The sequence below is a fragment of the Paenibacillus sp. 481 genome (genome assembly GCF_021223605.1).
Classification (GTDB): Bacteria; Bacillota; Bacilli; order Paenibacillales; family Paenibacillaceae; genus Paenibacillus_B.
The window spans coordinates 634,385-692,055 of the sequence record NZ_CP075175.1 but is presented as its reverse complement, the minus strand read 5'-3'; the positions used below and the strand labels follow the sequence as shown (position 1 = coordinate 692,055).

Below are 57,671 nucleotides of genomic sequence, written 5' to 3'. Positions count from 1 at the left end.
CAAGTATCGGCCTTTTTTTCTTACAAGTACATAAATAGTTCAACATTTATATTAAGGAAGCGCTGGAAAAACCGTTACAAAGATTGTAACTTTTCCGTCCTTTTTATCGTTTATACTGATGAAGATTAATAGACTTTGTCCGAGAAAGGGGAAGAACCGAGATGAAGTGGCTTCGCAGGACGAAAAAGCAGGACCCCGCACAGTCAACCCCGGATCTCGCGGCCAATGAGCAGAACGATACGCAACAAAACGCGGAATACATAACTAACAAACCAGAATCAACGATAGAAAAATGGCCCGCACGCGCTGTACCCGTATCGCAAGATGAAAAATTGCTCGAAGTTCGCGGTGTAGAACGGGTGTTTGACGTTGGAAGCGAGAAGCTCCATGTCCTTAAAGGCATTCATATGGAAGTCCGCCCAGGACAGCTCGTCATGCTTAAAGGCCGTTCAGGCTCTGGTAAGACGACGCTGCTTAACATGCTAGGTGGGTTAGATGTGCCAACCCAAGGTGAAATATTGTTCCGTGGGGACGTATTGTCCGCATGGAGCGATGAGAAGCGTACCAAGACCCGGCGGAACGATGTTGGCTTTATTTTTCAGGCATACGCACTTATGCCTTTGTTGTCAGCTTATGAAAATGTGGAACTTTCGTTGCGTATGGCGAATATCCCACGCCACTTGTGGAAAGCTCGTGTCACTCACTGCTTAGAAATGGTCGGATTGGGCAAACGGATGAGTCATCGCCCGTTTGAGATGTCCGGTGGTGAGCAGCAGCGTGTTGCGATAGCGAAATCTATTGCTCATAAGCCGTTGTTGCTGCTGGCTGATGAGCCAACAGCTGAACTTGACTCGCAAATGGGCGCGCAAGTTATGGGGGTATTCAAGCAAATTATCGCAACTGAAAATATTGCAATTTGTATGACAACCCACGATCCTACAATTTTGGAGGTAGCAGATCATGTCTACGAAATGGTCGACGGAAAATTCATTTCCTAATGACGAAAGGAAATCACGCCGTGCATGGCACCGCTATATGGCGGCCTTGATGTGCAGTGCATTGTTGTTCACCTCTGCCTGTTCCCTGCTGCCGCAAGAAGAAGAAGAGGAAGTCCTCCCTACTATTACGGCACCGGCGATCTCAAAAAAACCAGAGCATGATGTAACGACTGGTGAATTCACGACAAAAGCTTCATCGGTTTCGGGCAAAATCATGTCCGAACAAGAGGAAGCATTATCTTTTACGCTGGATGGTAAAAAGATTAAAAATGTACTCGTAAAAACGGGAGATAACGTAAAAGCGGGGCAAAAAATTGCTGAGCTTGACATGGAGCAGGTGGCTAAAGATATACGTAAAGAAAAGCTTGAACTTCGTAAGACGGAAGCAGCATTAAAGAAAGAGCTGCGCGATGCAGAAGCGATCGACCCTGTGCAGCTGGAAGAGAAGAAAGTTAACTATCAACTGGCGCTAGATTCAATTGCCGATAAGGAAAAAGATATGGCCAAAGGCGTGCTGACCGCACCATTTGACGGCACTGTTGTCTCCGTAAAGAGTAATAAAAAAGGCGAGAACTCGAAATCGTATGAGACGATTGCCGTTGTTGCGAACACGTCACGCTTAGTCGTTGCTGTTGAAATGGATAAAGACGACTTGACGAAAGTTTCCCCAGGTATGGAAACGGAAGTCAGCATTAATAATTTTCAGCAGAAATTTAAAGGTAAAGTAAAGGCATTGCCGACGGTTAGCGCTGACTCGTCGCCCCCTAGTGACCGCCCTGATGAGGCTAAGCATGAAAAGGTCGAGAACTTTATGATCGTGCAATTAGATAAAGTGCCAAAAGGTCTTACTCGCGGAACACCGCTTAGCGCGGATGTTATCCTGAACCGCAAGAAAAATGCGGTTATCATTCCACCATCAGCATTGCGCGAGGTAGGCGGACGTACATATGTGCAAGTGGTTGATGAGAAAGGAAAACGTGAAGTTGACATCGAAGTTGGGCTTCGAGACCACACGCAAATCGAGGTAATTAAAGGGCTCACGCCTGGACAGAAAGTAGTGGGTAGGTAATGGGAATTCCGCTGATACGCTTTCTATTTCGGAAAATGTGGAACACTCGTTGGCTTACGCTTAGCACACTGCTTGGATTAATTGTCGCTGTTTCGTTTACGGTCAGCATCCCAATGTATTCGGACGGCGCATTGAAGCGGGTTGTCAAGGATCAGTTGCAACAAAACAGCGAAGGAATACCTGCTGGGTCTTTATTAATACGCTATCAAGCATCAGCAGGAGAAAAGACCGATTTAAACGGGCTGAAAAATGTCGACACGTATATACGTAAAGATGTGAAAGATCAGATCGGTTTTCCTGCTCAAACTTTTGTACAGGAATTATCGTTAAAGGCGACGGAAGTAAACCCTGTTGACCCGACCAAAGTCGATGCTAGCCGTGTCCGTTCCATGTCGTTATCCGCGTTAACGGGATTGAATGACAAAGTGGAATGGGTCCGCGGTGGTGCCTACAAGGACGGCGAAAAGAACGGTGTTATCGAAGTCGTTATGCTGGACGAAGCGATGCTGCGCAACGATCTGCCGCTCGGAGCAGAGTTGGAATATCCGCTGTCTGGAAGCTCAGATAAGACGCTAAAAGTAAAAATCGTCGGATCTTTTAAAGCGAAAAAAGATACGGATGCCTACTGGAGCCAAGGATTCGAAGGCATGATGAATGTGCTCTATACTTCACCAGAGACGTTCACAGGTACTTTGCTGGAGCAGCATAAATTGCAGTTGCAGCGTTCGTCTTGGTATTACGTATTTGATTTGCAAAATATTCAGACAAGTCAGCTGTCGCCACTCAAACGTACATTGGATCGAATCGGCATTGACTTGTATCAGCATTTAAAAGGCACGAATGTTGAAATTTCGTTCAGCAGCTTGCTGGATGAGTTCCGTGCTGAAAGCTTGCAAATGCAGCTGATGTTGTTCACGCTGGCGGCACCGATGATTGCGATGGTGTTCTATTATATTACGATGAACTCTAAGCAGGCATTGGAGAAGCAGCAAAGTGACATTGCAGTACTACGTAGCCGCGGGGCTAGCACAAGGCAAATTACGATGCTTTATTTGCTGGAAGGTTTGCTGCTCGGAGCTGTGGCGCTGTTATTGGCGCCATTGATAGGCTGGTTTATGGCGAAGTCGATAGGCTCGGCCAACGGATTTTTGCAATTTGTAAATCGGAAATCGATCCCGATTGGCTTCTCCACGGATGCGGTTATCGCAGGCTCACTCGCGGTACTAATCGCGATCTTAGCGAGTGTAATCCCGGCAATTGTGTTTGCACGTGCTTCGATCGTCAATTTGAAGCAGAAGCTCGCACGCGGTGATAAGAAGCCATTTTGGCAGCGCTGGTTTTTGGATATTTTGCTGCTGGCGATTACGGGCTACGGGTATTACATGCTGAATGAACGACAGCTAATGTCCTTTAAGACAGGTATGACGGCGGACCAGCTGCAAGTGCAGCCGTTTCTATTTTTCATACCAGCGCTAGCTATTTTTGCATGTGGACTGTTTATGCTGCGGCTTTTTCCATTTATTTTGCGTCTCGTACAACGACTGGGCGGCAAGTTCCTCCCTGTCCCGCTATACTTGACGTTAACGCAGCTGTCGCGTTCTGCTCGTTCGTATTATCCGCTCATGATTTTGCTCATTTTGACGCTGGGATTAGGTGTTTACAATGCCTCGTCTGCGCGGACAATCGACTTGAATTCAACAGAGCGAATGCTATATAAGAATGGAGCGGACGTTGTAATTGAGCCGGTGTTTGAAACGAAGGCCGTGTTTGAACGTCCGACGCCACCGAAAAAAGACGATAAAGGTAAAGGTGGCGGTGGAAATCGCCCTGGGCCTGGTCCAGGGGGCGGCACACCTCGACCGACCAAGAGTATCGTTTCCGAGTTACGATTCGGCGTATTTCAGAACTTGCCAGGTGTAGAAGCTGCGTCGCGTGTCATGAAGAAAAAGGCGAATGTCATCGTATCTGGTAAATCTATTGGCCAAGGTATGGTCATGGGGATTGATAATGTAGACTTTGCTAAAGTTGGTTGGTTCCGTGACAATGATAAATCGATGTTCCCACTGCATCCTTATAAATATTTGGATGCGCTTGGTAAGTATTACGAAGAAGGTATCATTGTCTCATCGAACGTAGCGAAGCAATATCAGCTTAAAGCAGGTGATGTTGTACAAATTTCGCTAGAAGATGAAATGGTAGACTTTGTGATCGTGGCCATCTTGCCTTATTGGCCAAGTCTTTATCCAGACCAAGAGCCGTTCTTTATCGCGAATTTGGACTATATTTTCGATCGAGTTTCGGTGATGAAATATGACGTTTGGTTGAAAATGAAGCCTGGCGCGAAGATTAAGCCAATTATGGAAGCTTTGAGCAAGGAAAATGTGGAGTACGTGTCCATTAAGGACGTGCGTGCGGAAATTGTGGCCCAAAATAAACAGCCGACGCGAGGCGGTTTGTTTGGAATTTTGAGTATGGGATTCCTTATCTCTGTCATTATCTCGTTAATTGGCTACATTTTATATTGGTTCTTCAATCTATCTGGACGTGTCGTGCAATTTGGTATTTTGCGGGCCATGGGACTTTCACGCAGGCAGTTAACAGGTATGCTCTTACTGGAGCAACTGTTTACGGCAGGCCTGTCAATCGGGCTAGGTATTTTGATCGGCAAGCTATCAAGCCGCATATTTTTACCATTTTTACAGTCGGCAGAGAATGCCCAAATGCAAGTTCCGCCGTTCCGTATCGTCTTTGAAGCGCGGGATACGCTGCAATTGTATATCGTCGTGGGCGTTATGATGGTGACGGGTGCAACGATGTTGCTCTTGCATATTCGTCGTCTGCGCGTGCATCAGGCTGTGAAGATGGGAGAGGAGCGTTAAGCCGTGATACAGTGCGAAGGTCTCGTCAAAATTTACAAAACAGAAGATATCGAAGTTGTCGCTCTGCAAGGTTTGAACATTTCTGTTCGGCAGGGCGAATTGATGGCTATTATCGGTAATAGCGGCAGCGGTAAATCGACATTATTGAACATTCTCGGCGGATTGGATCGTCCATCCGCTGGGAGCGTTCGCGTCGGAAAATGGGATTTGCTCAAAATTACCGATGACCAATTGGTGGAGTATAAGCGCGATACCGTAGGCTTTATATGGCAAAACAATGCGCGTAACTTGCTGCCATACTTGACGGCGCTTGAAAACGTTGAAGTGCCGATGATGCTGGCGGGCAAGATGGACCGCCCCTACGCGAAGCAGCTATTGGAATGGGTCGGCCTCGGCCACCGTTTGAACAATAAGCTGCACCAACTGTCAGGCGGTGAACAGCAGCGTGTCGCCATCGCGATTTCGCTTGCTAACAAACCGCAAATGCTGTTGGCGGATGAGCCAACAGGGTCGGTCGATACGCAAACGTCGGACATGATTATGAACATTTTCCGTCGTATGAATCAAGAGATCGGCATTACAATCGTTATCGTTACACACGATTTATCACTGGCTGGCAAAGTGGATCGCGTTGTAGCGATCCGTGACGGCCTGACGAGCACGGAATTTATAAAGCGCAACCCTAACTTGGATGAAGATGAAGAGATGCAGCACAACCATGGTGGGGGATTGCAGGAAGTGCATGAAGCGTATGTAGTTGTGGATCGAGTAGGCCGTTTGCAAGTACCGAAAGAGTACTTAGAAGCACTCAACATCCAGGACAAAGCGTCTATGGAACTAGACGGTGACAAAATTATTATACGAACACCGAAAACGTTGGAGGGATAACATCGATGAATAAGACTTGGGGAAGAAAGCTTTTACTATTAACGCTCGTTATGACAATGGTATTTCCGCTGCTTGCGGCTTGTACGAAAGGTGAAGACGCGCAATCGGGTCAAGAACGTGTGCTGCGTATCGGAGTGATGAGAGGAAGCGGAGATGATTCCTGGTTCCGTTCACAATATACAGATATGTTCGAGTTCAGCAACAAAGGCAAAATCAAATTTGAAATTGTACCTATTTTTAATTATGACGAACAAAGATATACGCAAGACGATGGTATGTGGAAAGAGCCGAATTATACAGAAGGCATGAAAAAGTTAATGAACAGCTCTAATCCGGTTGACATTGTTTATACAAGCCCAAGTGTTCATCGTGCACTCGTGCAAGAGGGAATGGTAAAAGATCTTGAAGCGCTTATGCAGCAAAGTAAAGTGGACATGAATAAATTCGTTCCAGCTGTAGTCGATAGCTTGAAGGCATTAGGCGACGGTAAAATGTACGGTTTTGCACCGACATATTATCCGAGTGCTTTAGTATATAACAAAACAATGTTTAGCGCGGCAGGCGTAGAGGCTCCTAAGGATGGTATGACATGGGATGAATTGTTCCAATTAGCACGTCGTATGTCAAGTGGAGAAGGTAAAAATCGCAAGTACGGATTTTCTTTCAGTCACTATCCAAATGACCTCTCAGATGGAATTATGAGCCAATATGTTCCACCGTTGAATCTACGTACATATGATGATAAAGCAGAAAAAATGATGATCAACTCAGCGCCGTGGAAGCGTGTGTTTGAAACGTTTGCAAGATTGGATCAAGAAAAAATTATTGCCACACACAATATAGAAATGGATCAACCTAAAGACGGTAGCTATAATCCTATCCAATCGGATGTATTTTTATCCGGTCGTGCAGCTATGGTAATTGGGGAATTCAATTACATCAATAATGAGATTGATACAGCTATGAAAAGCGCGGACAAAATTAAAGGCTTTAAACGATTTGATTGGGATATCGTGTCTATGCCTTCACACCCAGAAGCACCTGGTGTAGCAAGTAAGGTAAGTACGGGTGAAGTGTTTGCCATTAACCAAAAAGCAACGAATTCAGAAGATGCGTGGGAATTTATTAAGTTTGTTAGTGGTGAGGATTGGGCGAAATTGCGTTCCCGCAGTACGTATGAGCTCGTATCGCATAAAGATTATGCTAAGCCAAAACAGGGTGTAAATTACAATGTTGAAGCTCTGTTCAAATCCAAGCCTATGCAGCCAGCTAAAAATAGCACAGAGGAACTTGAAGCGCAGAAGCCAGAGTTAAGAGAAGTAACACATTCTGGGTATCAAATTATGAGCGAAGTGTTTAATAAGAAAAAGACAGTTGAACAAGGACTTCAAGAGTGGGAAAAGAAAGGCAATGAACTATTGCAAAGCATTAAAAAGAATGCAAATAAAAAAAATACGACTAGCGGTGGATAGAATTAACCGTTAATTGCGAAAATCGGTGTGCAGACTTCAGCTCTGCACGCCGATTTTTTATTTAAAGTTATGGGGGGGTTCTTTCTTTTTGAAAAATGGGCACATTAAGCGAAGCATGATTAAGAAGGGGATGTCGAACGGATGCAGTGGATTTATTGGGGCAGGCTGTATGAAACTAAATTTCAAGCGCGCACCTTGCAGCAGCGTTTAGAACATGATGCTTGGATTTATGGTTATGAATCGCCGCAGGAAATCGAAGTTTTCCGCTCTAAACGGGGGAAATACGGGGTTCGATTCATGTTTTAAAAAGTTTTTTAAATTTTTTTTGATTTTTACTTGACTGTTCATATGTCTGTATAGTATATTAATACATGTCGCCGCTGAAATGAATTGAAATGAAGCAGCTGACAATGTTGACGCGGGGTGGAGCAGTTCGGTAGCTCGTCGGGCTCATAACCCGAAGGTCGTAGGTTCAAATCCTGCCCCCGCAACCAAACACCATTGAAAACGACTATGGTGCGAGGGCCCTTAGCTCAGTTGGTTAGAGCGGTCGGCTCATAACCGATTGGTCGGGGGTTCGAGTCCCTCAGGGCCCACCAACGATCCAGTTGTTTTCAAAGATTCATAGTTTAATAGTATGCCGGGGTGGCGGAATTGGCAGACGCACAGGACTTAAAATCCTGCGGTAGGTGACTACCGTACGGGTTCGACCCCCGTCCTCGGCACCATACATATGAATCGTAAAGCCCTCATTTTGAGGGCTTTTTTTGATGTTGTACATGGATGTAAGTATGCCAACAAGTATAGCTAAACCATGAGCGGCCGTACATATAAACTCCTTCGACTTGATGTAATAAGGCACATCAAATCGAAGGAGTTTTTTATTTGCATTATTTTAAATGATTGATCGTTTATTAAGGTCGATGGTGAATTGGAAAAGCAAGAAATAACGCTTTGAACGTGTTTTTTATTATACATCCCCAAATTAATGTGTATTAATGGATTGATTACACATATATATGATGTTATATTAGATTTAAAGTGATATAACATATGGAGGGGTTATAAAAATGAACATTGGAATCAGCGGTACGGGCAGAATTGGGCGCATGCTTATTCGCAAATGGATGACGACTACGGTATCAGGAGTACGTTTGGTAGCCATTAATACGTCATGCTCGGCAGAAACTCTTATCCACTTGTTAAAATACGATTCTGTTCATGGTAGATGGGATGCAAATTTCGCGATAGATGGTGGAGACCTACTTATTAACGGACAACGTGTTCGCCTACTTCATGAACGCAATCCAGAGCTCATTCCGTGGCGTCAATGCGAAGTTTCAGTCGTAATAGATGCGACAGGAGCTTTTAATCATAGAGAAGGCTCAGCGCTCCATTTAGCGGCTGGGGCAGAGCGAGTCATTATTACGGCTCCAGGTAAAGAAATGGACTTAACGGTCGTAATGGGCGTTAATGAGCACCGTTTTCAGCCAGAGCGACATAAACTGTTGTCCGCTGCTTCCTGTACAACGAACTGCTTAGCTCCTGTGCTGTACGTGCTGGACAATGCTTTTAACGTGGAGCAAGGCTGGATGACGACTGTACACGCGGTGACGAATGACCAGCGGCATCTCGATAACCCGCACAAAGATTTACGCCGGGCTCGTGCGTGTACGCAATCGATTGTTCCGACGACTACAGGAGTGAGTAAAGCGTTAGTTGATGTGTTGCCTCATTTGGCGCCTCGCTTGGCAGGCTACTCCTTGCGAGTTCCAACGCAAGACGTATCCGTGATTGATCTGAACGTGCAATTAGGTCAAGAAGTGACCGTGCAAGACGTGCGTCAGGCATTCGCTGACGCTGCGAGAGGGACATTAGCGCCGTATATAGCGTTGTGTGAAGAGCCGTTAGTATCGATTGACTTTGTAGGATGTGAGAAGTCAGCGGTGGTCGATAGTCTATCCATGCTTGCCTCTGGCAAACAGGTTAAACTGTTGGCGTGGTACGATAATGAATGGGGCTATGTATGTCGAGTGGCTGATCTCGTTCGTCATGTAACGAGTAACATCACTTTGAAAGCAGACGTTGCTGTAGAAGTGGGTTAAGTATCGTTTTTGAAAATAGTGTCAATGACATTCACGGTCTCGTCAACGCAAGCCTATATGATTAACTGGCTTGCGTGTGACGAGATTGTTGCGTATTGTACTTGTACTTCATAACGTGATTTCTTCTTTACTCTATGTTACGATAGGTGTACATAGATTGAGAGGGATGATCCATTCGATGGTTAACAATGATTGGGCGGACCTACTGCGGGATGAAATTCGTCAACCCTATTTTCGCCAGTTGTGGGGATGGTTAAAGGAACAGTATGAGGATCAGACGATTTATCCTCAATACGATCATATTTTTTCCGCATTAAACTATACCGCATATCAAGATACGAAGGTCGTCATTTTAGGGCAGGACCCTTATCATGGCCCTGGACAAGCTCACGGTTTAAGCTTTTCGGTGCTGCCAGGTGTCCCAGCGCCACCGTCATTGCGAAATATGTTTAAAGAGTGCGCGGCAGACGTCGGTACGACCATTCCGAACCACGGCTATTTAGCGCCATGGGCGGAGCAAGGCGTTCTTATGCTTAATACGGTGCTGACCGTAATGCAAGGTCAAGCGGCATCTCATCGCAACAGAGGGTGGGAGCAGTTTACGGATACGATTATCACATTGCTTAATGAGCGGGAGCGGCCGATGGTGTTTGTACTGTGGGGAAGCCATGCTCAAGCGAAGATTAAATTAATCGACACAAGCAAACATGCCATTATAAAAGGCCCTCATCCAAGTCCGCTGTCTGCTCATCGTGGATTTTTCGGTAGTCGACCATTTTCTCAAATTAATGAGCAGCTGCGTCGTTTTGAAGAGCCAGAAATTAATTGGCAGTTAGCGAACTTATAACATTAGATTATATTGTATATTGCAGCAACTCCCATATTACACAAAAACACCTCTCTATCGATGCTAATCGATAAAGAGGTGTTTCGTTATTATTTCGCGATATACGCGGTTTAGTTCGGATATGGTGTTCTGAGACGGGCTCGAACCGCCGACCCCCACCCTGTCAAGATGGTGCTCTCCCAGCTGAGCTATCAGAACACATGAGAGACTCTATTAATATATCAGCTGAAATACACAATGTCAACCCATATGTTGGGAATGTAGAAGGTGAGTTGCAAACGTTGTTTCTTCTAATTCAACCCATTTGTTCATAGCTATGAATATAGTCTATAGGTTGGAGGGGTTAGATGGGAGCTATTTTATTTGTTTGGGTGCTCGGCGTATTTGTTATCGTGGGAATTGTATGTTGGTATCTTGCACAGTTCGTCATCAGGGATAGTCTTGCCTATGATGAAGAGTTTGTGTGGGGGAGAAAAGTACGTCATTTAATTGATGAAGAAAAGAAACATTAATGTAAGAAGAAAGTGTGGTTATGAGCCAAAGTCAAATCGCGGAAGATCGAGGCTTGCGAGGCAGCAATAAGGTTGGACGTTCCCTGCCGTTTAGATTTGACCACGATCGGTGACAATAACAATAAATGGGCAACGTAGCACCTATTTCACATTGATATTTCGCGGAGGTTGACGATATGCGCCGAATGTCACATTGTTTCGTGGTTGTATGTCTGGGTTTAGTTGTTATGCTGGCTATGTTTAGTGGTTGCAGCCGATTACTTACAGGTCTTCCTGCTTATGATGATGGAGATTTTGATAATCCTAGGCCGTTACTGCCTGTGCAGCAAGATGTGTACCGCGAACAAGTTCCTACAGATGTGTACACACCATAAAAGATACGCAAGTGGATGCTGTCATCGCGTTGTATAAAAGGCCACGCCCTCGTTCGTACACATCATCGTGCTTACGAATGGGAGCGTGGCCTTGTCATGTTATTATGATTTCACATGCTTGTCCGATGTATCGTCAATCGTGGAGTGATCCACAGGTTCAACATCTTCCCACTTTTGGGAGTAAGCTTTTCTGGTTACGGTTAAAATTAAAGCGACCATACCGATGACCATCACGATAACAGCAATAATGGTTGCCATTGTTGTATCCATATAATATTATCCCTCCTCGTGAATTCGCTGCACACTCGACGGTAGTGCTCGCATTGGCTAGAAATAACTATACATGAATTTGATTTTTTTGTATAATATAAAATTATTTTTGTTCACTTATTTATGTGCGAAAATAGTCATATGTGCAAATTGTCGTATATCCGTAAAGGCGGTGCTTACATGATAGCTGAAGTGATTGAAGTAGCAACGGAAGAGCAACTAGAGCAATGTTTAAATATTCGAAAAGACGTGTTCGTTGCCGAGCAGCACGTTCCGCTTGATATTGAGGTTGATGAATATGACCGTTTGGATAGTGAATGCAGTCATATGTTATTGCAAGTCGAAGGGCAATTTGCTGCGACAGGTCGTTTGAAATGGTTGGATGGTACAACGGCCAAGCTTCAACGCATTGCGGTGCGCAAAGCATTTCGCGGTACAGGTGTCGGTCGGACGTTGATGGTAGCGCTAGAACAGCTGGCTCGTGCCAATGGAGCAACAAAGAGCGTACTTGATGCGCAGTGTCAAGCAGAAGGGTTCTATCAATCATTAGGCTACCTTACAGTGTCGGAAGTGCCGTTTGATGATGCGAACATTCCGCACGTTCGCATGGAGAAATCGTTAGCATAACAAGGCTTGGAATAGCATGCAGAACGTATGGTACTTCATCTTCTAGGGCATTCTAGTGTAGTGACTTTAGACAGAAGGTCGGAGCTACAAGGAGGCTTTAGAAGATGGATGAAAGAGAAATATTTGTTGCCGTACAAAAGAACGGCGACGGAGATTTGACCGCTTTTCGCACAAATGCAGGGCGTGATCTGAATTATGAACAAGCGATGACGGCGATTCATGACGGTCAGATCGCAGGGGTAAACATTTTCAAAGGTAGAAATGGAAAATCTTACATTCGTGGCGACGCGGATGGCGATCCGTCGAACAATTTAGATCAGCTGCCTTTATTTTAGGGGCAGGTTTACGAGTATTCTTACCTCAATACCTCATTAAATCTATAACTCAATAAATCTAATAGTCATCTAAATTAAAACTAGTGTATCTGATAAACCTATAAAACACCTGCTCGCCACGCCGTAAGGCATGTTGATGAGCAGGTGTTTATGTTATGTATGCAAGTGTACCATGACGCGTCATTGACACGCTCGTTAAATAGAAAATGGCAAGCAACCGTCTAACGACATCTGCTTGTGCTGGTGAATAAAGCGCATTTTTCCTGTACGTCCTTCATACTGAGGCATTTCATCACTGTAATGCATTAACAAAATTCGTTGTTGAATCGATTCAGGAAGCGTCAGTAGCTCATCAAGCGTTGTATGTACTTCTCCTGGTCCAATTAATTGACAGTCGTGAAAAATAAGTTCAACGCCTTGCTCTTCTACTAATACGCGCAGCAGATCAGGCTGAAATCGCATATCTGCACTGTAAAAAATACGTTCATTTAACAAGATTGAAAAGCTTTGCTTTCCTGGCATATGTGGTGTTTCAAGCAGCTTTACTCTAATGTCCGGTGTTAGCTCGTATGTGTGGTCTGGCTGTAAGGGGTGAACATGAAACACATCGTCCAAAGCTGTAATTTCCTCTTGGCTCAAGCCACCTTTAAGGGTATGTTCCCATAACAAATCAACGAGAGGTGCTGCAATATATAAATTCGGCTTCCGCTTGTAGCGGAATCTGAACTGAAAGGCAGCCTCTTCTAATCCTCCCACATGATCGGCATGAATGTGCGAAATGAGAAACCCGTCAATCTCGTTGAACGTTTTTCCTATGTGATGCAGTGCCATAGGAGCAGTGATGCCGCAATCTATGAGCAGCGTAGTAGAATCGGTATGCAAGAGAGCATTATTGTTGTAATAAGACTTCGCAAAAGCGCTTCCAGTCCCTAACATTTGCAACTGAAGGGCCATTCCCATCCTCCATTCTCTCTATATGGAATTGTTTAACTATTCTATTAACTGTATCACGTGCTAGATAATTGCACAAGCAAGCAATACGAGTAGGACATACGATAACAGTATGAGGCACATTGCGCAGCGTGACCTCCGTAATGTCCAACGGGTGCTAATTCAGTTAGCCGAAGCGAGGTGTTTGTCGTTGAACATTATTTGGAAGGGAAATCAGTATACGAATTCTAGTGAACGCCGGGGACAAGTTCCTCAAATAATTGTGAATCATATATCAGTTGGAAGTATGGCTAGTTTGGATGCTTGGTTTACAAGCCCAAATAACAAAGTATCGTCCGCTCATTTTGGAGTTTCTAAACACGGAGACATTCATCAATACGTCAAGTTGGAGCGTATGGCGTGGACACAGGGCATTAGTGCAGATCGCATTGCTAAAGCTCCTGCAGCTATTGTTCGAGAAAAAGGAATCAATCCTAATTTATATGGAGTTTCGATCGAGCATGAGGGCTATGACGGGAATTTATCGGAAGAACAATTTGAGGCTAGCCTTTGGTTGCATCGCTACATTCGGGATTATGTGAAGCAGGAGTGGGGATATGTAATCCCGTTTAATCGCGAACACATTCTCGGACATTTTCAAATTGACCCTGTCCGCAAATCGAGCTGTCCAGGTCCGAAATTTCCATGGATCAGACTGTATGCAATGTTGGCCAAGCCATCGTGGGAGGAGCAGCAAATGGAACAGTTAAGATTAGAACTGCAAGCAACGAAGGCTGTTGTTGCAGACTTAGAAGCAAGGCTTGCGGTGATGGAGCGTGATCACCATTTGTCCGAAGTGCCAGATTGGGCAAAAGCGAGTGTAAACAAGGCTGTACAGCAAGGGTTGATTCGTACGCCTACGCCATCTTCACATGACTTTTTTCGTATTCTTACCGTGTTAGATCGGAAAGGTTTGTTATAACAATATCGCAACTCTCCTGCAATTTATGAGTATAACATTATATCATAGCAGTTGGAGGTTAGAACGATGAATTGCAGGAGATTTGCAGCTGTAGTCCTGCTCGGTTCGTTGTGCTTTGCCGCGTATTCGCCAGTAACTGCGAACGCACAGGAAAATGCGTCAGCCGAGAAAATTAAAGTGGAATTGAACGGAAATACGATTAAAGAAGGAGGAGGATACATGATAGACGGACGTGCTTTTTTATCGGTCCGTGATCTCGAAGATGCATTGCAAGCCTTTATTCACTGGGATGCTCAGAGTAAAAAGGTATCGATAGAGAAGCCTAACGTCGATTTGTTGTTGTTCCAAGGCAATCAGCCTTTTGCTAAAGTTAAGCCAGGGAAAACCTCCTTTACCATTTTCGTTCAAGCAGACAGTCTGAAAGTGGATGTAGACAAAATTAAACTGACAATTACGGATCATGAAGGAAATAAGGTCGATATCGAAGAAAATAATGCAAATAAGTCAGAAGAAAACTTACTTTGGTACACGACCAAAGAGTTTAAATATGATTTCAAAACAAAAGGAAATTATAAAATTGCTTGCTACTTGCGCCAAAAAAACGGTGATTATGTCTTGATGGCAGAGAAGACGGTCGCTGCTATATAGTGCACAAGCTTAGCAAGCGATCTTTACATACGTGAATACCAGCATGTTCGGCCTTCATTGATAAATTGTGCAGAACATGATACGATACGTGAGTATATTTATTACCTGAACATAAAGGAGATTCACGCATGAGCGAACATAAAGATGGCTGCGGTTGCGGACAAGATCACGAGCACGAACACGAGCACGAAGAGTTCGTTGTCACTTTAGTTGACGACGAAGGCAAAGAAGTTGAAATGGTGCTTGTAGAGACATTCAACGTTGGTGAGCAACTGTACGCTTTGTTGCTTGAGCGCAACAACCCAGAAGCAGATGGCATCATCGTACGTGTCGATCAAGAAGACGAAGATATGGTGTTGAACCCAATCGAAGATGATGAAGAGTGGGAGCAGGTACAACAAGCTTATGATGAGCTAGTAGCTGCAGCTGCACAAGGCGAATAAGATCGCGTTGCACATATCCGCTCAATGATAGAAGCTCCGAGTTTACTCGGAGCTTCGTTTATGTTTATTTTCGTGGATTGAAATACATCGTTCTTCCATTAAATAACTTCAGTTCGGCTTTCCACGTTTTCGCTAAGTATTTGCACAGTTCATTCCCTTTAGCTTTATCACCGTGAGTGGCATCATCAGGCAGCACAACTTGCACGACCTGACGTTGAATGCTGTCACGTTCAGACGTCCCTACGCCAAACATAATGTAACGATAGAGCGGATCGGTTCCTTTTAAATAAAACCATAAATGCTCCTGACCAGGCTTCGTTTCTATCGTATAAGGAAAGGCAGCTTCAGCATACTCCCAACTTAGCTGCTTCCCCGTTAAGCTTGTCTGCTCTCGGTAATGCTGCAACTGCTGTTTCAACTCGTCCAATGAGACTGTTGCTCTAGTCGAACCGTCCACTAACGTTATAGCTGCGCTTTGACTCATCTTTCACCCTCCCAAGGTCAGCGTCCATTTCATCATAACATCGGCCTTTTTAGATGGCAATATTTACATGGGTACCATAAAGGAAGGAATTCGGGATTAATGAGCTTTTTGTACACGATTGCGAAATGTAAAATAAAAATAGGTGGCGGCAGTCACATACAATAATCCCGTAATACTAAACGTGAAGGCGTAGCCCCAGTATGAGCCGTAAGTCGTTACGAAGTAAGATTGTACAGGCCCCATACTCGCCCAGCCGAACATAAATACGGATTGATTGAGTGAGTTCGCGAAGCCGCGCTTCGAATTCGAAATATTTTCAACTAGAATGGTCGACGTGATTGGATTTGCGGCGTTCATCAGCGCTTGTCTAAACAAGAAGCCTATCGCGGCGACGAAAAAGACGTTCGTAAAGCCTGTTAATATAAGAAACGGCAGCGACATGAGCTGTAACGTGACGACTGATTTTACTTCCCCAAAACGCTGCACAAGTGAAGGTCCGATAAGCATCGAAAAAATCGTCATAATTTGACCGAGTGAAATGAGTACCCCGACGGCTGATAACGATGTATCGAATCGATCCGTGAAATACAAATTAAGATACGGAATAACGAGTCCCGAGCCGAATCCAATGAGCAGTTGCGCAAACGTAAACCGTGCAATCATGCCCCATTCGTGTTGTGGGCGTATAGCTTTCGACTCGTTTACTTCAGGCTCAGCTATAGCGGATTGCTTCTGCTGTTCGGTTATAAAGAGCAATGGAATGATCGCAGCAAACGTTGCTATTGAGCCTAGTACAAGTATCATTTGTAAGCTGTAACTGCGTTCAAAGCCAATATGCTGTAAAATGTCACTCAAAAATCCGCCGCTCATATTACCTAATACTTGCGCTGCAAGTACAGCAGAAAAATGCAGGCTGAACATGCGCAACCATTGATCTTTTGGTGAATTGTTTGATAAAAAAGGAATGGCAGTTACTTGGAAAAATGCGGCGAATACGCCAGTGAAGAGAGCGAATAGCTGTAGACTTGATTCGGTTTCGGCGAATGATCTACCGAGTAGACCGACACCGGAGAGAAGGGCTCCAATGATTAAAATATGTTTGCGACTAGTTCGATCGCCTATAAAGCCAATCGGGATAAAGGTTAACGCTGTCGTGAGTGATTGTAAGCTGATAAGGGTTCCATTCATCGTAGGTGCAAAGCCTAGTGATTGTATGTACAAGTTATACAATACCGAAAAAATACCGCTTCCAAATTGATATAAGATGTTTGCCAAAAAGAATAAACGAATATTTCGGTTCCATTTGCTCCAATCTTCCATCGCTTGATTTACGAAGCGCACTTTGCTCATCCCCAGTCTTGTGCTTTATCTAAGTTAGTACATATGCTGTCCTATGAGTATCGGTAAAAGTAAAAGGACCGGAGGCATAGCCCCCGGTTACTTGCATTTAGTCAAAAATAGGTTTTTCTTCTTTAATAACTTTAACGAATTCAATCGCTCTGTCTTCCGGCCCTTTGACTGGAAGTCCAATATCGACATGATCACGGATGTAGTTGATATTGTCTTGCGAAATGATTTCACCAGGAAGCAAAATAGGGATACCTGGCGGATAAACATAAATAAACTCAGCAATAATGCGATCCGCAGATTCTTTAAACGGAATTACTTCTGTATCGCCGTAAAATGCATCTCTTGGAATGAGTGCGAGCTGCGGAATATCAGGAATCTTGACAACGACATCTTGAACCTCATGCCGCTCAAAATGCTCGTCAGACAGTTGTCGCAAAGCGGTTAATAGCGTCTCAATCGTATCGTTGGAATCGCCTGTCGTGACGAGGCAGAGAATGTTATACATATCGCTCAGCTCGACCTCAATGTTGTAGTGGTCGCGCAGCCAATTCTCTGTTTCGTAGCCAGTAATGCCGAGATGGCGAACGTGAATCGTCAGCTTTAGCGGGTCGAAGCTATGAGTAGCTTCACCACCCAAAATCTCCTCACCAAAGGAGTATAGCCCTGGAATGGTGTTAATTTGCTCACGCGCGTATGTCGCTAATTGCAGTGCTTCTTCTGCTTGCTGGTGACCGTGCAACGCCAAATTGCGGCGCGATGTGTCCAAGGAAGCAAGCAGTACATAGGACGTTGATGTCGTCGTCAGCATGCTGAAAATCGTTTGCACGCGCTGTGCGTTAACGAGTCCATTTTTCACATTCACGTTCAAAATGGAACTTTGTGTCATTGAGCCACCTAGCTTATGAACACTAGTAGCAGCCATATCCGCGCCGGCTTCCATGGCCGACATCGGGAGTTTCTCATGGAAATGAATCAATACGCCATGAGCTTCATCGACAAGAACCGGTACATCATAAGAATGTGCCAAGTCCACGATTTCTTTCAAGTCCGCGCAAATACCGAAATAGGTCGGATTAATGACGAGCACAGCTTTTGCATCAGGATGTCTTTCCAATGCCCGACGGACGGAGCGCGTCGTAATCCCGTGATCGATGCCAAGATTTGCATCTTGGGCTGGAGATACGAATACTGGCTTCGCTCCTGCAAAAATAATGGCAGCCATAATGGACTTATGAACGTTGCGGGGAACGATAATTTTATCGCCTGGCGAGCAGACAGACATAATCATCGTCATAATGGCACCGCTCGTTCCTTGTACACTAAAGAACGTATAATCTGCTCCGAAGGCATCTGCAGCAAGCTGCTGCGCTTCGGCGATAACACCGGTCGGTTGATGCAAATCATCAAGCGGCGCGATGTTGATCAGGTCTATTGAAAGTGCGTTGTCACCGATAAACGAACGGTATTCGTTATCGGTACCAGCACCTTTTTTATGGCCTGGAATATGAAACTGTACAGGATTGTTAGCTGCATGTTGTTTCAATGCAGTAAATAGAGGCGTTCGACGGTGGTCCATCGCCGTATCACAACCTTTCATAATGAAATGCTGCTACTACGCGCTCCATCTTATCGTATGGGGTTGCGTCGCATGCTAAACAAGCATTAGTTTAGCAAAAACACCCCGGAATGCAAGAATTTTTTCAAAGAGGCCTATTGCGAGAGGTTTCGCAGTTTGTTCATTTCCGTTCAAGAAAATTTTGTGATAGGATTATATTAACGGAGGGAAGTGTGTGATGAAAAAGCAAATGACCGTCGTCATGCTTCTGTTGATGATGGTGTTTATCGGGTTTGGTATCGTCATCCCGGTGCTACCGCTCATGATAACGGACGCGGGGGCGAACGAATTTCACTTGGGATTGATGCTGTCGTTGTATTCGTTAGTTTCCTTTATTGTTTCACCAATATGGGGATCATGGTCGGAGCGGATTGGACGGCGTCCGATAATTTTGATGGGTACACTCGGATTTAGTATTAGCTATTTGCTGTTTGGCTTGGCGGATGGCCAATTGTGGTTAATGTACATATCTAGATTTTTGGGAGGCTTTTTCTCTGGGGCTGTAGCCGCTGTTATCGTTGCTTATGTGGCGGACATTACAACAAATGAAGAGCGAACCAAAGGGATGGCACTCGTAGGTGTGTCTATCGGTCTAGGCTTTACATTTGGTCCTGCTTTTGGCGGAATTTTAAGTTACTATGGCCATAATACGCCATTTTACGTTGCTTCCGCATTGACATTTGTCACATTTTTGCTGGGAATGGTTCAACTGCGAGAATCGTTACCACCTGAGAAGCGGAGTAAAAGTGGACAGCCAACGTCCTCGCGATGGACAGCGTTTACAGGCCGCATGAAGTATTTATATGTGCTGTCATTTTTCGTTACGTTTACGTTGGCAGGACTTGAAGCAACACTGCTGTACTTCCAGGCACAACGTATACCAGGTATTACTCCAGCCCAGATCGGATTTATGTTCTTCTTCTGTGGCTTAGCGGGGGCCCTTGTACAGGGCGGAATTGTTCGGCGTTACATCAAGAACGGTGGGGAGAAGAAAACAATAGCGGCTGGCTTGCTTATTTCTGCAGTAGGCTTTTTCTTGCTGTTGCTCTCTTCGAACGTTGTGGATGCGACAATCTACTTGTGCGTATTTGGTATCGGCAATGCCTTGATTCGCCCTTGTGTTACTTCATTAATTACGCAGAAGACGCCTGTAAGCCACGGTCTTGCATCCGGGTTGAATTCTTCTATGGATAGCTTTGGTCGCATTGCAGGTCCATTGCTGGCGACTGCGGTATTCAATTGGAACGTGAACTTGCCGTTTATTATAGGCGGAGTACTATGTATAGCTGTTATTGGCTTGCTCGTACGCTTCTCTACATTAGACAGAGATAGTGGGCCGATGAAAGCAACCATCAACAACTAAATCAAAGAAAAACGGTGAGTCCCGTTATCTCGATAGGAGATGGGGCTCACCGTTTTTCTTTTGAGCAAATGTTCAGCTGAATTAAGCTTTAAGCGCTTGTTTATATAAGGGCATTAACGTAGTGACGGTATCCTTTACGAGTTCCATAAAGGCAGTGCCATCACGCAAGATAGGGTCATCCGCAGCGATATGGCGTCCAACTAGCCACTCAGCAGATTTCACATCGCGGAAACGAGTGAGCATCGTGTGTAGTTGCGCGTCATCCCAGTCCTGCAAGGCATGAGCTTGTTTATTCATATGATCGAGTGAAATCACGTAATCTGCGGATACAAGCTCGCGCAGCTGATCGGTATCAGCAAGCATGTTCGTAGCAATTTGTTGCTTATTCACAACTTCATAAATGAATGCTAGCCAAATAAAAACATGATCGTCAAATAGACCAACTTGAAAATGCGGCAGCGACTTATAGCCGCGTTTACTAGGTCCGATGGCTAGCCATGTATCCTTCGGTGGGTTAACCGTGCGGCGAGCATGTTTGGCGATATGCAAAAACATTTCCTGTCCTGCTAACAGGGCCGCATCGCCACATAAATGTTCCCCAATAGATCTGAATTTCGGTTGTATACGTTCACGAATCGCTTCCATTCGTTCATCCAAGCCTTCGATGGAGAACGTCTCGAAATCGTGCGCATTGAATCCTGTAAATGACATGATTAAATCATCCTTCCAACATCATTAATCATGATTATATCACATCTTTATTTGCAGCTTGTCCGCTTCATTAAAACTTCATTACTTCTTTATTGTCAATAACCAAGTTACCTAAACATATGATGTAGTATACGCTGTTATGGAAGGAGGCATTGGTCGTGAATCGGAGCGATGAAATCGAGTATTGTAATTTAGAGCTTCGCTTTGACCGTTGGCAAATTCAGAACCTCATCCGCGATCTGATCCAAGAAGGATATTCGTTATATTGGAGTGAAAATGAGGCATTATTCATCGTATCCATACGAACAGGCCGTAAATTGGTGAAATTGCGGTTTCAACGTGTACATCGTCGCTACAAAATTGTAGGCGATTACACGATACGCGATGAAAAATTAGCGGAGTTTATGGAGAAAATGATCGGCGATGCACGGGGACACGCGGTGGTCAAACGTTTTAAGGACCGCCAAGTGTTTGTTGAAAATATTATGTTTGGGGAGCGAATTCGGCTCGTTGAGATTTGTGGGGTAGAACAGCGCGTATTGTACCAAAAGCGCCCTGTAATTACGACTGAAGAAATGATTCGTGCCTACGAATCTACACAGGCTGAAGAAAGGATGGGTGTACTGCGCCTTGAAATTGATTACGCGTTAGCAGAATTGTATGAAGCGATTGCGCGGTCCGATGAGCAGTTCCAAGCTGATTGCAAAACAAAATTAAATGCTTTAAGGACGGAGATGATTCAGCTGGAATGGTAAGTAGAACGGAAATCGGGCTTGGACATAGATTAATCCGTACATCAAAAAAAATGAAACAAATACACCCTCCCATGAGACGTCAGCTATGTATAGCTAAGCCGTAAATGGTTGCAGGGTGTTTTGCTGTGCGTTACAATAACGATATTGTTAACAATACATACGGCTAACGCTATGTATGGCTAGCAATACAAAATTAGATAAAAGGGTGGAGAACCAAATGGCAAAGAATCAAATCGGTGTCATTGGACTGGCGGTTATGGGCAAGAACTTGGCTCTTAATATCGAGAGCCGTGGATTCGCTGTTTCTGTATACAACCGTTCCCGTGAGAAAACAGACGCATTGCTAGAAGAAGCGGCTGGTAAGCAATTGACAGGTACATACTCGATAGAAGAGTTTGTGCAATCGCTAGAAGCACCTCGCAAAGTTTTGATCATGGTTCAAGCTGGACAAGCAACAGACGCAACGATTGACTCCTTGCTGCCACATTTGGACCAAGGCGATATTATTATCGATGGCGGTAATGCACATTTTCCAGACACACAACGTCGCAGCAAATATTTGGAGGACAAAGGGTTCCGCTTTATTGGAGCAGGTGTATCCGGTGGAGAAGAGGGCGCGTTGAATGGCCCGTCCATTATGCCTGGTGGCCAAGAGAGCGCTTATCGTTTAGTTGAACCTATTTTGACGAGTATTTCGGCAAAAGTAAGTGGCGATGCTTGTTGCACATACATTGGACCAGATGGCGCAGGCCATTATGTAAAAATGGTTCACAACGGCATTGAGTATGGCGATATGCAGTTGATTTGTGAAGCGTATCACTTGATGACAACAGTGCTTGACGTAGATGCTAAAGAGCTTCACTCCATTTTCAGTGAGTGGAACAATGGCGAATTGGATAGCTACTTAATTGAGATTACAGCAGACATTTTCTCTAAATATGATGATGAAACAGGCAAGCCGATGGTAGACGTTATTTTAGATTCGGCAGGCCAAAAAGGCACTGGAAAATGGACAAGCCAAAGCGCGTTGGATTTGGGCGTGCCGTTGTCCATGATTACAGAGTCTGTATTTGCACGCTTCTTGTCAGCATTGAAAGAAGAGCGCGTTGCAGCAAGCAAAATTTTGCAAGGGCCTGCAACAAAGTCGTTTACAGGCGACAAAGCTGCATTTATCGAGAGCGTACGCAAAGCGTTGTATGCGAGCAAAATCGTGTCCTACGCACAAGGATTTGCACAAATGCGTGCAGCATCTGATGAATACGGCTGGGATTTGCGCTACGGCGACATTGCGATGATTTTCCGCGGTGGCTGTATTATCCGTTCACGCTTCTTGCAAAACATTAAAGACGCGTACGACCGTGATCCTGAATTAAGAAACTTGTTGCTTGATTCCTACTTCAAGAACATTGTAGAGACGTATCAAGCAGCTTGGCGTGATGTTGTATGTCAAGCTTTGCAATACGGCGTGCCTGTTCCTGGCTTCGCGTCTGCGTTGGCGTACTTCGACAGCTATCGCACGGAGCGTTTGCCTGCTAACTTGTTGCAAGCACAACGTGATTATTTCGGCGCTCATACTTTTAAGCGCGTGGACAAAGAAGGCTCGTTCCATTTTAACTGGATGTCATAATTTCGCATCAGCGAAGGGGTCATTCCGTGAGGGAGCATTGCTGAGTCCTGCGTCCTGCTAACACGTAAAGCGATGCAGAACGCAGAACGCCGAACCCATCAGGGTTCGGCGTTCGTTGTTTCTGTGCTATCTGTATGAGCTGCGCGGGATGTGTTTGCTAGATTAGCAGAGCTTTCTGTACTGGTCGGGGGTGCTGTGGCCGATGATTTGATTGAACTAGCAGTTGGCTCCCACAACCCATACGCAGCTTCTGCTAAGTATGAACGCAAACGGTCGGACTCTTGACTTTGGCTACTGCTGCGATGAAGCAGCAGCGATACTTCAGCGAAATAACGAAAGTTATGGAGCACACGCTCTGGCGAAAGACGACGCAGTGCTTCGTCCTGCTCAACGAGTTTACGTTTCACGTAATTAAGTGCCCATACAATATCCTCTCGACAAAGAGGATGGTTCGGGTCTAATATTTTTTGCATACGAGCTGCAGCAATACGTTGAACCGATGCGCTATCTGAAGCTGGTAACGTAGACATGAATGATTCACTCCTACACATGCCGATGAATAAAGCTTTCGGCTCCGAATCTTTTACTACCATCTTTACGTCTAAAGTCATTAATTTATACATCACAGCGTTGTCGAACGAAAGAAAGCTGTGGTATCATATGGGAAGTTTATCGGTAGAAACGTGACGTTTTTTAAGGAGTATGCAAAATGAATCAAGAAAATATTATTTTAGTCGGATTTATGGGTACAGGTAAATCAACAGTTGGGAAAGAATTGGCAAGACGACTAAATTACAGGTTTGTAGACTTGGACACCGAAATTGTAGAACGAGAAGGCTGCTCCATTCCCCATTTATTCGAGACGAAAGGGGAGATGTATTTTCGCGATTGTGAGAGTGCTGCATTAGCTGAGCTGCTGCGAAATCCAGCAGGTGTAGTCATTGCAACAGGTGGTGGTGCTGTTCTGCGCGAAGCGAATCGTCTGCATATGGCGCAAAGTGGTTGGGTGGTAGGATTGCAGGCGCAATTGTCAACCATTGTGAAACGAGTGCACGGCGACGGCAACCGACCGTTGCTGCAAGGTGATGCTGAGCGTCGTATTCGTCAATTAATGGCGGAACGGCAAGGCTTGTACGATTTTGCACACGCTTCGATCCCGACGGACTTCCGTTCCGCCATCGAACTTGCTGACGAAATTATGCAACTGCTTGAGCAGCGCGACGAACGCTGTTAAGCGTTAACACGATCAGACTAACGGTAAACATGAATGGCTAACGAATATAGATACACGATTAATCTTCGTTCTCTAATTCAGCCCATGCAATCATGCCGCCTGTCAAGTTGACCGCTCCAGCAATATTAACATGCTGCAAGTACTCACAGACGCGTTCACTACGTACACCACCGCGGCAAATGAAAATAATTTCTTCTGTGCGTTCAATTTCATCTAAGCGGTCGGGAATTTCCCCCATTGGAATATGTTTCGCGCCGGTAATCATGCCGTGTACGACTTCATCGTGCTCTCGCACGTCAATTAAATTTAACGCTTCGCCGCGTTGCAGGCGTTGCTTTAAGGTAGCAACATCCATTTGAGCGATAGAATTCATATACGAATTCCTCCGTTCTATAGTAAAGTAGAAAATAGAAAAAGCAGTGGAGTCATACGTGATTGTACGAATCGTGGCTCTATTTGTCAATTGGTGCACGTATACAATAAACACGAAACCAGCATATTGTTTGCATGAATGCGCTATTTAGCTGGATATGATAAAAGGAGAGATGTCATTTATGGATGTTATTGTACAACCAACCTCTCGCTTACAAGGTGAGATCCAAGCACTATCCTCTAAAAACTACACCACTCGCTTTATGCTTGTGGCAGCTTTGGCGGAAGGGAAAAGCACGATCTACTATCCAGCTCATAGTGAGGACAGTGACGCGATGCGCCGCTGCTTACGTGATATGGGTGCTATATTAGAAGAAGACGATACAAAAATGGTCATTACAGGCTTCGGTAAAAAACCACATATTGCGAACGCAGCTCGCGAGCTTAATGTTGGCAATGCAGGGGCTGTACTACGCTTCTTGATGGGGATCGCTGCATTAATGCCGGAAGTGAATTTTGTTAACACGTACCCAGAGTCGTTAGGTAAACGACCACACGATGATTTAATCGTAGCGCTCCAACAAATGGGCGTAGAAGTTGAGCATCGTGAAGGAAAATTGCCGATTACGATTCGCGGCGGTCAGCCACAAGGCGGGCATATTCGCGTATCGGGTAACGTAAGCTCGCAATATTTGAGTGCGCTGCTGTTCGTCACGCCGCTGCTTGAACAAGATACGACGATCGAAGTAACGGAAGACTTGAAATCGAAAGTCGTCGTAGGTCAGACGTTAGAAGTGCTGGCCGAAGCGGGTATTATCATAGAGGCAAGTGAAGATTTAATGCACTATCGTGTACAAGGTCGCCAACAGTATGAAGCTAAGACATACACCGTACAAGGCGACTACCCGGGTTCAGCTGCCATTTTAGCAGCCGCATCGGTTACGCAGTCTGATATTCAGGTGCGCGGTTTGACCGTGGATAGCAAGCAAGGCGAACGAGCAGTTGTTGACGTATTGCGCACGATGGGAGTACCACTTACGCATGCGGACAATGTCGTTCATATTCAGAGTCAAGGTCAGCTTCAAGCTGGTGAGTTTGACGGAGACGAATTTACAGACGGTGTGCTAGCAATGGTAGCGGCAGCAGTGTTTGCCGAAGGTACTTCGCGTTTCTACAATGTAGAAAATTTGCGGTATAAAGAGTGTGACCGCATAACCGATTATTTGAACGAATTAAAAAAAGCTGGGGCTAACGTCGAAGAACGTCAAGCTGAAATTATCGTTCACGGACGCCCAGAAGGCGTAGAGGGCGGCGTCGACATTAACGCGCACTATGATCATCGTGTTATTATGGCGCTTACAGTCGTAGGTTTGCGTGCGAAGCAGCCGCTCCGTATTCACGACGCGCATCACGTAGCGAAATCGTACCCGCAATACTTCGACCATTTGCGTGCACTTGGCGCGAACGTCGAGTGGGTGGAATCCAGCAACTAATATTAAGGAGTGAACTTGATGGCTTACGAAAATCCATCGCAAGAACAAATTAAGCAGTTGTTAAATCAAAGTCAGACTGTGGCGGTAGTCGGTTTGTCTGATGATCCTACTCGAGTCTCTCATATGGTTGCGGAAGCGATGCAACGCAAAGGCTATCGCATCATTCCCGTTAATCCGAAAGCAGAGCACATTCTAGGAGAGAAATGCTATGCTTCCTTAAAAGATGTTCCCGAACCAATCGACATCGTTAACGTATTTCGTCGCAGTGAATTTTGCCTAGACATCGCTCGCGAAGCGGTTGAAGTTGGCGCGAAATCGATTTGGATGCAGCAGGGCGTCATTAACGAAGAAGCGGCACAACATGCGGCTGAGCACGGCTTGACGGTCGTTATGGACCTATGCATCAAAGTGTTGGATTCTATTTTGCTGCCTCACGGCAAGCAGTAATTCGTTCATAAGGCCGGGGGTGCATGCGCTGCACGGACCCGGCTTTTCTTGTTGAATAAATCACGTACATTTATTTTGACAATAAGACAGCGTACCCTTACCATTCAAGGTAGAAGGAGAGGATGCCCTTGAATCAGTTAGGACTGCTGCAACAGTTATCGCGCGCGATGATGCAGCCGCTAATCGCATTACCTGCCGCTGCCTTGTGTCTCGCTGCGGGACATTTGTTGCAAAGCATAGGCTGGCATGATGCAGCGTCGTTGTTCCAACTGACAGGCAATACCGTGTTTCATGTGTTGCCGTATATTTTTGCAGTCGGGGTAGCGCTCGGGTTAACGAACAATTCAGGCGTGGCGAGTTTATCCAGTTTGCTTGGCATGTTTATTTTTGATCAGCTGTTGCAACATTGGGGACAAACCGCTTATGAGCCAACCGTGGTAAACGGGATTTTGTTCGGAATTATGGCAGGTGTGCTGCACCAGTATTCGAAAGATGTTAAGTTTCCAGAATATTTACAATTTTTTGGTGGCCCACGCTTTGTCGTATTAACAACAATGCTAGGATCGACGCTCTTATCAGGAGTTCTCGTACTGCTTGCTCCATATATGCAGGACGGAATCCGCTTTTTAAGCCAAGAACTGCTGGCGATGGGCGGTTTCGGCGTATTTTTATACGGTGTCCTACATCGAGTGTTAATCGCGTTCGGTCTGCATCATTTGCTGAACAACATTTACTGGTTCCAACTCGGCTCATACACCGATGCGAATGGGATGCATTTTAGTGGGGATTTGCCACGCTTCTTTGCAGGCGACCCGACAGCAGGCATTTATATGGCAGGTCTATATCCGATTATGATGTTTGCGCTGCCAGCAGTTGCGCTAGCCATCGTGCATGAGTCTCGTGAGGATTTGCGCCCCAAAGTACGCAAAACGTACATGACGGCGGCCTTAGTCTCGTTGTTAACCGGTATTACAGAACCGATTGAATTTGCGTTCTTGTTTGCGGCGCCGTATTTATTTTTAGTGCATGCGGTGTTGACAGGTGGCGCCATGTGGATCACGGCGGAGTTAGGCATACGCCACGGCTTCTCGTTCTCTGCGGGTGCAATTGACTACGTTGTCAATTTCCATCGGTCTACAAATGGTATTTGGATCATTCCGATTGGTCTTGTATTTGGATTGATTTACTATGTCCTGTTCCGCTTTGCCATCCAGAAATTCCAAATCCCGACCCCAGGTCGTATAGAAGGCTCCTTGCTTGATGATATGGGAAGTGATCTACTTCATCGTGCACCGCTCATTATTCAGGCATTAGGGGGAAAAGATAACATCATTGACATTCAGGCGTGCATTACGCGTCTTCGCTTGCGTGTCGTTCACGATAAGTTGGTCGATCGGCATGCGCTGCGTATGCTTGGAGCGGCTGGTGTTATCCGCTTAGGAGGAGGCCATTTGCAAGTCGTATTTGGTACATACTCCGAAATTATTCGGGAAGAAATGATGAGGCGTTTGCAGCGAAATACGAACCAAACGTGGTTTGTCGCCCCTGTTCAAGGGCGCATGATACCAATTGAGGACGTGCCGGATACCATTTTTGCAAAAAAGCTAGTTGGTAACGGGGTTGGATTTATTCCCGATAAAGGCGAGCTCGTATCGCCCGTACATGGTCGAATTCGACATGTGTATCCAACGATGCATGCATTAGGTATTGAGACAAATGAAGGCATCGAAGTGCTGCTTCATGTCGGCATTGAAACGTCAGCGTTAAATGGCGCTGGGTTTCAAGCGGTTGTACAGGAAGGTGATGAAGTGAAACCGGGGCAATTACTCGTGAAATTTGATTTGAATTACATTAAAAAGCATGCCAAATCGTTAGTTACACCGATGGTTGTAACGAATTCAGATAAGGTGGCCTCATGGAGTTTTGCGCCATTTGCACAGGTGAAAAAAGGGCAGACATCGGTGATGTCCGTCGTCCTTCATGAGAACATACATGGAGGTGATCAGCTATGAGTGAGATGGCTCAAGGGATAGGTGCCTCATTCGGAATTGCAATTGGGAAATCGTTCGTGTTGCCTACGTGGGAATGGGATGTGCCAGACCAAAGAATGGACCCGAGCGATTTGGCGCGTGAATTTGAACGCTTGTATGAAGGAATTCGTTCCTCAAAAACCGAGATTGAGTATATCAAAAATGAAATTAGCGAACTGGTTGGGCGTGAGGAATCAACGATCTTTGATGCTCATTTGGCGATATTGGAAGATCCCGTGTTCATGAATGAAATACAGGGCATCATTCAACGTCAATATAAGGCGGCAGAAGTAGCGGTTAAAGAAGCAATCGATCACTTCGTGACGATGTTCGACCTGCTTGATGACGAATATATGAAGGAGCGGGCGCTTGATATTAAAGATGTGGGCAACCGCCTCCTGAAACATTTGCTAGGTGCGCCAGAAATTACGCTGCCGACAGATACGCAGCCTTATATCTTGGTAGCAAAGGAGCTATCTCCTTCCCAGCTCGTACATTTGAATCCGAAAAATGTACTCGGCATCGTCATGTTGCTAGGCGGGAAGACGTCTCACTCTGCGATTATGGCACGTGCGCTAGGTATTCCACTTGTCCTCGGACTTGAGGGCAAGCTGTATAGACCGATTCAGACAGGCGATCTCGTCATCGTGGACGGCGAAAACGGCATCGTGCATGTCGAGCCGCCAGAGGACGTCCTAGAGTCGTATGAGCGACGTCGTGATGCGTATGTTCAGGAAACGGATGAACTAAGCAAGATGGTATCTCTACCTGCCATTACGGTTGACGGATATGAGCTGCACTTGGCTGCGAATATTAGCTCAACACGGGAATTGGAAATTGCTATCCAGAATGGGGCAGAAGGAGTCGGACTGTTTCGAACGGAGTTTATTTATATGGATCGCTCCTTCCCGCCTTCTGAGGCAGAGCAGTACAATGTTTATCGTGAAGTGGCTGAGAAGTTCGGTGATAAACCGGTCATCATTCGTACATTAGATGTGGGTGGCGATAAGCCGATGGATTATTTGCATTTGCCAGAAGAAGATAATCCATTTCTCGGTTACCGTGCGATCCGTATTTGCTTGGATCGGACAGATTTATTTAAAATACAGCTGCGTGCGATATTGCGGGCGGGTGCATTTGGAAACGTCAAGATTATGTTTCCGATGATCTCCTCGCTGGAAGAAGTGCAGGCCGCCAAATCGCTGCTTGAAGAGGCGAAGGTAGAGCTGCGTCAGGAAGGGCTTCCGTTTGCTGAAAAGCTGCCAATCGGCATTATGATCGAAGTTCCAGCAGCGGCAGCGATGGCGGATTTATTAGCAGAGGAAGTAGACTTCTTCAGTATTGGCACGAACGATTTGGTGCAGTATACATTAGCTGTTGATCGGATGAATGAGCAGATCGCTCATATGTACGACCCGTATCACCCGGCTGTGTTACGCCTTATACGTCATACGATTGAAGCTGCAAAGCGACAAGGGATTATGGTCGGTGTATGCGGGGAAATGGCAGGAGACCCACGTTCTGTGCCGCTCTGGATTGCGCTCGGCGTTGACGAGCTAAGCATGTCCTCGCGCTCCATTCCACGCGTTAAGGCGGCCATACGTCGCTGCTCATTGGAGACGAGCAAGACGCTCACTGAGCATGCTTACGCGAGTCGAACGAAAGCTGGAGTGGAAGCAGCGCTCCTAGCAGGCTGTTCGCAAGCATCACAGTCCGCGATGTGCGACTGATTTCCTTGCTCATAACGTTATAAAAAGCGGCGCTCCGCATATGCATAGCATAATGCGAAGCGCCGCTTTTGTTATTATTGCTGTGCGACAACGTCGCAAAATGCTTTGCCATATGGCGCTAAGTCCGGTGGACGACGCGCTGAGATGATATGGCCGTCAACGACGACGTCCTGATCAATCCATGTGCAGCCTGCATTTTCCATATCATCACGGATACCTGGTGTGGACGTTACCGTGCGACCTTCCAAAATTTTGGCGGAAATGAGTACCCAGCCCGCGTGGCATATTTGCCCAATTGCTTTTTCAGCCGTATTTATTTCACGTACGATGCGTAGCACTTCTGGGTAGCGACGCAGCTTGTCAGGAGCCCAACCACCTGGTACAAGTAGGCCGTCATACTGAGCCGTATCAATATCTTCAAAGGCGTATTCTGCCGTTGCTGGAACACCGTATTTACCGATATATGTCTTGCCACGCTGCTCGCCAACGAGGTGAACTTCTGCACCTTCCTCGCGCGCGCGGTATATCGGGTACCAGAGCTCTAAATCTTCAAACTCTTCGTCTACGAGTGCAACAATTCGTTTGCCGCTCAATCGCATCTGCAATCAGCCTCCTTTAAGGTCTGGCATTTTTACAATACCATACTCCGTATTTAACCATAGTTAGCACAAAATGAACAACACTAAATCAAACCATTACCTCCTAATGAATTTCTAATTGTGTAAATAAATACAACCTGACATGCAGAAGGAGATAAGTAAACAAAGTCGAATATCTACTACGTTAATCAATATCGAATCAAATATCATATGTGTTCTTTACGTAATTCTTAAGTCTAACGACGAACATCAAGAGAGTCTAGGGGTGGACCGTATGTATAAACGCTGCACTTGTGGTCATTTTATGGATTTAACATTGCGAACTGTTGTTCACGCGCGAAAAATAGAAATATTGCGTGTACCCATATTTACATGTACGGGTTGTGAGCGCACGGAATTGCTGTCCAGCATTAAGCAAGATTTGCAAGAAATGATAAAAGCGCATACTTGTGATGCGCAAACGCGGGTGTCGATTTCGTTTGACGCGGTACATGAGCTTGGTAGCGTATTGGTAGAATGCTTAGAGCAGCAAGAGGAAGATATGGCACAAGTGTTAGAGCAAGCCATTCAAGCTCGGGTAAACCAACTGCTCGATTTGTATTTGTTGGCTCGTACGTGGCAGGATGAAAAGTGGATGAACGATCTTCAACTCAGATTAACTCAAATTTCAGGTTTTAGTTTGGAGCCATATCGGGTTAAAATAAGTTGAGAAGGTAATGGTTAACTTTCATGTTTTTTCAAAAGGAGGGTAATAGTGAAGCGTATTCAAACATTAGAGCAATTGCAGACGATCATTGCCGAATCGCATCAACAGCCAGTCGTCCTGTTCAAGCATAGCACGCGCTGTCCGGTTAGCTCACAGGCTGACGAAGAAATGGACAGCGTTGTAAAAGACTTTGCGGACAAAGGGATCGTATTCGGTAAAATACTCGTGGTTGAGGAACGGCCAGTATCATTGGAGTGTGCCGAGCAACTTGGCATTAAGCATGAGTCGCCACAAGTATTGTTGCTACAGCAAGGCAATGTGATTTGGCATGATTCGCATTATGCGATTCGATACGACAAAGTTAGTGAAAAACTGACAAATTTAACGTGATGATATGTGATTTTGTGTAGGAACTGCGCGGAACATTGCGAATTTTCTGAAAGTGTCGTATTATGAAATGTAATATGCATGTTCGTAACAAATTTTTCGGTAATTGGAGAGAAGGATCGTGACGGTAACTATTTATGATGTAGCCAGAGAAGCGGGCGTTTCCATGGCGACTGTTTCCCGGGTTGTCAATAACAACCCGAACGTTAAGCCGCAAACCCGTAAGAAGGTATACGAAGCGATCGAGCGTTTAGGTTATCGCCCGAATGCGGTTGCACGCGGTCTTGCAAGCAAGAAGACGACGACCGTCGGTGTTGTCATTCCCGATATTTCCAATTCCATCTTTGCAGAAGTGGCGCGCGGCATTGAAGATATTGCTAATATGTATCATTACAATATCATCTTGTGCAATGCGGATAAGAAGAAGGATAAGGAAATTCGAGTCATTAATACGCTGCTTGAGAAACAAGTCGATGGCTTGTTGTTTATGGGCGGCGTGGTGACAGAAGACCATGTGCAAGCTTTCCGTACAGCTTCGGTGCCGATCGTATTATGTGCGACGACGGATGAGAATGGTTTAATTCCGTCTGTAGACATTAATCATGAGGCAGCGGCATTTGATGCAGTAAGCACGCTCGTGCGCCACGGTCACCGCGATATTGCGATGATTAGCGGTACTTTGCAAGATCCTGCAAACGGCTTTGCACGTTTCCAGGGTTATAAGAAGGCATTGGAAAGAGCAGGAATTGAATACAAAGAAGACTTGGTACGTATCGGTAACTACAGATACGAGTCCGGAGTTGAAGCGATGAAATATTTCCTTGGCTTGAAGAAGCGTCCGACAGCTATATTTGCTGCCACTGACGAAATGGCCATCGGTGCTATTCATTGTATTCAAGATGCGGGTCTTAAAGTGCCTGACGATATGTCAATCATTAGTGTTGACAACATTCGTATGGCTTCAATGGTTCGTCCACAATTAACAACCGTTGCACAGCCGATGTATGATATCGGAGCGGTGGCAATGCGCTTGTTGACGAAGCTGATGAAGAAAGAGAACGTAGAAAATCCTCGTGTTGTGTTGCAGCATGAGACGATTTTACGTCTTTCGGTCAGCCATGTGAACGAATAATTGTTGATGTGAACGTCATGAAAAGCCCCTTGAATCGGGGCTTTTCGTATGTACATACATCTGTACTCTATCATCCCACACATCGGTTGTGTTCGGTGTTGGCGTAAGGATTCTTATAGAATTATAGAGCTATAGAATTACAGATATTATAGAATTGTAGTACGATAGAACGCTTGAAGTTTTAAGTTTTAAGTTCTAAGTTCTAAGCTCTGGGCTTTGAACGCAAACGCTCGAAGCCATAACGACAATGGAGCGGTTTATCCGTATCGTTTATTTTAGGAGGGAATACGATGCAAGAAATGAAAGAGCAGTCTGCTATCGGAATTATCGGCGCAATGGACGAGGAAATTAAGCTGTTGCTTGAAGCTGTAGAGCAAACCGTTGAAGTGAACTATGCGGGCATTCGCTATTATGAAGGACGTTTGCATGGACGCACAGTCGTGATTTGCAAGTCGGGTGTAGGTAAAGTAAACGCGGCTGTAACGACACAGGTGCTGCTCGATCGTTTTCAAGTAGGCACTGTACTGTTTACAGGAGTGGCGGGTGCGGTGCATCCAGAGCTTAATATCGGTGACCTTGTTATTTCCTCTTCTTGTATTCAGCACGATATGGATGTAACGGCACTCGGTTTTAAGCCGGGTATGATTCCGTTCCAAGAGGTGTCTGATTTCACTGCGGATGCACACTTGATTGCGTTGGCAGAGGAAGTATGTGCGGAGCGTTTTCCTGATCGATTCCAGAAAGGAATTATATTATCTGGAGATCAATTTATTGCTAGCCGTGAAAAAGTGCAGCAGTTGTACGAAACGTTCCAAGGTGCATGCACAGAAATGGAAGGTTCGGCAGTGGCGCAAGTGTGCTACATGAATGCGGTGCCGTTTCTAATTATTCGTTCGATGTCTGACCGTGCAGACGGTTCGGCTCATGTGAATTTTGCAGAGTTTACAGTCGAAGCTTCACAGAACTCGTTTATTATTATTAACGAGCTTGTACAGAAGCTGGCGTCTGCGTAGTTCGTTAAATACGAGAAGGTCGCGACACATTTCCGCTATCGAGTGGGGGCTGTGCTCGCGGCCTTCTTTTTTTGTGTCATAACTTGGAGTTAGCGCACATACTCCAGAGCGAGCTCTTTGATGTGTGTATTTCGCGCCTGAATGATGTCTCGCCGTGGCATAGGCGCCCATTGCTTTACATCATCAAGCCACATATTGGGCAGTAGGACGGGTGATTCAGGGGACCATTTATATAACCATTGTTCGGGTAGAGGAGTGTACGGATCTGCCTCCAGTTCTTGCAACAGTGGATGGGCGTTCATTTCAAGCCAAAGGAGGCTCCAAGCCCGCGGTACGACGCGCCAAATATCATAGCCTCCACCACCTAATGCTACCCAACGTCCATCGCAGTATTCATGAGCAAGCTGATGAATGATACGTGGCATTTCTTTGTAAATGCGCATGCTGCAATGCATATGAGACAGTGGGTCAAGTGCATGAGCATCTGCACCATGCTGGCTAACAATAATGTCGGGCTTAAAATGCTTAGCAACTTGTACAATCGTATCCTCGAAGCATTCAAGCCACGAATGATCCTCTGTATACGGTTCCAAAGGAACGTTTACACAAGTGCCGAAACCATCGCTCTCACCCCGCTCTTGTACAAAGCCGGTTCCCGGGAACAAATACTTTCCCGTTTCGTGAATCGAGTAGGTGAACACGTCCGGGTCGGTGTAGAACGACCACTGAACCCCGTCACCATGGTGCACATCGGTGTCAATATATAAGACGCGTGCGTTAAAATGTTTACGCAACCACGCAATAGCGACGGAGGCATCGTTGTATACACAGAAGCCGGAGCCTCGTTCAGCGAATGCGTGATGGAGTCCTCCCCCTAAATGCAAAGCATGGGTGGACTTGCCTGACATGACAGCCTCGCAAGCGGTTATCGAGCCTGCAACAATGGCGCAGGCCGCTTCATGCATGCCTGCAAAATAAGGCGTATCCTCGGAGTGAAGCCCATATTTGTCAGCGCGTTCGCTCCAAGCACGCGCAGGATGTGGCGCACTTAACTGGCGCACCGCCTCGACGTAATCTGGGCGATGCGTATAGAGCAGCCAGTCTTCATTTAACGGCTGTGGGACGATGATATCGTTATCGCGTAAAGCTCCTGAATACTGGAGCAAATCGGTTGTCATTTGCAAGCGCCGCTGATCAAACGGATGATCGGCATGAAACCGGTACCGGAGGGCGTCTTGATTGTTGACAAACAATGTCTGTCCTGACATGTCGCTTATATTCCCTCCATTCTTAATACATGAAACGCTGATTAAAGCGTACACGGTCAAATTGTTCCTTTGAGGAAAGTGGAACGTCTTTTCCGATCTTCACCATGAGACAGTTGGCTGGATGCGAGCAAATTTCTGGATCATCAGTAGCGTACCAGATCATACCGACTGATTCCATGAGCTTCTCCATCATTTTACGATAATCCCAGACGTTCAATTTCGTTCCTTCTAAATCCCAATGCCAATAGTATTCGGTCGTAAATATGATATAGCTTTCCAGTTGCTCATCTTCAAAGGCAGTTTGAATCATTCGTTTCCCGAGTCCTATCGAGCGATAAGCATTCGATACTTCGATAGCGCCCAATTCAACCAAGTCAGCCATATTCCCTTCAGACCAACGCTCCAGCTCATCTGGATAATGAAACGTCACGTAGCCAATAATCGTCTGCTCGTCGCGGGCAATGATGATGCGTCCTTCTGGTAGTCCCGCAATTTCGATTAGCGCTTGGTGCTGCTCCTTCGGTCGGCGAAATGCCTTTAAATCTGGATGCATGTCCAAGGTAGATAGTATCTCAGGCAAGACAGGACCTTCAACGATCACGACTCGGTCGTTGTGCGGGACAATTTGGGCATGATAGCGCTTACGATGCTCCACGGCTTGCAGCTCCTTTCATCTCTTCATCTTCGTTATAGCAAAAAAAGAGGGCTTTGAAAAGGAAAAGAATAGGCGAACTCCAAAACGTGTGCTATAATGAACCTGCTATTACCTTGCCACAAAATGATCGGATTTTCCTCTTGACATCATGAATGACATCATCGTCCAATCGTTTACTGCTTTGTGAAAGCGGTTTAATTACGGGTGCCATGTGATTGCCGGCTACTATTTATGAAGCAACTAAACTACTAAGCATTTCTTCTAACCGCTAAAGATGTAAGATGAAATAGGAGGATGAACCAGAATGGGTAATGTACAGGGAGAAATCATTGCAGCAACCGCTACCGCTCCGAATATGAAAAGTTATGAGGAAATGGTCGCTAATTTTCGTTGGGAAGACATCGAACAGCAATTCAGTTGGCATACAACTGGAAAAGTAAATATGGCGCACGAAGCGATCGATCGCCATGTGGCCGAAGGGCTTGGCAACAAAGTTGCGTTATACTATAGCGATTCCGCACGCGACGAATCGTATACGTATGATGACTTGCGCCGCAAGTCCAACCAATTTGCGAATGTACTGCGCAAATACGGGATACAGAAAGGCGAGCGTGTATTTATTTTTATGCCGCGTACGCCAGAGCTCTATTTCAGCTTGCTCGGTATACTGAAAGTAGGCGCTGTAGTTGGACCCTTATTCGAGGCGTTCATGGAGACGGCCGTCAAGGATCGTCTAGAGGATAGCAGTGCGGTAGCTATTGTGACGACGCCTGCGCTGTTGCATCGCGTTGCGCGCGCTGATTTGCCAGCGCTTAAGCATGTCATCGTAGTCGGCGATGAAGTGAACGCCGGCGATGGGATTGTTGATTTCCATGCGGAAATGGCAACGGCTGCTGAAGAGGCTGAAATCGAGTGGCTTGGTCGTGAGGATGGACTTATTATTCATTATACTTCAGGTTCTACTGGTAAGCCGAAAGGTGTATTTCATGTGCAGAACGCAATGGTTCAGCACTACTTTACGGGGAAAAATGTACTCGATTTGCAAGCAGATGATATTTATTGGTGTACAGCTGATCCGGGCTGGGTGACAGGCACATCGTACGGTATTTTCGCGCCATGGTTAAATGGGGCGACGAACGTTATTCGAGGTGGCCGCTTTAGTCCGCAAGATTGGTATAGCACCATTCAAAAATATAAAGTAACGGTATGGTATAGCGCTCCGACAGCGTTTCGTATGTTAATGGGTGCGGGCGACGATGTAATCGGTAACTTTGATTTGTCCAGCTTGCGGCACGTATTGTCCGTAGGGGAGCCGTTAAATCCGGAAGTGGTACGCTGGGGACTGAAAGTGTACAATCAGCGCATCCATGATACGTGGTGGATGACGGAAACAGGCGGACACTTGATATGCAACTATCCGTCGATGGCAATTCGCCCAGGTTCGATGGGGCGGCCGATTCCAGGCGTGCAAGCAGCTATTATCGACGACCAAGGCAATGAGCTGCCACCATATCGGATGGGTAATCTCGCAATTCGTACGCCTTGGCCATCTATGATGCGCACGATTTGGAACAACCCTGCGAAGTATGAGGAATATTTCCGCCTTCAAGGCTGGTACGTATCAGGCGATTCCGCATATATGGACGAGGACGGTTACTTCTGGTTCCAAGGCCGTGTTGATGATGTCATTAACACAGCTGGTGAGCGTGTTGGTCCGTTCGAAGTAGAAAGCAAGCTTGTTGAGCATCCAGCAGTGGCGGAAGCGGGCGTTATCGGAAAGCCAGACCCTATGCGTGGCGAAATTATTAAAGCGTTTATTTCGTTGCGTGAAGGCTTTGCACCGTCGGAAGAGCTAAAGCTTGATATTGCAAAGTTTGTCAAGGAAGGGCTGTCTGCCCATGCTGCGCCGCGTGAAATCGAGTTCAAAGATAAGCTTCCTAAGACGCGTTCCGGTAAAATTATGCGCCGTGTGTTGAAGGCTTGGGAACTGAATTTGCCAACAGGCGACTTGTCCACGATTGAAGATTAAGCAGGAACGAAGCAAGCGGGTAGGCGATCAAACCTAAAGTTATGCTTAATTTTTACCAACAAGGATTGACAAAACATATATTGAGGGATAATATCCCAATTACTAAAGCTTAATGAGACGAAACGATAAATCCATACGATAATCACATAACATGTTACCGCAAGGGCATTCGTTATGGAAGTACGGTCTTAGTATAGACGGCTTCTTAACGCATGCCCTTTGTCGTCTTCTCATTTTGCTCAATCAACTCAATTACAAGGAGGGGTACAGTTATGACAGGTACACAACGCAAGCCGAGCAAATCGCTTTTATTGCTCATTATTGCAGCGCTCGTCATGATGATGGCGGCAGGATGCAGCTCTGGAAAAGATGGAGGAAAAGACAATAAAGTGGTTCAAACAAGTGAAGGTGTGGATGGTCAAAAAGGAAATGGAGAAGTTGCTGGCGAATTTGAGATCCAGTATTTTGTAGGCGGTTACGGGGATAAAGGCTGGAAAAAGATTTTGGCTGAATTTCAAAAAAAACACCCGAAATTAACGATTAAGCAAATCGCAGGCCCAAAAATAAACGAACAGATGCGCCCGCGTTGGATTCAGGGCAATCCCCCTGATTTCGTTTATATTGATGGCTCAGGCTCAAATGCTACGCAAATGGTACTCGATGATCAGTTGATGGATTTAACGGACTATTTCAAAGAGGCAAAAAATGTAGAGGGTAAAAAAATAAGCGATCAATTGATTTTAAAGCCGATTGCTTATAGCGACAAAGTGTATACGCTTCCATTTGTGTTTGGTTCTTGGGGCATTTTTTATGACAAAACGTTTTTTGCAGAGAACGGATGGAAGGAGCCTACTCATTTTGATGATTTTTTAAGCGTTTCCAAGACGATTAAGGAGTCCGGAAAAGTGAAGGCGCCATTTATTTTTACAGGTAAATATGCGTACTATTTCCACGGGGGCGTGCTTGACTCTGCATTCGTGGTCAACAATAACAACGATCCATCCATTTTGCAGCAGATGGCAGATCTTAAAGCAGGATCTTTCAGCAGTGAGCCTGTAAAAAAAGCGCTTGCTCAAATCGTGAAAATGCGCGATTCAGGTATTCTTGATCCGGCTTCCGCTCCCCTGAGTCATATTGATTCGCAAATGCTGTTCTTGCAGCATCGAAATGCATTTATTCCTAATGGCTTATGGTTAGAGAACGAAATGAAAAAAGATGTGCCAACAGGCTTTGAGTTCGGCTTCATTCCTTCGATAACGCAAGCATCGGGTGGGAAATATATCGCAATTCCATTTACAGCTACAGTCGGTATTTCCAAAAAAGCAAAAAATGTTCCAGCGGCTAAAGCGTTTCTAGAGTTTTTATTTACAGAGCAGTCAGCCATTACGTGGGCAGAAGAGACAGGGGCGCTTGGTAACATTAAGGCCGATTTAGAAAAATCGAATGCGAGTTCTTTAGTGAAGACGGCCATGAAATTTTATAGTTCCGACAATACGGTGGTGGCACCTTACGTGGAGCTGAATGCTGATGTGGAAAAAGTGAAATCGGATTCCACGCTAGCACTGTTGATGGGTAGTCTGACGCTTGAGGAGTGGATGGAGCGTTTAGAAGCAGCAGCTGAAAAATCACGTAAATAACGTGCGAGTGTTAGTCTTTTGAAGAACAGGGGTGCAGGATTGCAGAATTGCAGGATTGCGGAAGTTGGCAACGAGTAGTAGGCCTCACCCCGTACTTCACAAATGACATAAGAGGAGGAATAGACGTGAGCAGCATGCCGAACACATCAGTGCGTCAGATGACACCACCTAGCAAAGTGAGCTGGAAGACGAAGCGGAAAGTGTTCATGTTCGTGTTCACCGTACCGACTCTGTTATTTTTTTGCTTGTTTATGATATATCCGATATTTCACGGGCTTTATTACAGTTTTACAGATTGGTCTGGGGGCTCGGAAACGAAGAATTTTGTCGGATTTGACAACTACAAAGAGTTGCTATCTGATCCGATCATGGGTAGAGCCATCATAAATGATTATTTTCTCGTCTTTTGGAAAGTCGTAGGTATTATCGGCCTAGGCGTCTTTTTTGCGGTGGCGTTAACACGGTTCCGCTTACGGGGAACCGGCTTTTTCCGGTCTGTCTTTTTCATACCAAACGTGTTGTCTGTCGTCGTTATCGGTGTGTTGTGGAATTTCATTTATAATCCGAGTATCGGCTTTTTAAATGCTTTCTTATCGCTTTTTACGAGCGAACCCGTGTACACGGCTTGGTTGGGTGAAACAGATTTGGCCATCTGGATGCTCTTACCCCCGTCGATCTGGGCAGGTGTGGGCTTTGTTATGATTCTAATTATTGCTGCGATCTTAAACATTCCAAAAGACTTATATGAAGCTGCTAACATCGACGGAGCTACGCAAATGCAGCAGCTGTGGCGCATTACATTGCCACTTATTTGGGAACAGATCAAAGTGTCGATTTTGTGGGTCGTCATGACGACACTCAACGGCTCTTTTGTCATCGTGTGGATGATGACGGAAGGGGGACCAGATAATGCAACGCAAGTGATGGGCTCTTACTTGTATCAAATGGGATTCCGCCAGTATAATTTCGGCTATGCTTCAGCTATTGGCGTTATTATTTTAATATTATCACTGATTACGACCTTAGCATTAAAACGGCTGTTACAACGAGATACGGTAGAAATGTCCTAATCGGTGTACAGGATGAGGGTGGGACGAAATGCGTGCTGATACAGAGCAGAGTCGGAAATTTGTCTTCATACGTTGGCTGTTATATGCAGTGTTGGGCATCTGGACATTATGTGTCATTTACCCATTAATTTGGACTATTATGAGCTCCTTTAAAAGTAATCAGCAGTTTATGCTGGCAGCACCTTGGAGCTTACCGAACTGGCCTTGGCAATGGGAAAATTTCAGCAACGTTTGGTCGAACTACCATTTAGGTACTTATTTTACGAACTCGGTTATTGTAACGACGTTCAGTACGGTACTGTCGTTGTTATTAGCGGCTTCAACATCGTATATTATTGCTCGCTTTCCTTTTCGGGGGAGCCAAGCGTTGTACAACTTGTATTTAGCTAGTATGATGATTCCGCTTATTCTTGGACTGATTCCGATCTTTTTCCTGCTTTCTTCGCTGGGACTGGATAATACGTTGTTCGGATTAATCGCTGTCTATACAGCCACAAATTTGCCGTTTGGCGTGTTTGTACTGGTCGGTTTCTTTAAAGCGTTGCCCAGAGAGCTTGATGAGGCGGCTTCAGTTGACGGTAGCTCGCACTACGGTGTATTTTTCCGTATCATGCTGCCGCTCGCTAAGCCAGGGTTAATTTCGGTAGGGATGATGAATGTGCTCCATATTTGGAACGAGTACATCATCGGGACGGTTCTGGTTAATGACCCGTCCAAGTATACGATGCCTGTCGGCATCGCTGTCATGCAAGCTGAGATGCAGTATAGCACAGAGTGGGGCGCTCTATTTGCAGGCTTGATGATGTCTATCATTCCGGTATTTATTTTGTATATGCTGTTTCAGCGTCAAATTACGAGTGGAATGATGGCGGGGGCTGTTAAATAACGGATACATAGAGAGAAGGGGTAAGGCGTATGATGTCGTACATGCAAAAAGTAGGCCGTGCCCTTATGGTTCCGATTGCTGTTCTTCCCGCTGCGTCTATTTTAGTGCGCATCGGTGATATTCAAGCTGAAACCCCTTGGCTGGCAGCACTTGCAAGCGTTAGCAAGCTAGGGGGAGATGCTATTTTTCAAAACTTACCGCTGTTTTTTGCCATAGGCGTAGCCATTGGCTTAACTTCAGGGCAAGGGGTTGCGGCGTTAGCTGCTGCGGTCGGATACACGGTATTTACGAATGTATTGCAGCATTTTCAAACGAATGCGACCGCAATACTAGATACAGGCGTATTAGGCGGCATGCTGTGCGGTTGGCTGGCGGCTTACTTGTATCATCGCTTCCATCGGATTCAGCTGCCAGAAGCGGTCGGCTTTTTTGGTGGGAAACGATTTGTTCCGATTATTACAGCCATTGTTATGGTCGGTGTAGGTGTTGCGGTTGGCATGGTGTGGCCCACGATTCAAGAGGTTATTCGTCAGCTTGGCATTTGGATGATGAACGCCGGCGAATGGGGTGCTGGTGCTTATGGGCTTATGAATCGACTACTTATTCCGACAGGGCTTCATCATATTTTAAACAATATCGCTTGGTTTCAAATCGGTGAATTTACGACTGACTCCGGCACTGTCGTGCGTGGAGATATCTTGCGTTTTAATGCAGGTGACCCCGAGGCTGGAACCTTTATGACAGGTTATTTTCTCGTCATGATGTTCGGTTTACCTGGATACGCACTCGCTATAGTCCATGTTGCGCATCCGCAAGCACGAACACGAATAGCATCTATCATGCTGACAGCTGCTCTGACTAGCTTTTTAACGGGGCTTACTGAGCCTTTGGAGTTTGCTTTTATGCTTACGGTACCGCTGTTGTACGCTGTACACGCCGTTTTGACGGGTGTAGCGATGATGATTACGGTGTGGCTCGATATTCGGGCGGGCTTCAGCTTTTCGGCAGGAGCTATCGATTTGGTGTTATCTTGGCACTTAGGCAACAATCTCGTGCTACTGTTGATGCTCGGAATCGGGTATTTTGCACTCTACTATGGTGTTGCGCTATGTATGATTAAAATGTTTGATTTGCAGCCTCCAGGGCGGCGTGGGCCTGTAGATGTTCAGCCAGCTCATTCGCAGCTAGCGACGTTAAGTACAAGCCAGCAATTTGATAACCAACTAGCCGAAGTGATTCGGTACGCAGGTGGGCTTCGTAACATTCGTGATGTCGATGCGTGTATCACGCGACTTCGGTTGCGAGTATGGGACCCTGTTATGATCGCTAATGATGATGCGAGCTTGCTGGCATCTGGCATTTTTGGAACGATGAAAGTAGCGAAAGATGGTATTCATTTTATTATAGGTACGGAATCGGACGTGTTTAGAGATAACATAGAGCAGCAGCTCCAAAAAGATAATGAACGGTTAGGTTGAACGTATTTGCATCGGTTTGTGGAGGGGACAGTATGATAGAGCGAAAAATCGTTCACATCTTATCTCATAACGTTGTCATGACCAAATTATCCTCCGGAAAAAACTCCATTGCATTCGGCAAGGGGCTAGGCTTTCAAAAAAAGCCTGGGATGGTTGTTGATGAAGCGGAAGTTAAGCAGGAGTTTTTGCTGCAAACGTCGGAAGTATTGGAGCATTACGAGCATATTTTGCATTCGGTTGATTTTAAAATTATCGGTGTAGTGGAGGAAGTTATTGCATTTGCTCAAGGACATCTGGAAGGGCGTTTCTCGGAGACGATACATTCAGCGCTTGTCGATCATATTAATTTGGCTATTGAGCGTACGAAGCGCGGTATTATCATTAGCAATCCATTTACGTTTGAAATTCAACATCTGTATGCCAATGAATATCGAGTTGCGGATCGTTCTGTTGCCTTTTTAAATGAACATTTGGATGTGGAATTACCTCAGGATGAGATCGCCTTCTTGGCGATGCATTTTCATAGTGCACGGCAGCGGAAAAAGGTTGGCAAAGGACTCGGCGAAGTCAAGCTGATTGCGAAAGTACTCGAGAACGGGAAAAAGTTAGGCTTTCGTTTTGATGAGTCATTGCCTACGGTGCTGTTTATTAGTCATTTAAAAGGGTTGCTTGATAGGGTTCAAGCGGAAAGGACGTTAAGTAATCCCTTGCTTGTGCAAATAAAGGATGAATATGAAGATACGTTTGAAAAAGCACTTATTTTTGCGGAATGGATCGCTACTGGTTTAAATAAGACAGTGCCGCTCGATGAGGTCGGTTTTTTAACGATGCATTTAGAACGACTCGTAGAGCGGCAAGATTCGCTGCTTTAGAGGGGCATAAGGCTAATATTGAAAAAGGCAGGTGCCGATTGGCACCTGCCTTTTCATGTTTCATACTCGCTGCTAATTGTCTACTTGGATCGGCGAGCTTGATGCGGACTCTCCGGCACTGTTGGCGGCTGATACGCGATACCAGCCACCAGGCGTTGCTGTAATGAGTTCGAATTCGGTCGATGAAGACGAGCCGATACGCTCAAACGAGCCATCTTTGCTTGCGCTATAGTAAACATAGTATTCTGTCGGGTTATGACGTGGTTTCTTCCAAGTCAATTTTACACCTAAATCCGTAAGACTCGCGCTCACACTAGATGGTCGGCTCGGCGCTGTCGTTGCTGCTTGTGCGGTTTCATTTGAATTTGCTGTTGCAGGGCGTTCACCTTGTTCGTTACCTTGCCCATTACCTTGATCGGTCTCTCCACTATCTCCAGGCTGTCCATCTTGTCCTGATACAGCGCCACCGTTAGGCTCTGTACGTTCATTCGGATTCGTAGGAGGGACAGCAGAGCCGTCTGAACCGTTTCCAGTCGATGAGTCTGTTTCCGAAATGGAATGCCCCCATTTGACTGTAGCGGATGGTGCAGATTCTTTTCCAGCTACATCGACAGCCGTTACGTAATAACTGTATTGATTGCTGTCTGTTGCAAAATCAATAAAGCGCATGTCTTCGCCTGTAATGACCACTTTGTCTGCCCTGCTAAAGCCAGCTCCGTTAAGTGATTTATATAAGCGATAGCCGACTACATCATTGCTGCCGCTACCTCCAAACGAAATTCGAACCGAGCCGTTGTTCAATGATTCAACGTTTACGGTAGCTGGTGCAGACGGTGCATTGCCGTCATCCGTGCGCGGATCTTTTCTCGACGGTGCGTCCGACTTGGCATCCTCTGGCAAGTACTTGGATAATGAGCGTCGCGTACTGCTTGAAGAAAGACGGCCGAGCGCTTTTTTCAACTCTTCAACGAGCTCTTGAATCGGTTTTTCACGTTTAATCACGATTTTCTCGCTCGTAAATTCGTCCGGTGTACTATCATGCGGGATGTAGTTTACGCCGTTAAACGCAATATATTTCATGCTGACCAGTGCATCTTCCATCTTGGTCGGAATAAATTTACGATTAAATAAGTCTGTATTCGTTTTGTCTGTAAGCGAGCTTGGCAGCTTACCGCTGTAAGCAGACACTGTCCTGCGGACGATGCCGTCAGGGCGCTCGAATTTAGCTGTCTTCAGCAAATTCGGTGTTGTCTTCGCCACTTCGTTCATCACTTTGGACCATATTTCGGTCGAACGGGAACGAGCACTGCGATTCAACACATGAATCTGCTCATCATAACCGACCCATACGCCCATCGTAACGTCAGGCGTATAGCCGACGAACCACGTATCTGCGTAATTCTGCGTCGATCCTGTCTTAGCAGCTACTTCCGTTTTGCCAAAATGATTAAATTGGGTGCGGACAGAACGTGCTGTACCGCGCGAGCCTGTAATAACGGTCTTCATCATGTCCGTCATCAAGTATGCGCTCTGCTTGGTTACGACTGTCTGCGGGTTTACCTTATGCTCGTAAACTGTTTTTCCATTTGAGTCTTCTATCTTGTGAATATAGTAAGCATCGTGTAATTGACCTTCGTTCGCAATTGCACCGAACGCATTCGTAATTTCTTCAACCGTTACCCCGTAGCGCAATCCGCCGATAACGCCGGTTTGTGCTTGGTAATCCTCAGGTTGAATCGTGGTGATGCCTAGCTGTTTTACGAAATCGAGCGCGTTTTTAATGCCGACTTTTTCGATATAAATTTTCAAAGCGGGCAAGTTCAACGATTCGTTTAATGCTTTACGAGCCGTAACTAAGCCTTGGTATCGGCCGTTCGCATTACCTGGTATATGATAGCCCTTACCGGCATCCTTAAGGATCATCGGTGCATCATCGACGATGGATGCTGGCTGGATGAGACCTTTATCGATCGCTGGCAAGTAGGCGGCCAGCGGTTTCATTGTCGACCCGGGCTGCTTCATCATTTGCGTCGCAAGGTTCATCTGCTCGATTTCAAAGCCGCGTCCTTCGATCATGCCTAGAATCGCACCTGTCCGGTGATCAAGCATTAGGGCTGCAACTTGCTCCACGCCTTTCTTCTCACTGTAAGGCGAGAAGTTCTTATCATTATTTGCTACACGCTTCATCGCATCATAAATCTTTTTGTCAATCGTTGTTGTAATATGATAGCCTCCGCGCAGCAATTGCTCGCGCGCGCTTTGCAGCAATTCACTGTTCTCTCGCTTGCGCAAATCGGCTTTCGTCATATTCGGATGCTGCTGTAGAACGAGCACTTCCGCGGCCGCCCGTTCTGTTTCCATCATTAAATATGGATATGTAGAATAGGCCTTTGTACGGGATTCGGCCAAAGAGCCTTCAATATTAAAGGCGGTGGCTTCAGTGTACTGCTGCTGCGTAATTTTGTTTTCTTCCAGCATTCGTTTCAATACAAGCTTCTGACGCTCAATTGCTCTACTAATTCCGCGTTTGTTCCGCTCGCCCTTACCTGTATAAGCAGAGTAAGCAGATGGGAGCTGCGGCAACCCGGCTAAATAGGCGGATTGTGCAATATTAAGCTTATTTAAGTCATCAATGTTAAAAATGCCTTTTGCTGCTGCTTTAATGCCAAACACATTATAACCATTTGAACCGTTGCCGAATGGAACTTTGTTTAAATAAGCGGTCAAAATTTCTTCCTTCGACAAAAATCGTTCCATACGTAGTGATAAAAATATTTCTTTAGCCTTGCGGCTGTCTGTCTTTTCCAAACTTAAAAATACCCGTCTCGCTAATTGCTGAGTTAGCGTACTACCGCCTGTCTGAACAGGCAGGTTGAATACTTTTTGCACAGCCGCACGCGATAAGCCTCGAATGTCGATGCCGGAATGCTCAAAGAAGCGGTTATCTTCTGTAGCAAGCAATGCATCTATAACGGTTTGTGGAATTTCTTTAAAGGTAATAGGCCTGCGGTCTTCCTCTGTACGTAGTTGACCCATTTGCGTACCGTCTCTGAAATAGACAAAGCCAGTAATCGCATTTTCTTGAATTTTTTGTTCAATCAATTCCCGGGAGCGGATAGGCTCGTCTTTTACAAGAGAAGTAACATAACCGACGACCAAGCCTCCACCAAACAAGCCGCATAGCAGGCCGAACAGCATGAGCCATTTTATGACTGACCAGATGCGGCGTCCGATAGAAGCTTTCCGTTTCCCTGTTTCGCCGCTGTCCGTCAATTTTTCCTCAACCATGCAATTTATTCCTCCTTAATAGTTGCAGCACAGAACATTATATCACAAACTAAGCGGACGTTGAGTCCATTACATATAGTTACTAATAAAAAGTATGCTTCGTATAAATGATGTCGTTTGACGAATGATACACGGTATGATATAACAAATTTATTCGAAATGAACCGTTTCATATATTGTAGCGATGAAGGAGCAAGTAGACGTCCGAGTACTGTTAAACAGAGAGTCGGTGGGTGGTGCGAATCGACCAGTGCGGATTGTCGAATTACATTCTGGAGCTGCTTTGGGCTATGTAGACGAAATAACGCCTTTGCGTGTGAATGTTGTCGATCGGTGTCCAAAGCCGGGAAAGCTTCCCGTTATCAAGCATGAGTGAGAGCTTTAATGATCTTTTGTATGCGTGTATACGTATAGTATTAGGGCTCTAACGAGGGTGGTACCGCGAGCTAGTCTTTCTCGTCCCTTGAGGATGAGGAGGGCTTTTTTGTGCTTTCAGTCGATATTGTTCTGGTATTCTGGCTGCAATAATGTAGCGGTTATTTAACTAGGGAGGATTAGTAAGATGGAAAAAGCAGCTTTGAAATGGGAGTCGCTAACTGCTGAGCAGCAGCAAGAAGTTGAGCGCCAGCTTCACATTATTAGTCGTGGTACAGCGGAAATTGTACCGGTAGAGGAATTGAAGCAGAAACTAGTAAAATCATTGGCAACGGGAGAACCTTTGCGTATCAAGCTCGGTCTTGATCCGTCTGCGCCTGATATTCATGTCGGCCATACGGTCGTCTTGCACAAGCTGCGCCAATTTCAGGAGCTTGGTCATGAAGTTCAATTGCTTATCGGTGATTTCACAGGCCGTATCGGCGATCCGACGGGTAAATCAGAAACGCGTAAACAATTGACAGAAGAGGACGTTCAGCGTAACGCAGAGACGTACAAGAAGCAAATTTTCAAAATTTTAGATCCGGAACAAACGAAAGTTGTGTACAACTCTACATGGCTATCACCAATGTCCTTTGCAGATGTGGTTACGCTAGCGGCTAAGGTAACTGTAGCACGTATGTTGGAGCGCGACGACTTCACGAAGCGTTATCAAGCGGGCTTGCCGATCAGCATTCACGAATTTTTCTACCCGCTCATGCAAGGGATGGACTCTGTAGCATTGAAGAGTGATGTCGAGCTTGGTGGAACGGATCAGAAGTTCAACTTACTTATGGGCCGCACGTTGCAAAAGGAATATGGCCAAGAGGCGCAAATTACGATTACGATGCCGCTGTTAGAAGGCTTGGATGGCGTGCAAAAGATGAGTAAGAGCTTGGGCAACTACATCGGCATCGATGAAGAGCCGAACGAAATTTATGGTAAGGCGATGTCTGTACCGGACGAGCTGATGGTGAAGTACTACGAGTTGGTTACCGACTACACGAATGAAGAAATGGCAGCTTTGAAGCAAGGCTTGGCTGATGGCACTGTGCATCCACGTGATGCTAAAATGCGTCTAGGCTACACGCTCGTACGGATGTACCATGGTACGGAAGCGGCCGAGGCGGCGCAGCAGCATTTTGTGACGGTATTCCAACAGCGTGCGCTTCCAACTGATATCGAAGAACAAGTAGTGCCGGCTTCCGAGTTGGAAAATGGTAGCATTCGAATTATGAATCTGTTGACATTCCTCGGAATGGCGTCGTCCAATGGCGAAGCAAAGCGGAGCATTCAACAAGGTGCGGTAAAAATTAACGAGCAAAAAATAGATGATCCCAACGCAGAAGTTACGTTGCAGGCTGGAGATGTCGTGCAAGTAGGTAAGCGTAAGTTTGCGAAAATTAAGCTTTAATTATAAAATAAAAACGTTGGGGCCATAAGGCTCCAACGTTTTTTTGAACCGAATATTAACGGCTGTAGAACTCGACGATTTGCTTCTCATCGATGTCTTGGGACAATTCAGCGCGCTCAGGCAAGCGAACAAACTTACCTTCAACAGCAGCTTCGTTGTACTCCAAGTAAGTTGGCAAGTGGTGACGGCCTTCGATAGCTTCTTTAACCACTTTCAAACTACGGCTTCTTTCGCGCAAGCCGATTACGTCGCCAGTGTTTACCAAGTAGGACGCGATGTCAACTTTTTTGCCGTTGACTGTAACGTGACCGTGGGAAACCAATTGACGAGCACCTGCACGAGAGTTGGAGAAACCAAGACGATAAACAAGGTTGTCCAAACGGCTCTCAAGCAAGAACATGAAGTTCTCACCAGCGATACCTTGCATGTTGTTAGCACGATCGAACAAGTTGCGGAATTGCTTCTCGTTCATACCGTACATGTGACGAAGCTTTTGCTTCTCTTGCAATTGAATACCGTAACCGCTCATTTTTTTGCGTTGGTTAGGACCATGTTGTCCTGGAGGGTACGCGCGCTTCAATTCTTTGCCAGTACCGCTCAAGGAAATGCCCAGACGACGGCTTAATTTAAATTTAGGACCTGTGTAACGTGCCATATTAGTGTTGACTCCTTCTCATTCATGTAATGGTAGAATGTGGGGTCATTAGTGCCAAATTTCATTCATCGCTATCAGGGCCAAATGTTCAGCTCATCATAGAGGGACATTCCCCATGTTAGCTCCGGCACGATTAGTGAAACAGCCGCAGTCGCGCCGGCGATGAAATTCGTGAGGGTGACACAACAATTTCGCCCATACATCTGATAATAATATAAGAAGAATGAGCTGTATGTCAAGCTGGATTCGGTATTGATCACTTCCAACTGAGCAGGATATAAGACTCAATTTTAAAATATAGTTCTAATGTCCTAAAAAAAGTTTCCAACATTATGATATCATAGTATATTTTAATTGAAATATATTGTATGATAGTAGGAGACTACCTTATTTATTGAAGGAGAAAAGCATGAGAGTACGGCAACTCCACCAGCAAACTGAATCAGGAAAGTCCACTGACAGCGCGGATCAAATGCCAGCGCCAACAGCTATGGAACGAGCGGAACATGATAGCTGGATGTTGTCTTACGACGTGACGGAGCATGATTTACCCTATTTGCAACCGTTGCTCCAAGCTGCTTTTACGGACTGGCATCAAGAAATCCCGCCACAAGCTTCCATTCTTCAAGGGGAGCTTGCGCTCTATGATTATAATGGTGCTTGGATTAGGGGAGATCATGGACTAGTCTCAAGCACGTCTGCGTGTGAAGTAGCGAAGCGCTGCTTAGCAGGCGAGCTATCGTCTAATGGTGAAATACATACAGACGGTGTGTATATGGCAGCACTCATTCAATCAAGGCAGAATCAATTTAACATCGCTGTGTTAGTATGTCGGATGAGTAAACAGGCTAAGACGGCTATTACATCGACGACTATTTCATCTAATAAAGAACAAATGGCGGAGCAAGTTGAGCAGGCGCGACTCGTAGATAGCGTTGTGCTAGAAGCTTGGATACACTCCCTGCGTACACATTTTTATCGCCGCTTCGAATATTTGTTCGTTCGCGATATGGTTCATTCCCAAAAAATTGCCGAACGCGAGGCAAAGCGCCGCGACGTGTTGTATCATGTCGTGCGTCATATCCATGATCGGATTGACGTTGACTCCGTACTCGTCCAAATTGTGAGCGGGGTTGAGCGGCTCGTTACAGATGCTCATATTGAAGTGTATTTGTCGCAGGACCATCGGAGTGAAAATCCGAAGGTGAAGACGTTGTTGTTCAAGCCATGGAGCGATCCGCTTGTGCTGCAAGCGTTTATGAAAGGCGAAATGTGCTATCGAGCTTCGCTTGAAAATGGTAAAGGCGCAGAGGTAGCTTATGCGCTTAGTGGCAAGCAAGGCTCGTACGGCGTGTTAAAGGTTGTATTCCCGAACACAGAGCCCGATGCTTCCGACGTCCAGTTAATTCAGCTCATCGTAGAGACGGCTGGCACCGCGTTTGAAAATGCCCGTTTGCATGAGCAAGCAAACGAAGTCATTCAAGAACTTCGTTTTATTAATGAATTAACGAAAAGAATCAATCAAAGCTTGCGCTTATATGATGTGTTTCATGACGCTACGCATGAGCTGTTACATGTATTTCGGGCTGATTTTTGTATGTTGCTGCAAGTTAGTGAAGATAAAAAGCAGTTCGAGGTTGTATCGTGCAATATGTCCGAATACGATGGCGCTAAGCTAGCTGTAGATGATGGGCTATTTGGCTATATGTATTCTTTACGTGAGCCGATCATTATGTCTGACACGGGAGAACATACCCAACTGCAAATTAAATTTTTTGAGCAGCTGCAATTGCGCTCGTTAATTGCTGCTCCGTTGTTTATCGGTGGTGAAATGGTCGGTATTGTACTGTTGGCTGATCGACGCCCGCACTTCTTCACGTACGATGGCTTCAAGCTGCTGCAAATGTTGGCGACCCATATTGGACTTGCCATTGCGAATGCTACCTTGCATGCCAGAGTGAAGCATATGGCGAACAAAGACCAGCTTACGGGGCTGTATGCCCGTCACTATTTAGATAAGCAAATTTCTCGTCAGCAAAATATCGATTTTTGCGGCTCTTTAATTATCGTCGACATTGATCACTTTAAACAAATTAATGACACATACGGACACCAAACGGGTGATAAAATATTGCATCAAGTAAGTGAAATTATTCGTAGCTCAATTCGCGAAACGGATATTGCCGCACGTTGGGGCGGGGAAGAGCTTGCGATTTATTTCCCACAATTGAACGCCGAGCAAACGGTTCGAGTTGCTGAGCGAATTCGGGCGCGAGTTTCCCAAGAGACCGACCCGAAAGTAACGGTGTCATGTGGAATTGCGGAATGGACTTGGCAGGATGAAAAAATAAGTGTTGAATCGTTGTTCTATCGAGCCGATATGGCTTTGTATGAAGCGAAGAACGGCGGCCGTAATCAAATACGAGTTAGCTCTTAAGCTCGGAAAATCGTAGCGAGAATAAACAGCTGACAGTTGACAGACGATAAAAGAGGTGGACATATGTCCACCTCTTTTTTGCATCGTGCACGACTTATCTGATGAGGTAAGGAAAGGATTTTGAATGTGAGCCTGCTTAGTGGATTTTTCAATAAAACGTTATGTGATGTCACAGCTCGCTTATTTATCGTTAGCTTGTTGTTCGTATCGGGGTGTTATACCCCTGTCCATTCGCCTCCAGAAGAGATGCTGGAACGATCTTTAAGTGGTGTCATGGGTAAAGATGAATTTTCATTTCGAGGATTTGCAGAAGTTCGAGTAGGTGAGAACATGATACTCATGAAACAGTTTCGGTATGAGGGAGCCGTTCGTCAGCATCAAGGCACACATATGAGATTAAGCCGTAATGTCGAACGTGACACGACAAGTAAGCGCTGGAATCCTTTGCGACATCTTGAAGAGCTGCGGGCTGTGCCGAAGCGGGTTTCTTTGCTACGCGTACCCGACTCTGATGATTTAAACATGACATCGAGTGGTAATCCCATACAGGTGAGGGCGAGTAACCTCACCACCTCAAGGGCCAGCATGATTTCACAATTCACGAAAAAGGGGGCTATTCCGCTAAACATTAACGTGCGACCACACGATGCGAAAAAAATGCTGTCGCAGTACTTGCAAGAAGATTACGAAAGCATCGTCATTCCGAACAAGCAATTGGAACGTGTTCGCGGGCAGCTCTCGGCGTCAGCTCAGCAGGAGTTGGCGAATGAACTTAACGCTGAGGCGGAACAAGGTCGTCAACGTTTAACAAGCATGCTGGAAAATGCTACGGTAAATGCGACTTATGTACTATGGGTGGATCAGAAGCGACAACTGCCACTAGCATTAGAAACACAAATGACAGCGGCATATAAGGTGGAGGGTCAACCTCGTCAAGAAACGATACGGATGGTTTCAGAATTCGTGAATTATCGCTGACTTTAACTACCAAGTCGTGATACAATAGCATGTAGATCGATGTGAGTCGCCAGAGGAGGAACAATGATGAGAGATCCTAGATTGCAGCAATTAGCACATAACTTAGTTTGTTATTCCATAGACGTACAGCCTGGTGAAAACGTACTGGTCGAAATGATCGGCTCTGAACGTGAATTAGTGAATTGTATCATTGATGAAATCGCAAAACGCGGCGGACGTCCATTTGTCGAATTGACGGATTATTCGGTGTTGCGTACCTTGTTAAGAAATGCGACGCAGGAACAAATGGAAACATGGAAAGAATATGACTTGCTACGCATGCAAAATATGCAAGGTTACATAGGCATTCGTGGCAGTAATAATGTAAACGAACTGTCTGATGTGCCAAAGGATAAAAAGAAATTGTATGATTCCATCTATACTCATCCTATTCATTTGGAAGAACGTGTGAAACGTACAAAATGGGTCGTACTTCGTTATCCGAACGCTTCGATGGCACAACTTGCGAATACATCGATCGAGGCATTTGAAAATTTCTATTTTGACGTATGTAATTTGGATTACGCAAAAATGGATTTGGCGATGGACCCATTGAAAGCGATGCTTGACCGTACGGACAAAGTACGTCTTGTAGGTCCAGGTACGGATTTGTCATTCTCGATTAAGGGTATCGGTTCGGAAAAATGTGCAGGCAATCGCAACATTCCGGATGGTGAGGTATATACAGCACCTGTGCGCGATTCCGTTAACGGTACGATTTCGTACAACTCTCCGTCCATTTATAATGGCGTTACGTTCGAGAACGTGAAGTTCCGCTTTGAGAACGGTAAAATTGTAGAAGCAACAAGCAACGATACCGAGCGTTTGAATGATGTTCTGGATACGGATGAAGGAGCACGTTACATCGGGGAGTTTGCAATTGGGGTTAACCCACATATTTTGCACCCGATGAAAGATATTTTGTTCGATGAAAAAATTGCAGGCAGCATTCACTTTACGCCAGGACAAGCTTATGAAGTGGCTGATAACGGTAATCGCTCGTCGGTTCACTGGGATTTGGTTCTGATTCAGCGCCCCGAGTATGGTGGCGGCGAGCTCTATTTTGATGATGTGCTTGTACGTAAAGACGGTTTATTCGTCGTTCCTGAGTTGGAAGGCTTAAATCCAGCTAACTTGAAGTAACTTTTTAGGTGTGTAATGGCACATGAAAGCGTATTTTTGGTTGCTTTGGCTGGCCGAATCACGGTATGATAACAATATAGAGAAGTTATGATTTAATGATGGAGGGATGAAACATGTCCAACAACACTGCAATTGTAGAAATCTCGCAAACGGCTGGAAGATTTAGTTCCTCAATTGTGTTACAAGCAGACCATAAATATATCGATGTGAAGAGCATTCTTGGGTTGTTTACAACACTCGTCGGTAACCAAAATTATGAACTGCATGTGCACGGTACCGATGCCGAAGAGGCGAAAAAAGCATTGGCTGAAGTGTTCAAGAAGCACGGCCTAAACGTCACGGTCGTATCTGAATAATACTGATGGCCGGGGGCCGTTCTGCCCCTGGTTTTTTACTGTAGAACAGTTCGTGCAGTCACCTTCTTCGTCGGACATCTTGTGTTACAGGTCATGATCGTCTAATATGATAATAGATGAATCGTGACTTCGGGTAATAGGGGGGAAATAAGGCATGTCTTCGTCGAATGTGTTGCAACAAATCAATGACAAAGCGCTCGCTCTACTCGAAGATGAAGCGCATCAAATAGAGAAGCTCATTCAGGTCCAAATGGAAAATTTGGCGACGCGCTATTGCCCTCTCTATGAGGAAGTATTGGATACGCAAATGTATGGCTTTTCACGTCAGGTTGATTTCGCTGTCCGCGCTGGACTAGTTGAAGAGACATTAGGAAAGCAACTCGTTAGCAAGTTAGAGCGTAATCTGGCTTCTCTGTATGAGGCCATGAACAAGTCTGCAAAGTGATGCAGTCCTATGCTATGATGTCACATATGGAAGCTTGGAGGCTTAAAGCCCCAAGCTTTTTTTATTGCCCACAAATCCCTTTATTTTCAAAAAAAAGAATTTTAATAATAGGGGATTCGACAAATATTGCCCCGGAAATAATATGAAAAAGGTTTATCCCAAGACAACTTACAACATATCCAGAATAGAAACAGTTGTATACAGTCAAAAAGTATTCTAATATGGTGTTGTAAGTATAAATATTCCAGTTGAAATGAAGAAGGAGTTGTTGTAATGAGGAAAAAGGCTTGGTTGATCTGTCTGTGTATGACCTTATTCGTTAGTTCTCACATGATTCCATTTGTTGAACCGAATATCAGTCATGCATCGCCAACGAAAGCTGAGATCGTGCGGGACAAATACGGGGTACCGACTATAACCGCAGCAACGAACAAAGAGCTGTTTGAACTATTAGGTTACGCCGTTGCAGAGGATCGCTTGTTTCAGTTAGAATTAGTGAAGCGTGAAGCGAAAGGCAACTTAGCAGAAATTGTCGGTAAAGCTTTTGTAGAAGCGGATAAGCGTAAACATTTGTATGGTTATACGGAAGCCGAGTATCAACAAATATTCAATACGCTTGCACCTCAAACGAAAGAGATTATCCAAGCCTATGTCGACGGAGTTAATCGTCGTATCACTGAAGTCAAACAGCGACCAGAACTACTACCATTTGAATTTAAAAAGACTAAGCTAGAACCGAGCAAGTGGAGCGTCACCGATTCCTTAGCAGTCAACACTTCCTTAACCCGCAGATTTGGCCAGATTGGTGGAACGGAGCTTGAGAAGCTGAGGGAATTAATCCAGCTGAATGAGAAATATGACTTGGAAGCAGCATGGAACATATTTAATGACCGCTACTGGAGCAATGATTCGAAAGCGCTCACCTACATCGATGAAGTGCCAGAACGCACACCAACACGCACGTTTACCCCTCAACAAGTTAAGACCTACATTTCAGATATTTCTACAAAAGATACCCTACATGCCATCAAAGAAACGCAAACACTTGCCAGCAATGCATTATCTGCTACAGAGCAGATTGGACTACCCGCAGCACCACAGCTTGCCAGCTTTGCATGGGTTGTGTCCGGAAAGCGTACTTCAACGGGACAGCCGCTACTAGCGGGAGATCCAGAGATGGGATTTTCATATCCAGGGATTGTATATGAAGCGCATTTGCGTGGCGGTACTGGATTTGATGTGGCAGGCTTACATCTTGTCGGCACATCAGGTATTCCAATCGGTCATAACAAACATACGGCATTCACGATGATGGTCGGCATGGGAGACAATACAGACATTTATCGTGAGACATTAAATCCAAATAACAGAGAGCAATATTGGTATAACGGAAAATGGGTTGATATGGAGAAGCGCACGGAAACCATTCGTGTAGCAGGGCAACAGCCCGAAACGATTACGATATACAAAACGGTGCACGGTCCTGTAATCGCGCCTGTGAGTTTCGATCCGAAAAAATCGACATCGAAACATGTGTATACATGGAAATATGCACATTGGATGCTTGATGCCAAGACAGTAGAAGGTTACTTGAGCATTATGCAGGCTAAAAATGTAACCGATCTACAAGCAGGAATGGCAAAGGTGTATACGTCACTCCATTTAATTGGGGCTGATTCCGAAGGGAATATCGGATACGCGCAAGCCGGATTAGTTCCTGTTCGTCCGGAAGGAAGCGACTTCCGTTTACCGCTGTCAGGTACGGGCAATATGGAGTGGAGCGGGAAGTTTGTAGCGATGTCTAAGGTTACGAACCCGAAGAAGGGCTATATCGCGGGTTGGAACAATAAATCGAACCCTGGCTTTAATAATGCAGACAACTTCTATTTTGGTAAGTATCATCGTGCCTTGTGGTTGGAGCGGATGCTGCAACATAACAATAAGGTGACGCCTGAAGATATGGAAGCGATGCACGTCGCGGTGGGCAGCATTATCGGTACGAAAGATGGACTTCGTGAGAGCGGAGTGTATGCTAAAGATTTGCTGTCTTATTTGACAGCAGCTATTAATAAAGTTCCTGCCAACGATCCTTATTACGACAGGCTGCACAAAATGGTCGAAAGCCTTCGACTGTGGGACGGTCGTGCTGTAGACAGTGCGATTACGAGTACAACTTTCAG

The 57,671-nt window shown here is 45.5% G+C and carries 53 protein-coding genes, 4 tRNA genes and 1 other annotated feature (1 of these 58 cut by a window edge); of the genes, 43 read left to right on the top strand and 14 right to left on the bottom strand.

What is annotated here, in order from left to right:
- Positions 1 to 161 precede the first annotated feature (161 nt).
- From KIK04_RS02820 to KIK04_RS02770, 11 genes are all read left to right on the top strand, one after another.
- The gene (locus tag KIK04_RS02820; RefSeq protein ID WP_232276824.1) at positions 162 to 998 is read left to right on the top strand and encodes an ABC transporter ATP-binding protein; all 837 of its coding nucleotides are present in this window, start codon (positions 162 to 164) and stop codon (positions 996 to 998) included.
- Positions 961 to 2,067, top strand: coding sequence for an efflux RND transporter periplasmic adaptor subunit (locus tag KIK04_RS02815; RefSeq protein ID WP_232276823.1), 1,107 nt, complete (start codon positions 961 to 963; stop codon positions 2,065 to 2,067). Before KIK04_RS02820 ends, KIK04_RS02815 begins: the two co-directional genes overlap by 38 nt.
- A complete protein-coding gene (locus tag KIK04_RS02810) occupies positions 2,067 to 4,946 on the top strand; it encodes an ABC transporter permease (protein WP_232276822.1) in 2,880 nt (959 codons plus the stop codon). The genes KIK04_RS02815 and KIK04_RS02810 overlap by 1 nt, the downstream gene beginning before the upstream one ends.
- A gap of 3 nt (positions 4,947 to 4,949) precedes the next feature.
- Positions 4,950 to 5,834, top strand: a complete 885-nt coding sequence (locus KIK04_RS02805; protein ID WP_232276821.1) for an ABC transporter ATP-binding protein — start codon at positions 4,950 to 4,952, stop codon at positions 5,832 to 5,834.
- Positions 5,835 to 5,839: 5 nt separating this feature from the next.
- Positions 5,840 to 7,306: an ABC transporter substrate-binding protein gene (locus tag KIK04_RS02800; protein WP_232276820.1), complete on the top strand. Its 1,467-nt coding sequence runs from the start codon at positions 5,840 to 5,842 to the stop codon at positions 7,304 to 7,306.
- 141 nt (positions 7,307 to 7,447) lie between these two features.
- A complete protein-coding gene (locus KIK04_RS02795; RefSeq protein ID WP_232276819.1) occupies positions 7,448 to 7,612 on the top strand; it encodes a hypothetical protein in 165 nt (54 codons plus the stop codon).
- Positions 7,613 to 7,723: 111 nt separating this feature from the next.
- Positions 7,724 to 7,800: transfer RNA gene (locus tag KIK04_RS02790), tRNA-Met, on the top strand.
- Positions 7,801 to 7,828: 28 nt separating this feature from the next.
- A tRNA-Ile gene (locus tag KIK04_RS02785) sits at positions 7,829 to 7,905 on the top strand.
- Positions 7,906 to 7,945: 40 nt separating this feature from the next.
- Positions 7,946 to 8,034 (top strand) — tRNA-Leu (locus KIK04_RS02780).
- 342 nt (positions 8,035 to 8,376) lie between these two features.
- A complete protein-coding gene (gene gap / locus KIK04_RS02775; RefSeq protein ID WP_232276818.1) occupies positions 8,377 to 9,411 on the top strand; it encodes a type I glyceraldehyde-3-phosphate dehydrogenase in 1,035 nt (344 codons plus the stop codon).
- A 169-nt stretch (positions 9,412 to 9,580) separates the two neighbouring features.
- The gene (locus KIK04_RS02770) at positions 9,581 to 10,258 is read left to right on the top strand and encodes a uracil-DNA glycosylase (protein ID WP_232278570.1); all 678 of its coding nucleotides are present in this window, start codon (positions 9,581 to 9,583) and stop codon (positions 10,256 to 10,258) included.
- A 122-nt stretch (positions 10,259 to 10,380) separates the two neighbouring features.
- Here KIK04_RS02770 and KIK04_RS02765 read toward each other — a convergent pair.
- Positions 10,381 to 10,456 (bottom strand) — tRNA-Val (locus KIK04_RS02765).
- Positions 10,457 to 10,605: 149 nt separating this feature from the next.
- Here KIK04_RS02765 and KIK04_RS02760 point away from each other — a divergent pair.
- Both KIK04_RS02760 and KIK04_RS02755 read left to right on the top strand, forming a co-directional pair.
- A complete protein-coding gene (locus tag KIK04_RS02760) occupies positions 10,606 to 10,770 on the top strand; it encodes a hypothetical protein (protein ID WP_232276817.1) in 165 nt (54 codons plus the stop codon).
- A 176-nt stretch (positions 10,771 to 10,946) separates the two neighbouring features.
- Positions 10,947 to 11,144 (top strand): hypothetical protein, encoded by a 198-nt coding sequence (locus KIK04_RS02755; RefSeq protein WP_232276816.1) that lies wholly within the window; start codon positions 10,947 to 10,949, stop codon positions 11,142 to 11,144.
- 102 nt (positions 11,145 to 11,246) lie between these two features.
- Here the strand turns inward: KIK04_RS02755 and KIK04_RS02750 are convergent, their stop codons facing one another.
- Positions 11,247 to 11,414 (bottom strand): hypothetical protein, encoded by a 168-nt coding sequence (locus KIK04_RS02750; RefSeq protein WP_232276815.1) that lies wholly within the window; start codon positions 11,412 to 11,414, stop codon positions 11,247 to 11,249.
- A 180-nt stretch (positions 11,415 to 11,594) separates the two neighbouring features.
- Here KIK04_RS02750 and KIK04_RS02745 point away from each other — a divergent pair, with 180 nt between their 5' ends.
- Both KIK04_RS02745 and KIK04_RS02740 read left to right on the top strand, forming a co-directional pair.
- On the top strand, positions 11,595 to 12,041 hold the full coding sequence (locus KIK04_RS02745; RefSeq protein ID WP_232276814.1) for a GNAT family N-acetyltransferase: 447 nt from the start codon (positions 11,595 to 11,597) through the stop codon (positions 12,039 to 12,041).
- Positions 12,042 to 12,145: 104 nt separating this feature from the next.
- Positions 12,146 to 12,376, top strand: coding sequence for a DUF3892 domain-containing protein (locus KIK04_RS02740; RefSeq protein WP_232276813.1), 231 nt, complete (start codon positions 12,146 to 12,148; stop codon positions 12,374 to 12,376).
- Between the two features lie 195 nt (positions 12,377 to 12,571).
- Here the strand turns inward: KIK04_RS02740 and KIK04_RS02735 are convergent, their stop codons facing one another.
- Positions 12,572 to 13,330 carry an MBL fold metallo-hydrolase gene (locus tag KIK04_RS02735; protein ID WP_232276812.1) on the bottom strand — a complete coding sequence of 253 codons (759 nt, stop codon included), beginning with the start codon at positions 13,328 to 13,330 and terminating at the stop codon, positions 12,572 to 12,574.
- 109 nt (positions 13,331 to 13,439) lie between these two features.
- On the opposite strand from KIK04_RS02735, the gene KIK04_RS02730 reads away from it, so the two are divergent.
- From KIK04_RS02730 to KIK04_RS02720, 3 genes are all read left to right on the top strand, one after another.
- A complete protein-coding gene (locus KIK04_RS02730; RefSeq protein ID WP_269670989.1) occupies positions 13,440 to 14,288 on the top strand; it encodes an N-acetylmuramoyl-L-alanine amidase in 849 nt (282 codons plus the stop codon).
- A gap of 66 nt (positions 14,289 to 14,354) precedes the next feature.
- Positions 14,355 to 14,936 carry a copper amine oxidase N-terminal domain-containing protein gene (locus KIK04_RS02725; RefSeq protein WP_232276810.1) on the top strand — a complete coding sequence of 194 codons (582 nt, stop codon included), beginning with the start codon at positions 14,355 to 14,357 and terminating at the stop codon, positions 14,934 to 14,936.
- A gap of 128 nt (positions 14,937 to 15,064) precedes the next feature.
- Positions 15,065 to 15,379, top strand: coding sequence for a DUF1292 domain-containing protein (locus KIK04_RS02720; protein WP_232276809.1), 315 nt, complete (start codon positions 15,065 to 15,067; stop codon positions 15,377 to 15,379).
- A gap of 64 nt (positions 15,380 to 15,443) precedes the next feature.
- Here KIK04_RS02720 and KIK04_RS02715 read toward each other — a convergent pair whose 3' ends face one another.
- The 3 genes from KIK04_RS02715 to KIK04_RS02705 form a co-directional block, all read right to left on the bottom strand.
- Positions 15,444 to 15,863: a DUF1885 family protein gene (locus tag KIK04_RS02715; RefSeq protein WP_232276808.1), complete on the bottom strand. Its 420-nt coding sequence runs from the start codon at positions 15,861 to 15,863 to the stop codon at positions 15,444 to 15,446.
- A 96-nt stretch (positions 15,864 to 15,959) separates the two neighbouring features.
- Positions 15,960 to 17,204: an MFS transporter gene (locus tag KIK04_RS02710; RefSeq protein ID WP_442951131.1), complete on the bottom strand. Its 1,245-nt coding sequence runs from the start codon at positions 17,202 to 17,204 to the stop codon at positions 15,960 to 15,962.
- A gap of 106 nt (positions 17,205 to 17,310) precedes the next feature.
- Positions 17,311 to 18,789 carry an aminotransferase class I/II-fold pyridoxal phosphate-dependent enzyme gene (locus tag KIK04_RS02705; protein WP_232278569.1) on the bottom strand — a complete coding sequence of 493 codons (1,479 nt, stop codon included), beginning with the start codon at positions 18,787 to 18,789 and terminating at the stop codon, positions 17,311 to 17,313.
- Between the two features lie 217 nt (positions 18,790 to 19,006).
- Here KIK04_RS02705 and KIK04_RS02700 point away from each other — a divergent pair, with 217 nt between their 5' ends.
- Complete coding sequence (locus tag KIK04_RS02700; protein WP_232278568.1) at positions 19,007 to 20,191, top strand: MFS transporter; 1,185 nt, start codon at positions 19,007 to 19,009, stop codon at positions 20,189 to 20,191.
- A gap of 81 nt (positions 20,192 to 20,272) precedes the next feature.
- On the opposite strand, the gene KIK04_RS02695 is transcribed toward KIK04_RS02700, so the two are convergent.
- Positions 20,273 to 20,902 (bottom strand): YktB family protein, encoded by a 630-nt coding sequence (locus tag KIK04_RS02695; RefSeq protein WP_232276806.1) that lies wholly within the window; start codon positions 20,900 to 20,902, stop codon positions 20,273 to 20,275.
- Positions 20,903 to 21,060: 158 nt separating this feature from the next.
- Here KIK04_RS02695 and KIK04_RS02690 point away from each other — a divergent pair, with 158 nt between their 5' ends.
- Both KIK04_RS02690 and gndA read left to right on the top strand, forming a co-directional pair.
- Complete coding sequence (locus KIK04_RS02690) at positions 21,061 to 21,657, top strand: hypothetical protein (RefSeq protein WP_232276805.1); 597 nt, start codon at positions 21,061 to 21,063, stop codon at positions 21,655 to 21,657.
- A gap of 217 nt (positions 21,658 to 21,874) precedes the next feature.
- Complete coding sequence (gene gndA, locus KIK04_RS02685; protein ID WP_232276804.1) at positions 21,875 to 23,284, top strand: NADP-dependent phosphogluconate dehydrogenase; 1,410 nt, start codon at positions 21,875 to 21,877, stop codon at positions 23,282 to 23,284.
- 98 nt (positions 23,285 to 23,382) lie between these two features.
- Here the strand turns inward: gndA and KIK04_RS02680 are convergent, their stop codons facing one another.
- Positions 23,383 to 23,814 (bottom strand): methyltransferase, encoded by a 432-nt coding sequence (locus KIK04_RS02680; RefSeq protein ID WP_232276803.1) that lies wholly within the window; start codon positions 23,812 to 23,814, stop codon positions 23,383 to 23,385.
- Positions 23,815 to 23,993: 179 nt separating this feature from the next.
- On the opposite strand from KIK04_RS02680, the gene KIK04_RS02675 reads away from it, so the two are divergent.
- A complete protein-coding gene (locus KIK04_RS02675; protein ID WP_232276802.1) occupies positions 23,994 to 24,518 on the top strand; it encodes a shikimate kinase in 525 nt (174 codons plus the stop codon).
- 58 nt (positions 24,519 to 24,576) lie between these two features.
- On the opposite strand, the gene KIK04_RS02670 is transcribed toward KIK04_RS02675, so the two are convergent.
- Positions 24,577 to 24,891 (bottom strand): rhodanese-like domain-containing protein, encoded by a 315-nt coding sequence (locus tag KIK04_RS02670; RefSeq protein WP_232276801.1) that lies wholly within the window; start codon positions 24,889 to 24,891, stop codon positions 24,577 to 24,579.
- A 181-nt stretch (positions 24,892 to 25,072) separates the two neighbouring features.
- Between KIK04_RS02670 and aroA the strand changes: the two genes are divergently transcribed.
- The 4 genes from aroA to ptsP all read left to right on the top strand — a co-directional run bounded on the left by aroA (position 25,073) and on the right by ptsP (position 30,590).
- Positions 25,073 to 26,383 carry a 3-phosphoshikimate 1-carboxyvinyltransferase gene (aroA, locus tag KIK04_RS02665; RefSeq protein WP_232276800.1) on the top strand — a complete coding sequence of 437 codons (1,311 nt, stop codon included), beginning with the start codon at positions 25,073 to 25,075 and terminating at the stop codon, positions 26,381 to 26,383.
- Positions 26,384 to 26,401: 18 nt separating this feature from the next.
- Entirely contained in the window at positions 26,402 to 26,830 is a 429-nt protein-coding gene (locus KIK04_RS02660) for a CoA-binding protein (RefSeq protein ID WP_232276799.1), read from the top strand.
- A 128-nt stretch (positions 26,831 to 26,958) separates the two neighbouring features.
- Complete coding sequence (locus KIK04_RS02655; RefSeq protein WP_232276798.1) at positions 26,959 to 28,842, top strand: glucose PTS transporter subunit IIA; 1,884 nt, start codon at positions 26,959 to 26,961, stop codon at positions 28,840 to 28,842.
- The gene (gene ptsP, locus KIK04_RS02650; RefSeq protein WP_232276797.1) at positions 28,839 to 30,590 is read left to right on the top strand and encodes a phosphoenolpyruvate--protein phosphotransferase; all 1,752 of its coding nucleotides are present in this window, start codon (positions 28,839 to 28,841) and stop codon (positions 30,588 to 30,590) included. The genes KIK04_RS02655 and ptsP overlap by 4 nt, the downstream gene beginning before the upstream one ends.
- Positions 30,591 to 30,664: 74 nt before the next feature.
- Here the strand turns inward: ptsP and KIK04_RS02645 are convergent, their stop codons facing one another.
- On the bottom strand, positions 30,665 to 31,189 hold the full coding sequence (locus tag KIK04_RS02645; protein ID WP_232276796.1) for a type 1 glutamine amidotransferase domain-containing protein: 525 nt from the start codon (positions 31,187 to 31,189) through the stop codon (positions 30,665 to 30,667).
- 274 nt (positions 31,190 to 31,463) lie between these two features.
- Between KIK04_RS02645 and KIK04_RS02640 the strand changes: the two genes are divergently transcribed.
- The 4 genes from KIK04_RS02640 to KIK04_RS02625 all read left to right on the top strand — a co-directional run bounded on the left by KIK04_RS02640 (position 31,464) and on the right by KIK04_RS02625 (position 34,427).
- Positions 31,464 to 31,898: a hypothetical protein gene (locus KIK04_RS02640; protein ID WP_232276795.1), complete on the top strand. Its 435-nt coding sequence runs from the start codon at positions 31,464 to 31,466 to the stop codon at positions 31,896 to 31,898.
- Positions 31,899 to 31,943: 45 nt separating this feature from the next.
- On the top strand, positions 31,944 to 32,285 hold the full coding sequence (gene ytxJ, locus KIK04_RS02635; protein WP_232276794.1) for a bacillithiol system redox-active protein YtxJ: 342 nt from the start codon (positions 31,944 to 31,946) through the stop codon (positions 32,283 to 32,285).
- Between the two features lie 118 nt (positions 32,286 to 32,403).
- Positions 32,404 to 33,414 (top strand): catabolite control protein A, encoded by a 1,011-nt coding sequence (gene ccpA / locus KIK04_RS02630; RefSeq protein WP_232276793.1) that lies wholly within the window; start codon positions 32,404 to 32,406, stop codon positions 33,412 to 33,414.
- Positions 33,415 to 33,713: 299 nt separating this feature from the next.
- Entirely contained in the window at positions 33,714 to 34,427 is a 714-nt protein-coding gene (locus KIK04_RS02625; RefSeq protein ID WP_232278567.1) for a 5'-methylthioadenosine/adenosylhomocysteine nucleosidase, read from the top strand.
- Between the two features lie 89 nt (positions 34,428 to 34,516).
- On the opposite strand, the gene KIK04_RS02620 is transcribed toward KIK04_RS02625, so the two are convergent.
- Both KIK04_RS02620 and KIK04_RS02615 read right to left on the bottom strand, forming a co-directional pair.
- Complete coding sequence (locus KIK04_RS02620; protein WP_232276792.1) at positions 34,517 to 35,695, bottom strand: acetoin utilization protein AcuC; 1,179 nt, start codon at positions 35,693 to 35,695, stop codon at positions 34,517 to 34,519.
- 22 nt (positions 35,696 to 35,717) lie between these two features.
- Positions 35,718 to 36,350, bottom strand: coding sequence for a GNAT family N-acetyltransferase (locus KIK04_RS02615; RefSeq protein WP_232276791.1), 633 nt, complete (start codon positions 36,348 to 36,350; stop codon positions 35,718 to 35,720).
- Positions 36,351 to 36,654: 304 nt separating this feature from the next.
- Between KIK04_RS02615 and acsA the strand changes: the two genes are divergently transcribed.
- The 6 genes from acsA (at position 36,655) to KIK04_RS02585 (ending at position 44,322) form a co-directional block, all read left to right on the top strand.
- Entirely contained in the window at positions 36,655 to 38,379 is a 1,725-nt protein-coding gene (gene acsA / locus KIK04_RS02610) for an acetate--CoA ligase (protein WP_232276790.1), read from the top strand.
- 272 nt (positions 38,380 to 38,651) lie between these two features.
- Positions 38,652 to 40,016 carry an extracellular solute-binding protein gene (locus tag KIK04_RS02605; protein WP_232276789.1) on the top strand — a complete coding sequence of 455 codons (1,365 nt, stop codon included), beginning with the start codon at positions 38,652 to 38,654 and terminating at the stop codon, positions 40,014 to 40,016.
- Between the two features lie 134 nt (positions 40,017 to 40,150).
- Positions 40,151 to 41,086, top strand: a complete 936-nt coding sequence (locus KIK04_RS02600) for a carbohydrate ABC transporter permease (protein WP_232278566.1) — start codon at positions 40,151 to 40,153, stop codon at positions 41,084 to 41,086.
- 28 nt (positions 41,087 to 41,114) lie between these two features.
- The gene (locus KIK04_RS02595) at positions 41,115 to 41,972 is read left to right on the top strand and encodes a carbohydrate ABC transporter permease (RefSeq protein WP_232276788.1); all 858 of its coding nucleotides are present in this window, start codon (positions 41,115 to 41,117) and stop codon (positions 41,970 to 41,972) included.
- 29 nt (positions 41,973 to 42,001) lie between these two features.
- Positions 42,002 to 43,450, top strand: coding sequence for a PTS transporter subunit EIIC (locus KIK04_RS02590; RefSeq protein ID WP_232276787.1), 1,449 nt, complete (start codon positions 42,002 to 42,004; stop codon positions 43,448 to 43,450).
- A gap of 32 nt (positions 43,451 to 43,482) precedes the next feature.
- Positions 43,483 to 44,322, top strand: coding sequence for a PRD domain-containing protein (locus KIK04_RS02585; RefSeq protein WP_232276786.1), 840 nt, complete (start codon positions 43,483 to 43,485; stop codon positions 44,320 to 44,322).
- A gap of 72 nt (positions 44,323 to 44,394) precedes the next feature.
- Here KIK04_RS02585 and KIK04_RS02580 read toward each other — a convergent pair whose 3' ends face one another.
- The gene (locus KIK04_RS02580) at positions 44,395 to 47,610 is read right to left on the bottom strand and encodes a transglycosylase domain-containing protein (RefSeq protein WP_232276785.1); all 3,216 of its coding nucleotides are present in this window, start codon (positions 47,608 to 47,610) and stop codon (positions 44,395 to 44,397) included.
- Positions 47,611 to 47,785: 175 nt separating this feature from the next.
- Positions 47,786 to 48,077, top strand: a binding site (T-box leader).
- Positions 48,078 to 48,187: 110 nt separating this feature from the next.
- Here KIK04_RS02580 and tyrS point away from each other — a divergent pair.
- The gene (gene tyrS / locus KIK04_RS02575; RefSeq protein ID WP_232278565.1) at positions 48,188 to 49,438 is read left to right on the top strand and encodes a tyrosine--tRNA ligase; all 1,251 of its coding nucleotides are present in this window, start codon (positions 48,188 to 48,190) and stop codon (positions 49,436 to 49,438) included.
- A gap of 55 nt (positions 49,439 to 49,493) precedes the next feature.
- Here tyrS and rpsD read toward each other — a convergent pair whose 3' ends face one another.
- Positions 49,494 to 50,093 (bottom strand): 30S ribosomal protein S4, encoded by a 600-nt coding sequence (gene rpsD / locus KIK04_RS02570; protein ID WP_232276784.1) that lies wholly within the window; start codon positions 50,091 to 50,093, stop codon positions 49,494 to 49,496.
- 409 nt (positions 50,094 to 50,502) lie between these two features.
- Here rpsD and KIK04_RS02565 point away from each other — a divergent pair, with 409 nt between their 5' ends.
- The 6 genes from KIK04_RS02565 to KIK04_RS02540 form a co-directional block, all read left to right on the top strand.
- On the top strand, positions 50,503 to 52,530 hold the full coding sequence (locus tag KIK04_RS02565; RefSeq protein WP_232276783.1) for a sensor domain-containing diguanylate cyclase: 2,028 nt from the start codon (positions 50,503 to 50,505) through the stop codon (positions 52,528 to 52,530).
- Between the two features lie 126 nt (positions 52,531 to 52,656).
- Positions 52,657 to 53,508 carry a hypothetical protein gene (locus tag KIK04_RS02560; RefSeq protein WP_232276782.1) on the top strand — a complete coding sequence of 284 codons (852 nt, stop codon included), beginning with the start codon at positions 52,657 to 52,659 and terminating at the stop codon, positions 53,506 to 53,508.
- 66 nt (positions 53,509 to 53,574) lie between these two features.
- Positions 53,575 to 54,690 carry an aminopeptidase gene (locus KIK04_RS02555; protein WP_232278564.1) on the top strand — a complete coding sequence of 372 codons (1,116 nt, stop codon included), beginning with the start codon at positions 53,575 to 53,577 and terminating at the stop codon, positions 54,688 to 54,690.
- Between the two features lie 113 nt (positions 54,691 to 54,803).
- Positions 54,804 to 55,046, top strand: a complete 243-nt coding sequence (locus tag KIK04_RS02550) for an HPr family phosphocarrier protein (protein WP_232276781.1) — start codon at positions 54,804 to 54,806, stop codon at positions 55,044 to 55,046.
- Between the two features lie 154 nt (positions 55,047 to 55,200).
- Complete coding sequence (locus tag KIK04_RS02545; protein ID WP_232276780.1) at positions 55,201 to 55,491, top strand: Fpa/YlaN family protein; 291 nt, start codon at positions 55,201 to 55,203, stop codon at positions 55,489 to 55,491.
- Positions 55,492 to 55,797: 306 nt separating this feature from the next.
- Positions 55,798 to 57,671: the 5' portion of a penicillin acylase family protein gene (locus tag KIK04_RS02540; protein ID WP_232276779.1), read on the top strand. Its footprint extends 589 nt past the window's final position; the window shows 1,874 of its 2,463 coding nt (coding positions 1-1,874); the start codon lies at positions 55,798 to 55,800; its stop codon lies off the right edge, out of view.

What these genes read in the sequence shown, in the direction of transcription:
- KIK04_RS02820 (WP_232276824.1), top strand. Translation starts at nt 162, where the DNA reads ATGAAGTGGCTTCGCAGGACGAAAAAGCAGGACCCCGCACAGTCAACC.
- KIK04_RS02815 (WP_232276823.1), top strand. Translation starts at nt 961, where the DNA reads ATGTCTACGAAATGGTCGACGGAAAATTCATTTCCTAATGACGAAAGG.
- KIK04_RS02810 (WP_232276822.1), top strand. Translation starts at nt 2,067, where the DNA reads ATGGGAATTCCGCTGATACGCTTTCTATTTCGGAAAATGTGGAACACT.
- KIK04_RS02800 (WP_232276820.1), top strand. Translation starts at nt 5,840, where the DNA reads ATGAATAAGACTTGGGGAAGAAAGCTTTTACTATTAACGCTCGTTATG.
- KIK04_RS02795 (WP_232276819.1), top strand. Translation starts at nt 7,448, where the DNA reads ATGCAGTGGATTTATTGGGGCAGGCTGTATGAAACTAAATTTCAAGCG.
- gap (WP_232276818.1), top strand. Translation starts at nt 8,377, where the DNA reads ATGAACATTGGAATCAGCGGTACGGGCAGAATTGGGCGCATGCTTATT.
- KIK04_RS02760 (WP_232276817.1), top strand. Translation starts at nt 10,606, where the DNA reads ATGGGAGCTATTTTATTTGTTTGGGTGCTCGGCGTATTTGTTATCGTG.
- KIK04_RS02755 (WP_232276816.1), top strand. Translation starts at nt 10,947, where the DNA reads ATGCGCCGAATGTCACATTGTTTCGTGGTTGTATGTCTGGGTTTAGTT.
- KIK04_RS02750 (WP_232276815.1), bottom strand. Translation starts at nt 11,414, where the DNA reads ATGGATACAACAATGGCAACCATTATTGCTGTTATCGTGATGGTCATC.
- KIK04_RS02745 (WP_232276814.1), top strand. Translation starts at nt 11,595, where the DNA reads ATGATAGCTGAAGTGATTGAAGTAGCAACGGAAGAGCAACTAGAGCAA.
- KIK04_RS02740 (WP_232276813.1), top strand. Translation starts at nt 12,146, where the DNA reads ATGGATGAAAGAGAAATATTTGTTGCCGTACAAAAGAACGGCGACGGA.
- KIK04_RS02735 (WP_232276812.1), bottom strand. Translation starts at nt 13,330, where the DNA reads ATGGCCCTTCAGTTGCAAATGTTAGGGACTGGAAGCGCTTTTGCGAAG.
- KIK04_RS02730 (WP_269670989.1), top strand. Translation starts at nt 13,440, where the DNA reads ATGAGGCACATTGCGCAGCGTGACCTCCGTAATGTCCAACGGGTGCTA.
- KIK04_RS02725 (WP_232276810.1), top strand. Translation starts at nt 14,355, where the DNA reads ATGAATTGCAGGAGATTTGCAGCTGTAGTCCTGCTCGGTTCGTTGTGC.
- KIK04_RS02720 (WP_232276809.1), top strand. Translation starts at nt 15,065, where the DNA reads ATGAGCGAACATAAAGATGGCTGCGGTTGCGGACAAGATCACGAGCAC.
- KIK04_RS02715 (WP_232276808.1), bottom strand. Translation starts at nt 15,863, where the DNA reads ATGAGTCAAAGCGCAGCTATAACGTTAGTGGACGGTTCGACTAGAGCA.
- KIK04_RS02705 (WP_232278569.1), bottom strand. Translation starts at nt 18,789, where the DNA reads ATGGACCACCGTCGAACGCCTCTATTTACTGCATTGAAACAACATGCA.
- KIK04_RS02700 (WP_232278568.1), top strand. Translation starts at nt 19,007, where the DNA reads ATGAAAAAGCAAATGACCGTCGTCATGCTTCTGTTGATGATGGTGTTT.
- KIK04_RS02695 (WP_232276806.1), bottom strand. Translation starts at nt 20,902, where the DNA reads ATGTCATTTACAGGATTCAATGCGCACGATTTCGAGACGTTCTCCATC.
- gndA (WP_232276804.1), top strand. Translation starts at nt 21,875, where the DNA reads ATGGCAAAGAATCAAATCGGTGTCATTGGACTGGCGGTTATGGGCAAG.
- KIK04_RS02680 (WP_232276803.1), bottom strand. Translation starts at nt 23,814, where the DNA reads ATGTCTACGTTACCAGCTTCAGATAGCGCATCGGTTCAACGTATTGCT.
- KIK04_RS02675 (WP_232276802.1), top strand. Translation starts at nt 23,994, where the DNA reads ATGAATCAAGAAAATATTATTTTAGTCGGATTTATGGGTACAGGTAAA.
- KIK04_RS02670 (WP_232276801.1), bottom strand. Translation starts at nt 24,891, where the DNA reads ATGAATTCTATCGCTCAAATGGATGTTGCTACCTTAAAGCAACGCCTG.
- aroA (WP_232276800.1), top strand. Translation starts at nt 25,073, where the DNA reads ATGGATGTTATTGTACAACCAACCTCTCGCTTACAAGGTGAGATCCAA.
- KIK04_RS02660 (WP_232276799.1), top strand. Translation starts at nt 26,402, where the DNA reads ATGGCTTACGAAAATCCATCGCAAGAACAAATTAAGCAGTTGTTAAAT.
- ptsP (WP_232276797.1), top strand. Translation starts at nt 28,839, where the DNA reads ATGAGTGAGATGGCTCAAGGGATAGGTGCCTCATTCGGAATTGCAATT.
- KIK04_RS02645 (WP_232276796.1), bottom strand. Translation starts at nt 31,189, where the DNA reads ATGCGATTGAGCGGCAAACGAATTGTTGCACTCGTAGACGAAGAGTTT.
- KIK04_RS02640 (WP_232276795.1), top strand. Translation starts at nt 31,464, where the DNA reads ATGTATAAACGCTGCACTTGTGGTCATTTTATGGATTTAACATTGCGA.
- KIK04_RS02625 (WP_232278567.1), top strand. Translation starts at nt 33,714, where the DNA reads ATGAAAGAGCAGTCTGCTATCGGAATTATCGGCGCAATGGACGAGGAA.
- KIK04_RS02620 (WP_232276792.1), bottom strand. Translation starts at nt 35,695, where the DNA reads ATGTCAGGACAGACATTGTTTGTCAACAATCAAGACGCCCTCCGGTAC.
- acsA (WP_232276790.1), top strand. Translation starts at nt 36,655, where the DNA reads ATGGGTAATGTACAGGGAGAAATCATTGCAGCAACCGCTACCGCTCCG.
- KIK04_RS02605 (WP_232276789.1), top strand. Translation starts at nt 38,652, where the DNA reads ATGACAGGTACACAACGCAAGCCGAGCAAATCGCTTTTATTGCTCATT.
- KIK04_RS02600 (WP_232278566.1), top strand. Translation starts at nt 40,151, where the DNA reads ATGCCGAACACATCAGTGCGTCAGATGACACCACCTAGCAAAGTGAGC.
- KIK04_RS02595 (WP_232276788.1), top strand. Translation starts at nt 41,115, where the DNA reads ATGCGTGCTGATACAGAGCAGAGTCGGAAATTTGTCTTCATACGTTGG.
- KIK04_RS02590 (WP_232276787.1), top strand. Translation starts at nt 42,002, where the DNA reads ATGATGTCGTACATGCAAAAAGTAGGCCGTGCCCTTATGGTTCCGATT.
- KIK04_RS02585 (WP_232276786.1), top strand. Translation starts at nt 43,483, where the DNA reads ATGATAGAGCGAAAAATCGTTCACATCTTATCTCATAACGTTGTCATG.
- KIK04_RS02580 (WP_232276785.1), bottom strand. Translation starts at nt 47,610, where the DNA reads ATGGTTGAGGAAAAATTGACGGACAGCGGCGAAACAGGGAAACGGAAA.
- rpsD (WP_232276784.1), bottom strand. Translation starts at nt 50,093, where the DNA reads ATGGCACGTTACACAGGTCCTAAATTTAAATTAAGCCGTCGTCTGGGC.
- KIK04_RS02565 (WP_232276783.1), top strand. Translation starts at nt 50,503, where the DNA reads ATGAGAGTACGGCAACTCCACCAGCAAACTGAATCAGGAAAGTCCACT.
- KIK04_RS02555 (WP_232278564.1), top strand. Translation starts at nt 53,575, where the DNA reads ATGAGAGATCCTAGATTGCAGCAATTAGCACATAACTTAGTTTGTTAT.
- KIK04_RS02550 (WP_232276781.1), top strand. Translation starts at nt 54,804, where the DNA reads ATGTCCAACAACACTGCAATTGTAGAAATCTCGCAAACGGCTGGAAGA.
- KIK04_RS02545 (WP_232276780.1), top strand. Translation starts at nt 55,201, where the DNA reads ATGTCTTCGTCGAATGTGTTGCAACAAATCAATGACAAAGCGCTCGCT.